Genomic DNA, 56605 nt, shown 5'->3' with positions numbered 1-56605 from the left:
CGCGCGGGCCCGCCCGGTGCGGACCGGCCCGCCGGGCTCCGGCGGTTCCGACGCCGGCCCGGACCGGGGCGCCCCGGTCGTGCCGGGCGCGCACCGCGCATCCTGTACCGCCGCCCCGGGCTCGCGTTCGCTCGTCTCCACCAGGTGCCGCCTTGCGCTTCAGCCGGCGCCGCCGCACCGCACGCCGTCGTGCGGGGCGGGGCCAGCGCCGGAACCAGACATTTCAACCAGTCTGATGCACGGCGGCGCCTAGTGGTTCGGTTCGACGGCCGATCACGTGTGCGGCTGGGCCGGCAGAGTGACGCCGAGCCCGGCCAGGTTGTGCCGGATCAGGGTCTCGGCCATCCCGAACTCGTTGGGAAAGTCCATCGGGACGATGCCCAGGCCCCGCCAGGCACTGCCCTCGGAACCCTCCAGCAGGCTCTTGACCCGCGGATTGAGCCGGTCGGCGTTGGACCGCGGCGGCAGCAGGGCGGCGGTCGAGACGTAGTTGACGAAGAGCTTGCCGGGCTGGGCGACGGCCTTGCGGAACTGCGCCTCGACCTTGGGGTACTTCCCGATCGGCTCGGTCATGTAGTCGTCCTGGATGTCGAACAGCGCCGGGTCGGCGTACCGCACCCCGCCCAGCCCGTCGGAGTCCGCCAGCAGCACGACCCGCCCCCGGGCCGCGCCCAGCGTCGGCAGCCCCTGATCCAGCCGGAACAGCGAGCGGTAGCCCTTGCCGTCCAGGTAGATCTCGAAGATCCGGCGGAACTCCGCCGCGGAGACCTCCGAGTACTCCTGCTTGACCCGCATCAGCACGGTCTCGGACGGATGCGCCCGCAGGAAGTCCCGGCAGGCGTTGAGCACGTCGCCGAACATCAGCTCCTGGAAGAACGCACCGTGGTGGATCGCGAAGACGTCGTCGATGGCCCGGCAACGGACGTCCAGGAACCGGATGCCGGCGGCGAGTTGCTCGGTGACCGAGGTGTTCTGGCACTCCACCCACGGCCCGCCGATCCGGGCGCCGGAGTCATGGGTCCCGGGGATGCTCAGCCGCTGCACGGGCGTGGCGTCGCCGAGGGCGGACATCCAGTCCCGCACCGACACCGCGGCCGGGGCGGCGGCCGCCGCGGACCCGCCACCGCCGATGCCCGCGAGCAGCCCGGCGGCGGACAGCCCCGCCGCGCCCCTGAGGAAACTCCGCCGATCCAGCGCCGTGCCCATGCCCTGCCCCTCCGTCGAGCCCGTGTGGGTCCGCACGCGGCGGGCGAGCCGGCGACGCGTACGGATGTGCGATCGGGGCATCGAACCACATCGGCGGGGGACAGGGCACCCGGTGGCCGGAACGGGTCAGACCCGCAGCGCCAGCGACAGCGCGAACCGGCCGGCGCGGTCGGTCCACCACTCGGTCAGCCGCAGCCCGGCGGCGGCGAGTTCGGCGCGCACCCCCTCCTCCCGGAACTTCGCGGAGATCTCCGTGCGCAGCTCCTCACCGGCCTCGAACGGCACGATGAGGTCCACGTCGGGGATCTTGACGGTCAGTTCCGTGCGGGCCCGCAGCCGCATCTCGATCCACTCCTGTGCGGCGTTCCACCGCGCGACGTGGTCGAACGCCTCCGGATCGAAGTCGCCGCCCAGCTCGCGGTTGATGACCGCCAGGACGTTCTTGTTGAAGGCGGCCGTCACCCCGCGGGCGTCGTCGTACGCGGCGACCAGGGTGGCCTCGTCCTTGACCAGGTCGGTGCCGAGCAGCAGGGCGTCGCCGGGCGCGAGCAGGTCGCGCACGGCGCGCAGGAACGCGGCCCGCTCGCCCGGCAGCAGGTTGCCGATGGTGCCGCCGAGGAAGGCCAGCAGTCGCGGTCCGGGCGTGGGCGGCAGGGTGAGGCCCTGCTGGAAGTCGGCGACCAGGGCGTGCACGGTCAGTCCGGGGTGCTCGGCCAGCAGCCCCTCGCCGGCCGCCCGCAGCGCGGACTCGCTGACGTCGACCGGCAGGTAGGTGTGCAGGTCGGTGAGCGCGCGCAGCAGGTGGCGGGTCTTGTCGGACGAGCCGGAGCCCAGCTCGATGAGGGTGCGGGCGCCGGTGGCGGCGGCGATCCGGTCCGCGGTGGCCAGCAGGATCTCGCGTTCGGCGCGGGTGGGGTAGTACTCGGACAGGGTGGTGATCTCGTCGAACAGCTCGCTGCCGTGGGCGTCGTAGAACCACTTCGGCGGCAGCTGCTTGGGCGTGCGGGACAGTCCCGCGACGACATCGGCGCGCAGTGCGGCCGCGGTGGCGTCGGCGGGCAGGGTGCGGGTGATGCTGAGCGGGCTCACGTTGCGGGCTCCTTGAGCGGGGTGAGATGGACCTCGGTGCGGGTCGCGCACAGCAGCGTGCTCTCGGGGACCTCGGTCCAGTGGGGGGAGTCGTCATAGGGTTCGGAGGCGACGACCCGGCCGCCGCCGGGGACGGCCCGGTGGAACAGGGTGTCGCCCCAGGTGGTCGCGGCGATGCAGGTGCCGTCGGTGAGCAGCAGGTTGAGCCGGGAGCCGGGGGCCGCCGCGGCGACCTCCTCCACCGTGCCGGCCAGCGCCCGCCCCGGGTCGTCGCCGGCGGCCAGCCGGTGGTGCACCAGCGCCCACAGGAACGCGGTGTCGCTGCGGGCCTGGAGCCGCAGCAGCTCCGCCGCGGGCAGCCCGGCGGCCAGCGGTGCCAGGGCGTCCGGCCAGCCGGCCACCGCGCCGTTGTGACTGAAGAGGTACCGCCCGGAGGTGAACGGCGCGGCGGCGGCCTCGGCGTCGGCGCCGGCCACGGTGGCGTCCCGGACCGCGGCCAGCAGCGCCCCGGTGCGGATCACCCGGGCCAGGTCGGGCAGTTGCTCGTCGGCCCAGATCGGCCCGGCCCGGCGGTAGCGGGCCGGCACCGGGTCGCCGGGCGCGTACCAGCCGACGCCGAAGCCGTCCGCGTTGACCGTGCCGTGCCGCTGGTGGCGCGGCGCCCAGGACTGCCGGTACAACCCGTGCGGCGGCGCCAGCACCACCTGACCGAGCGACATCTCCGGGCCCAGATAGGCGAGATGACGGCACATCAGATCAGGTCCTCGGTCGCCGGCCCGGCGTCCCGGGCGGTGCGGAACCCGGCGAAGATCTGCCGCCGCACCGGAAGGTCCCAGTTGCGGAAGGTGCCGCGGCAGGCGACCGGGTCGACGGCGAACGAGCCGCCGCGCAGCACCTTGTACGCGCTGCCGAAGAACACCTCGGAGTACTCCCGGTAGGGGAACGCGGCGAAGCCGGGGTAGGGCAGGAAGTCGCTTGCCGTCCACTCCCAGACGTCGCCGATCAGCTGATGGACGCCGAGCGGCGAGGCGCCGTCGGGGTAGCTGCCGACCGGGGCCGGCCGCAGATGCCGCTGGCCGAGATTGGCGTGCTCCGGCGAAGGGTCCGCGTCGCCCCACGGGTAGCGCCGGTCCCGCCCGGACGCCGGGTCGTGGCGGGCCGCCTTCTCCCACTCGGCCTCCGTGGGAAGGCGCCGCCCGGCCCACCGCGCGTACGCGTCCGCCTCGTACCAACTGACGTGCAGCACCGGCTCGTCCGGCGGCACCGGCTCGGTCACCCCGAACCGCCGGCGCAGCCACTGCCGGCCCTCCAGCCGCCAGAACAGCGGCGCCCGCAGCCGGTGTTCGCCGACCTGCGCCCAGCCCTCCGGGGCCCACCAGCGCGGGTCGTCGTAGCCGCCGTCCTCGATGAAGCGCTGGTAGGCGCCGTTGCTCACCGGGGTGGTGTCGAGGAAGAACGACGGCACCGTCCGCCGGTGCGCGGGGCGTTCGTTGTCCAGCGCCCAGGGCTCGGTGGACGTCCCCATCAGGAACGGCCCGCCGGGGACCAGCACTTCGGACGGCAGGGGGCCGGTGGGTGCGGGCGGCGGCTCGGGCGCGGTGAGCACCGGCGGGCCCTTGCGCAGCTGATGGGTGATCAACATCGTCTCGTCGTGCTGCTGTTCGTGCTGGGCGATCATCCCGAAGGCGAAGCCGCCCGACAGCAGCGGGCCGCCGTGCAGCTCGGCGCGCTCCAGGACGTCCAGCACCCGGCCGCGGACCTCGGCCACATAGTCGCGGGCCTCGGTCGGCGGCAGCAGCGGCAGCGCGGGCCGCTCGGCCCGCGGGTGCTCGAAGGCGTCGTAGACGGAGTCGATGTCCGGGCGCAGCGCGTCACGACCGCCGACGGTGCGCAGCAGCCACTGCTCCTCCTGGTTGCCGATGTGCGTCAGGTCCCACACCAGCGGGGACATCAGCGGCGAGTGCTGGGCGACCAGGTCGGGGTCCTCGACGCAGCCGGTCAGCAGGCGGGTGCGGTCGCGGGCGGCGAGCAGCGCCGCGGCGGCCCGCTCCCGGAACGGCTCGGGGTCGATGGTCACAGGCTGTCCTTCCCACGGATGCGGCGGCCCTCGGCCGCGGCGCCGGGCCCGCCGCCCGCCGGGTCCGGGCCGCCGGCGACGTCCGCTGCGGGCAGCGCGTCCAGCTGGTCGTCGGCGGGGCACCGGCCGCGCGCCACATAGCGCTCGGTGAACTCCGCGACCGCCGCCCGGATCCCGGGGGCGGCGCCCAGCCGCGGCAGCGCCTCCTGCGCGGCGGCGAAGCAGGCGACCGCGGCGGCGCCCAGCTCGGGGTCGGTGAGCCCGTCCCGGGCCGCGGTCCGCCACAGCGGGTTCTCCGGCGGCGGGCGCAGGCCGGCCGTCTCCGCAAGGGGCTTGACGGTCCGATAGGCGAACTCGGCCGCCTCCGGATCGTCGAACAGGGCGGCGGTGACGGCCAGCGGCACGATCCACCCGTCCGGGCCCGGCTGCGCGTCGATCATCCGCAGCTCCAGATGACCGCGCGGCCGCACCGGCGGGAAGAGCGTGGTGATGTGGTAGTCCAGGTCCTCCCGTGTCACCGGCCGGGGCAGTCCGGTGCGGATCCACTCGCGGAAGGTGAGGCCCTCCGGGGCGTCCCAGGGGCCGTCCTGGCTCCGGACGCACATCACCGGGGCGTCCAGGGCGTAGCGGGCCCACGCGGTACGCGGCTCCGCGTCCTGGGGCGGGGCGAGGGTGCGGCCCGGGTCGAGTTGCGTCCAGATGGCCTGGCGGGTGGTGCGGTAGCCCGTCGGGCGCCCCTCGGCGAGCGGGGAGTTGGCGAACGCGGCGGCCAGCACGGCACCCAGCAGGTGCGCCAGCAGCCACCGTCTGCCGAGCCCCAGCGGCCCCGGCTCCTCGTGACCGGCGTCCACGCAGACCTGCACGGAGGCGGTGCCGCACATCATGGACCGGCCGGCCGGTCCGTGCCGGTCGAAGTACGCCTCCATGGCGTCGTAGCGCGGTGCGGTGAGTACCCGTCGGGGCGGGTGCCAGGGATTGTGGCCGTGGCCCGCGAGACCGAGGCCCAGTTCCCGCAGGACGGGCCGGACCCGGGCGAGATCGGCGGCCACCGCCTCGACGCAGGCGGTGAGGGAGTCGGCGGGCAGCGAGCTGAGCTCCAGTTGGCCGCCGGGTTCGAAGGTGAGGCAGGAGTGCAGCGGCTGGGCGCGCAGTGCGCGGGCCGCCTGGTGCATCCGATCCGGTGGGACCGGACATCGAGGGTTGTGCGCGTCGTGGACCAGCAGTTCTATCTCGACGCCTATGCGGCGCGGCGGGCCCGTCTTGAAGCAGATCCCACTCAAGTGGGCCTCGAGTTCCGCTTCCGATACCGACGGTCGTACGGGCATCGCTTCCCTCTCCCCTCCGGGCGGCGGCAGGATTGCCGCCCTCCACCTAAGCCGCTGCGGGCGGTCCGCTCAAGAGCGCCTGCCCGTGGTGGGCGGCCCGGCACGGAGGACCGGGCAGGTGGGACGGGGGAGCACCGCGGGAAAACCAGTACGCCCGTTCGGGTGGTGCGCGACCATGACCGCGGCCGGGGGCGGCGGGCGCCCCGGCCGCGCCGCCCGCCCTACTGCCGGTATCCGGCGAGGAAGCGTCCGATCCGGCCGATCGCCGCGTCGAGGTCGTCGGCGTGCGGGAGGGTGAGGATCCGGAAGTGGTCCGGGCGCGGCCAGTTGAAGCCGGTGCCCTGGACGACCTGGATCTTCTCCCGCAGCAGCAGGTCGAGCACGAACTTCTCGTCGTCGTGGATCTTGTGGACCGCCGGGTCGAGACGGGGGAACGCGTACAGCGCGCCCTTGGGCTTGACGCAGGAGACGCCCGGGATCTCGTTGAGCCGCTCCCAGGCCCGGTCGCGCTGTTCGCGCAGCCGGCCGCCGGGGAGGACCAGGTCCGTGATGGTCTGCCGGCCGCCGAGAGCCGCCTGGATCGCGTACTGCGCCGGGGCGTTGGGGCACAGCCGCATGGAGGCGAGGGTGCCCAGCCCCTCCAGGTAGTCCGCGGCGTGCTCCTTGGGGCCGGAGACCACCAGCCAGCCGGAGCGGAACCCGGCCACCCGGTACGACTTGGACAGGCCGCTGAAGGTCAGGCACACCAGGTCCGGGGCGAGCACCGCGGCGTGGTGGTGGACGGAGTCGTCGTAGAGGATCCGGTCGTAGATCTCGTCGGCGAAGACCATCAGCTGGTGGCGGCGGGCCAGGTCGAGCATGCCCTCCAGCAGCTCGCGCGGATAGACCGCGCCGGTGGGGTTGTTGGGGTTGATGATGACCAGCGCCCGGGTCCGGTCGGTGATCTTCGAGGCGAGGTCATCGAGGTCCGGCAGCCAGTCGGCGGACTCGTCGCACAGGTAGTGCACCGGCTTGCCGCCGGCCAGGCTGGTGACCGCCGTCCACAGCGGGAAGTCGGGCGCCGGGATGAGGACTTCGTCCCCGTCGTCCAGCAGTGCCTGGACCGCCATCGAGACCAGCTCGGAGACGCCGTTGCCCAGATAGACGTCGTCGACGTCGACGTCCGTCAGCCCGGCCTCCTGGTAGCGCTGGGCCACCGCGCGGCGGGCGGCGAGGATGCCCCGGGACTCGGTGTAGCCGTGCGCGCGGGAGAGGTTGCGCATCACGTCCTGGAGGATCTCCTCCGGGCACTCGAAGCCGAACAGTGCCGGATTGCCGGTGTTCAGCCGCAGCACGCTGTGGCCGGCCTCCTCCAACGCGTCCGCGTGCTCGATCACCGGCCCGCGGATCTCGTAGCAGACGTCGGCCATCTTGCTGGACTGCTTGAACTGCATGCGGCGGCCTCCCTGGTTCTCTCGCCCGCCGCGGGGCGCGGCAGCACGCGTGACACCGTACTTGGTTTTCCCAACTTCTAGCTTGGAAAATCCAATCACATGTCTATGCTGGTGTCATGCCGCGCCGAAGTTATGACCAGTACTGCGCCGTCGCCCGGGCCCTGGACGCCGTCGGCGACCGTTGGACGCTGCTGATCGTCCGGGAACTGCTGGGCGGCTCCCGCCGCTACACCGACCTGCACGCCGACCTGCCGGGCGTCAGTACGGACATGCTCGCCTCCCGCCTGAAGGACATGGAGCGCGACGAACTGCTCACCCGCCGCCGCCTCCCCCCACCGGGCGCCGCCTTCGTCTACGAACTCACCCCGCGCGGCCGCGCCCTGCTCCCGGCCCTGACCGCACTCGCCGACTGGGGCGCCCCGGCCCTCGACGAGCAGCGCCCCACCGACGCGGTCCGCGCCCACTGGTCCGCGGTCCCGCTGATGGCCCGGCTCGCCCGGCACTACCCGGGCGACGCGGTCCGCGTCATCGACGTCGCCCTGGACGAGGGCGCCTTCCACATCGTCCTCGACCCGGACGGCCCGGCCGCCGCCCGCTACGCCGACGGCCCCGCCACCCACCCCGACACCGTCCTGCGCATGGCCACCGCGACCTGCGTCGCCCTCGCCCAGGACCGCCTCACCCTCGCCGAGGCCCTCGCGGCCGGCCGGATCGAGGAGACCCGTCCCGGCGAACGCACCCCGGACCCGACCACGGCCTGAACGACGACCGACCGCCCCCGCGGCCGGCGACCGCCCGATGTCGCCGGCCGCCGTCCTTGCCGCGGCCTTGCGCCCGTGCCACCGTCCGTCCGGTGAACACCCACCGGACACCGCCGCCCGCGCCCTCCGGAACCGGCCGCTGGCACACCCACGACCTCACCCTCCACCCGGACCGCGTCGTCAAACGCTTCCGCGCTGTCGAGGGGCCCGGCCCCTACGTGCGCGAACGGCGCGCGCTGACCCTGCTCGGCAGACACGCCCCGGGCGTCGCCCCGACCCTGCTGAGTTCCCACGCCCCGGCGCACGCCGGCGACCCGCCCACCCTGGTGATGTCCCGGCTGCCCGGCACCCCCTTGCGCGGAACCCCCCTGACCGAACGACAGTTGGCCGCCTGGGCGCAGACCGTCCGCACCCTGCACGCCGCGCTCCCGCGGAACCCGCCCGGCACCGCGGAGCGGCAGGCCCGGCGGCTGTGCCGACGGCTCGACGGCACGGCGTAGCCACCGGCCACCACCCCGCCGTTCGGCCGCGTCGAGGAGTGCCGGGGGCCGGACCGGGCGAGGCTCGGGGCATGACGTGGACGTGGCGGATGCGGAAGCGGGTCGGCGGAGTGCTGTTGCTGGCCCTGGTGTTGATGGCGGGGGCGGTGCTGCCGTCCGGGGCGGCTCCCGCGCCCCGGACGCGGGAGCGCGGGATGTCGGCGTGGCTGCCGTTCTGGGGCGACGTCGAGGGGGCCTACCGGGACGCGCTGGCGCACGCCGGGCAGCTGCACACGGTCAGCCCCTTCTGGTACGAGGCGACGTCCGAGCGCGCGGTCACCGGCCGGCCCGGCGCGGTCCGCCCGGACATGGTGGCGGGGCTGCACCGGGCCGGCATCGCGGTGGTGCCCACGGTGACCGAGACGCCGGACGCCACGGCGATGGCGGCACTCCTGCACGACCCGGCGCGGCGCCGGGCCCATGTCGACGCGCTGGTGGCGACGGTGGCGCGCCAGGGGTACGACGGCATCGACCTGGACTACGAGACGATGGCGGTGACCGGCGACGCGGCGGCCCGGGAGCGGGTGCGCAGCGGCTACGTCACGCTCGTCGGCGAGCTCTGCGCCCGGCTGCACGGCAGCGGCAAGACGTGCGTGGTGACGGTGATGCCGCGGACCCGGGGCGCCGGCGCGGCCTTCGACTACCGGAGGCTGGGCGCGCTCGCCGACACCGTGCGCTACATGGGCTACGACCTGCACTGGTCCATGGGGGAGCCGGGACCGCTGTCCTCGAAGGAGTGGTACGCGGAGATCCTGCGCCAGGCCACCGCCGAGGTGCCCCGGGACCGGATCGAGCTGGCGTTCCCCGGGTACGGCTGGGACTGGGTGCCGGGCAGCGGCCGGCGCGCCACGCACGTGACCTGGCACGAGGCCGAGGCGCTGCGGAAGCGGGTGGGCGCCCCGTACACCTTCGACGAGGTCTCCGGCACCCCGCACTTCCGCTACGCGCGCGGCGGTGAGCGGCACGAGGTCTGGTACCAGGACGCGCGGGGCGTCCGGGCGCAGCTGCCGCTGCTGGCGCAGTACGGGGTGCGGGGCCGGGGCCTATGGGCGCTGGGGTTCGAGGACCCGGACGTCTGGGCCGCGTTCCGCGGCGAGCAGCCGTAGCGCGGCCTCGGAGGGCGAGCCCACGGGGGCGGAGAACATCAGGACGCCCTGGCCGGAGCCGTCCGGGGTCTGCATCATCTCGAAGTCCAGGGCCAGTTCGCCCACCAGCGGATGGTGGAAGTGCTTGGTGCCGAAGGTGCAGTTGTTGACCACGTGGCGCGACCACAGACCGCTGAACTCGGTGCTCTTCATGGACAACTCACCGATCAGCTCGGCCAGTTGCTGGTCGTCGGGGCGCTGCCCGGCGGCCACCCGCAGCGAGGCGACCGCGCGCCGGGTCTCCCCCTCGCGTTCGGGGTAGAGCTCGCGGGTGTGCGGGTCGAGGAAGAGCAGCCGCTGGGTGTTGGGCCGGTCCAGCGGGCGGGACGGGCTGTCGAAGTCCAGGTGGCCGGCGATCAGGGCGTGCCCGAGGCGGTTCCACGCCAGGACCTCGAAGCGCGGCCCGAGGGCGAGGGCCGGCACGCCGTCCACGGCGGCGAGCAGCTGCCGCACGCCGGGGCGGGCGGTGTCGGGGCGGACCGCCGGGCGGCGCCGGTTCGGCGTCGGGCGGGCGAGCTGCCGCAGGTGGGCGCGCTCGTCGGGGGTCAGCCGGAGCGCCCGGGCCAGGGCGTCCAGCACGCCCTCCGAGGCGTTGTGGCTCTGGCCCTGTTCGAGGCGGGTGTAGTAGGCGACGCTGACGCCGGCGAGCTGGGCGAGCTCCTCGCGCCGCAGTCCGGGGACCCGGCGGCGCGCCCCGTAGGAGACCAGGCCGACGTCCTCCGGCTGCAGCCGGGCGCGGCGGGTGCGCAGGAAGTCCCCCAGTGCGGAGGGGCCGGTGGTGGCGGAAGCGTCCATGCCCGCCAGTGTGCGTCACGCGGTGGCCGGGTCGCCTGTCCCTGTCAGGGGCAGGCTGCCGATCGGGGCCCGCTCCGGGACCGGCGGATCGCCCGCGACGGGGCCGGCCGGAACTGTTCCCTGGATGTTACCGACCGCTTAGTATGCCGGTGGCGAGGGCCGGGTCCGGCCCCGCACCGGCCGTACGACTTCAGGTCTGTGGAGGCATCACGTGAAGGCATGGCGCGTGCACGCGAACGGGGAGCCGCGAGCGGCGATGCGGCTGGAGGAGGTGCCGGACCCGCAGCCCGGCCCCGGCCAGCTGCTGCTGCGGGTGCGGGCCGCCAACGTCAACTTCCCCGACGCGCTGCTGTGCCGGGGCCAGTACCAGGTCCGGCCACCGCTCCCGTTCACCCCCGGCGTGGAGATCTGCGGCGAGGTGCTGGCGGTGGGCCAGGGCGCGACCGGCGAGGTCGGCGCGCGGGTACTGGCCCAGCCGGCACTGCCCGGCGGCGGCTTCGCGGAGCTGGCCGTCGCCGACGCCGCGGCGGTCCGGCCGGCCCCCGAGGCACTGGACGACGCCGAGGCCGCCGCACTGCACATCGGCTACCAGACCGGCTGGTTCGGACTGCACCGCCGGGCCCGGCTCCAGGCGGGCGAGACGCTGCTGGTGCACGCCGCGGCCGGCGGCGTCGGCAGCGCCGCGGTCCAGCTCGGCCGGGCCGCCGGCGCCCGGGTCATCGGCGTCGTGGGCGGCCCCGAAAAGGCCCGCACCGCCCGCGAGTTGGGCTGCGACCTGGTCCTCGACCGGCGGTCCGACGACCTCGTCGCGGCGGTGAAGGAGGCCACCGGCGGACGCGGCGCGGACGTGGTCTACGACCCGGTGGGCGGCGACGCGTACGCCAAGTCCACCAAGTGCATCGCCTTCGAGGGCCGGATCCTCGTCGTCGGCTTCGCCGGCGGCGCCATCCCCACCCCGGCCCTCAACCATGCCCTGGTCAAGAACTACGCGATCCTGGGCCTGCACTGGGGCCTGTACAACACCAAGGACCCGGCCGCTGTCGACGCCTGCCACGAGGAGCTGACCAAGCTCGCCGCCCAGGGGGCGATCAAGCCCCTGATCGGCGACCGGGTCCCCTTGGCGGGGGCCGCCGACGCCGTCCAACGGGTCGCCGACGGGGACTCCGTCGGCCGCCTCGTGGTGGTTCCCGGAACGGAGGAGAACCGATGACCGACGCCGCCGACCTGCGCCGGCGCACCGCCGAACTGCTCGCCACCCACCCCCCGAAGACCACCGACCGGCTGGACTTCCTGCGCGCCCGCTTCGACGCCGGACTGGCCTGGGTGCACTTCCCCGAGGGGCTCGGCGGCCTGGACGCCCCGCGCTCCCTCCAGGCCGTCGTGGACGCCGAACTCGCCGCCGCCGGCGCCCCGGACAACACCCCCAGCCGGATCGGCATCGGCCTGGGAATGGCCGCGCCGACCCTCCTGCGCTACGGCACCGAGGAGCAGAAGCAGCGCTTCCTGCGGCCCCTGTGGACCGGCGAGGAGGTGTGGTGCCAGCTGTTCAGCGAGCCCGGCGCCGGCTCCGACCTGGCCGCGCTGGCCACCCGCGCCGTCCGGGACGAGGACGGCGACTGGGTGGTGGACGGGCAGAAGGTCTGGACCTCCAGCGCCCATCTGGCGCGCTGGGCGATCCTGGTCGCCCGCACCGACCCGGCCGTGCCCAAGCACCAGGGGCTGACGTACTTCGTCTGCGACATGACCGACCCCGGCGTCGACGTGCGCCCGCTGCGCCAGATCACCGGCGAGGCGGAGTTCAACGAGGTCTTCCTCAGCGGCGTCGAGATCCCCGACGCCCATCGGCTCGGCGCCGTCGGCGACGGCTGGCAGGTCGCCCGGACCACGCTGATGAACGAACGGGTCGCCATCGGCGGCGCCCGCAGCGCGCGTGAGGGCGGGATGATCGGCGTGGCCGCGGCGGCCTGGCGCGACCGCCCCGAGCTGCGCACCCACGACCTGCACCAGCGGCTGCTGACGTTCTGGGTGGAGGCCGAGGTCGCCCGCCTCACCGGTGAACGGCTGCGCCAGCAACTGACCAAGGGCCAGCCCGGCCCCGAGGGCAGCGGCATGAAACTGGCCTTCGCCCGGCTCGCCCAGCAGATCAGCGGCTGGGAGGTGGAGTTCCTCGGCGAGGACGGACTCGCCTACGACGACTGGACGTTGCGCCGCCCCGAGGGCGTCGACTTCACCGGCCGCGAGGCCGGCTACCGCTATCTGCGCGCCAAGGGGAACTCCATCGAGGGAGGCACCTCCGAAGTGCTGCTCAACATCGTCGCCGAGCGCGTCCTGGGCCTGCCGCCCGAGCCGCGCACCGACAAGGACGTCGCGTGGAAGGACCTCCCCCGATGACCCCCACGACCCCCGCCGCCGAGCCCGACCTCCTCTACTCCGAGGAGGAGGACGCCCTGCGCGCCGCCGTACGCGCCCTCCTCACCGACCGCTGCGATCCGGCCACCGTGCTCGCCGCCCTGGAGACCGGCCGGCCCTACGACCCGGAGCTGTGGCGGGCCCTGACCGCCGAGATCGGCGCCGCCGGTCTGCTGGTCCCCGAGAAGTTCGGCGGACAGGGCGCGGGCCCCCGGGAGGCCGCCGTCGTCCTGGAGGAACTGGGCCGCGCGGTGGCGCCGGTGCCCTATCTGAGCAGCGCGGTGCTCGCGGTCACCGCGCTGCTGGGCTGCGACACCGGCCGGGCCGAGGTCGCCGGCCCGCTGGCCGACCTCGCCGAGGGCCGCACCGTCGGGGCGCTCGCCGTCCCGCTGCCGACCGCGCCCGGCGGGACCGGCCCGGCCACCGTACGGGCGGACGCCGCCGGCGCGCTCACCGGGCGGGTCACCTCGGTCGCGGACGCCGCCGGCGCCGGACTGCTGCTCGTCCCCGCCGAGGGCCCGGACGGCCCGGCGCTCTACGCGGTGGACGCCGCGGCGGACGGCGTGCGCACCGAGCCGGTCACCCCGCTCGACCTGACCCGGCCGCTGGCCCACGTGGTCTTCGAGGGCGCCCCCGGCCGCCCGCTGGCCCGCGGGGAGCGGGCCCGTACCGCCGTCGAGCGCGCGCTGCGCACCGGCGCCGGACTGCTCGCCTCGGAGCAACTCGGCCTCGCCGAGTGGTGCCTGACCGAAACCGTGCGGTACGCCGGTGAGCGCACCCAGTTCGGCCGCCCGATCGGTTCGTTCCAGGCGCTCAAGCACCGGATGGCCGCGCTGTGGTTGGACGTCGCCTCGGCCCGGGCCGCGGCCCGCAACGCCGCCGACGCGCTGGCCGGCGACGGCCCGGACGCGCAGGTGGCGGTCGCGGTGGCCCAGGCGTACTGCGCGCCGGTGGCGGTGCGCGCCGCCGAGGAGTGCATCCAGCTGCACGCCGGCATCGGGATGACCTGGGAGCACCCTGCGCACCTCTACCTCAAGCGCGCCAAGGCCGACGAACTCGCCCTCGGCACGCCGGGGCGCCACCGGGACGCGCTGGCCACCCTGGTGGACCTGGCCGCGCCCTAGGCCGAGTCCGCGAAGTCCCGCCTGCTGTCGTCCCGTCAGTTCGTGACGGCGAACGGTCGGCTGAAGGCGTGCGCCGCGCCGTTGCCGGCGGTCACCTCCAGGGCGTAGGCCGGGCCGGGCGGCACCTCGGGCAGGGTCACCAGGACCTCGCCGGCCCGGCCGGCACCGGCCCGTGGGGAGACCAGCGCCAGCCGCTGTATCCGGCCGGGGCCGGCCGCGGCGTTCAACCAGACGTCCACCTCGGTGCCGGTGGTGTTGGTCCAGGCGACTGGGAAGCTGCCGTTGACCCGCAGGCTCGCCTGGTCGGTGGGCGCGGTGACCTGGATCCGCCCGGCCGGGGGCCGCCCGGTGCCGGGCGGCGCCGCGTCCGGCGGGGAGTCGGCGGGGCGGGCCCGCGCCGGGCCCGGCGCGGCGGCCGCGGCGTCGGCGTCCGGGGCCCGCTGGTCATCCGGAGCCTGCGGGTCCTCAGGAACCCCCGGGTCCGCACGGTCCTCCGGGCCCGCCGGATCGTCCGGGCCGGCGCGATCCACCGGCCCGTCGCGATCCACCGGCCCCTCCGGGACGGCGGGGTCCTCGGGGACGTCCGGCCCGCGGTGGGTGACGGCGGCGCGGCCGGTGGTGGCGGTGCGCGCGGCGACCGCGGGGGAGACGCTGGGGGAGACGGGGCGTGCGGAGCCCACGTGGTGCGCGGGGGCCAGTTCGAGGACCAGCGTGCAGCCGACCGCGGTGGCGGCGACCGCGATGGCGAGGGAGTTGGCCGCCTCGGCGACCCTGCCCATCGCGTCCTCCTTTCCTCGGGGAGGGGACGAGTCGTTCCTCGGGTCCTTGCGCCGGCGCTGCCGTGGGGCGCGCCCGGGCTTCGACGGGGAGGGACGAGCCGGAACATCCCCGGCGACCTTGATCATCAAAGGCCCGCGCCCGGCGACCACCTGCATGGACAGCTCCGGCGCGACAGCTCGGCGGCGAGGCGGGATACTACCCGCCGCAACCCAGAGGTAAGTAAAAAATCCGTAAACTGGCGAGGGTGTCCTGAAAGTGCCGTTCGGGTAGCGTCGGAGCCATGAAGACCGCAACCCGCCGTGTGCTGATCGGACCGGTGCTCCTGCTGCTGGCGGCCCTCCTCGCGATGGTCACCGTGGCCGCGCCCGGCGCGCATGCCGCGGGTGGGCTGGACGAGGCGGCCGCCGCCCTGCGGAAGGGCCCGGTCTACGTCGACCCCCGCGCCTCAGGTCAGTTTTCGGCCACTGAGGCGGACGCCCTCGCCAAGAAGATCAAGGACTCCGGCAGGCCGGTCTTCGTCGCCGTCCTGCCCCGGACCTCCGACTACCAGCCGTCCACCCTGCTCCGGGACCTGCGGACCAAGGTCGGCATCAGCGGGGTCTACGCCGTCGAGTTCGGCGACGGCTTCAACGCCGGCGCCGACCCCCGGGTGATGTCACGCACCGCGGTCCAGAATCTCGTCGGCGCCGTCAAGCGCTCGCAGTACCCGACCGTCTCCGCGCGCCTCAACAGCTTCGTCGACACCGCGGCCACCGAGGCCCACGGCCACGCCCCGGCCTCCTGGGGCGGCACCGGCGGCGGGATCGACACCGGCACCGTGGTCGGCCTCGGCGCGCTGATCGCCATCGGAGGCGGCGGCGCGTACGCCATCGCCCGCCGCAACCGCCGCAAGCGGGCCGAGGAGGAGCGCGCCGCCCTCGAAGACCTGCGGATCGTGGTCGACGAGGACATCACCGCCTTCGGCGAGGAACTGGACCGACTGGACTTCAACCCCGCCGAGCCCGGCGCCGACGACGCGATGCGCGCCGACTACTCCCGCGCCCTGGACACCTACGAGGACGCCAAGTCGGCGATGGCCTCGGCCGAGCACCCCGGCGACGTCCGGGCGGTGACCAAGGAACTGGAGGAGGGGCGCTTCGCGCTCGCCACGCTCGCCGCGCGCCGCGAGGGCCGGCCGCTGCCCGAGCGCCGGCTGCCCTGCTTCTTCGACCCCCGGCACGGTCCCTCGGTCACCGACGCGACCTGGGCCCCGCCCGGTGGCGCCGAGCGCACCGTCCCGGTCTGCGCCGCCGACAAGAGCCGACTGGACGACGGCCGGGAGCCGCTGGCCCGCACGGTCCGCACCCCGCAGGGCGACCGCCCGTACTGGGACGCGGGCCCCGCCTACGCCCCCTGGGCCGGCGGCTACTTCGGCGGCGGGCTGCTCCCCGGCCTGCTCATCGGCACCACCCTCGGCCACCTCATGATGACCGGCCCCGCCTACGGCGCCGACCTCGGCGGCAACCAGGGGGCGGAGGGCGGCGAGGTCACCGGCGCCGACTTCGACCCCGGCGACTTCGGCGGAGGCTTCGGCGGCGGGGACTTCGGGGGCGGCGACGGCGGCTTCGGCGGCGGCGACTTCTGACCGGCCCCGTTCCGACCGGTCCGGCCGGTCCGGTCCGCTACCCCTCCCGGAAGCCGTCCGGCACCACCCGCTTCGCGCCCAGGAAGCGGGCGTACCGCGGCCGGGCCGTGAAGTCGGCGTAGCCCCACACCGCCGGCCGGCCCACCTCCCGGCACAGGTGCAGCACCCGATCCGGTCCCAGGTGGACGCCGACGTGCGCACCGTATCCCTCCGGCCGCCCGGCGAGCGGACCGGCGTCGAAGAGCACCAGGTCCAGCGGCTCCGGCGGAGCGGCCCGGCGGGTCGCCCCGCGGTCCGCCCACAGCTCGGCCGAGCGCAGCGGCGGCACCCGCAGCCCGAAGTGGGCCAGCACGGCATAGGCGTAGCGCTGGCAGTTGGCGCCGCCGGCGAGGTCCGGGGGCGGCGCCGTACCCGCCGCAGGTCCGGCCGGGTGTGACGGGCATTCAGGTGGCCCGGCTCCCGGATGGCGGGCGGCCGAGTAGGCGACGTTGCGCAGCGCCCCGGGCAGCGCGTCGTACGCAACGGGGCCGCGGACGTTGGGGACTTGGGGACCGGCGGCGGAGCTCATCGGTCCATGATGCCGTCGCTCTCCCCGTGCCGGCCGGCACGGCGTCGAGGAGGCTCGTTGCGGCACTGTCGTCACCCTCCCGCCCGCCCTCGCGGCGGACGACGGGGCGTGGCGGCAGGGCCCGGGGCTGATCCCAGCACCCGCCCAAGTCCGGGCCGACGTGTACTCGACACCACGAGGAGACCCCGATGCAACGGCGCATTCCCAAGGCCGCCCTGTGGGGCGCGGCCGCGACCGCCCTGGTGGCGGCCGTCACCCCGAACGGCCCGGCGCGGGCCCTGCCGCAGTCCGACCCGAGCCCGCAGCCCGCGCAGCGCAGCATGCTCGATGCGATGCGCCGGGACCTCGGCCTGTCCCCGACCCAGGCCCGGACCCGGCTCGCGCAGGAGGCCGAGGCGCAGCACACCGCCCTCGCGGTGCGCCGGGCGCTGGCCGCGCCGCCCGCCGGGATGTGGTTCGACAAGGCGCTCGGCCGGCTCGTCGTCGCCGTGACCGGACCCGCCGACGCCCAACGGGTGCGGTCCCTCGGGGCGGTGCCCAAGAGTGTCCGGCACAGCCGGGCGACGCTCCAGGGCGTGGTGCGGCAGATCGCCGAGCGGGCCGGCCGCGGCATCCCGGGCGTCACCGGCTGGGGCATCGACGAGCGCGCCAACGGGGTGGTGGTGCGGGTCGACCGCGCGACGCGCACCACCCGCACCGCCGGCTTCGAGGGCACCGCGCGGCAGATCGCCGTCCGCTCGCGGGTCCCGGTCACCGTCGAGCGCAGCGACCAGGCGCCGCGTCAGCAGAACGGCGCGGCCATGGGCGAGAAGGGCATGATCATCGGCGGCGACCGCTGGATGCCGGGGACCGACGGCATCTGCTCCATCGGCTTCTCGGTGACCGGACCCAACCACTTCCAGGGCTTCGTGACCGCCGGTCACTGCACGCTGAAGGCCAACCAGCCCGCGTACGGCAAGGACGGCAGCCGCATCGGCACCTCCAACAGGGGCGGGAAGCGCAGCGTCAACGGCTACGCGGGCGACTTCGGCCTGGTGACGGTGGATCAGCCGGGCTGGAAGGTGAGCCCTGAGGTGCGGGGGCAGGGCGGCAGCCCGGTCACCGTCACCGGCTCCCAGGAGGGCATCGTCGGGATGTCGATCTGCCACTCCGGCCAGACCAGCGGCTGGCACTGCGGCGAGATCACCCGCACCGACCAGACCGTCGACTACGGCAGCACCGTCATCTCCGGTCTGTCCTTCACCAACGCCTGCTCGGCGGCCGGGGATTCGGGCGGTTCCTACGTCAGCCAGCCCGGCGCCCCGAGGGCGGTGGGCGTGCACTCCGGCGGCGGCGCCGCGACCTGCGACGTCGGCGGGGACACCATCACCATCTTCCAGCCGATCGACGGGCCGCTGCGCAAGTGGGACCTGAAGCTGGTGACCGGCACCCCGTGACCTCCGGCCCGTGCGCTCATAGCGCGCCAGGGCCACCTCGGACCGGTTCATGACCACACCTTTACGTACTGTTTAATGGCAACCGCACAAATGCAAGCGGTTCGCAACAACAGTCGATCTTCAAGAGGGGTGTGGGCATGACGTCCCGGTCCATACGGCGAGTGGCCGCCACGGCGCTGGCGGCCACGATGGCGCTCACCGCGGCGGCCTGCGCCGCCCCGAACGAGGGCCGGGGCAGCACCAAGCCCACCGACACCGCCGTCGTCGGCATCGCCTTCGAACCCGAGACGCTCAGCCCGCTCCTCGGCTACGGCAAGGACGGCAACTCCAAGATCTTCGACGGGCTGCTCACCCACGACGCCGAGATGCGCCTCCAGCCCGCACTGGCCGCCGCGCTCCCCGACGTCACCGACGGCGGCAGGACCTACACCTTCACCCTCCGCCCGGGCGTGAAGTTCAGCGACGGCACGCCCTTCACCGCCGACGACGTGGTCTTCACCTACGACACCATCCTCGACGAGAAGACCAACAACGCCTCCAAGGCCGAGCTGGACGCCCTCGACACCGTGGAGAAGAAAGACGACCGGACCGTCGTCTTCCACCTGAAATACCCCTACGCGCCGTTCGCCGAGCGCACCGTCCTGCCCATCGCCCCCCGACACCTCGCCGGCAAGCAGGACGTCAACACCGGCCCCTTCACCACCCACCCGGTCGGCACCGGCCCCTACGTCCTCACCACGTGGTCCAAGGGCGAGAAGCTCACCTTCACCGCCAACCCCCACTACTGGGGCGGCGCGCCGAAGGTCAAGCACCTCACCATGGCGATCATCAAGGACGACGACATCCGCGCCACCCGACTGCGCTCCGGCGACCTCGACGGCGCCATCCTGCCGCCCGAACTCGCCGCCACCTTCAAGACCGACACCGGCCGCCGCACCCTCGCCGCCAAGACCTTCGACTACCGCAACGTCACCCTGCCCAGCGCCAACCCGGTCACCGGCGACCGCGCCGTACGCCGCGCACTGGACCTCGCCGTCGACCGCCAGGCCATGGTCAAGGGCATCCTCAGCGGCGCAGGCAAGCCCGCCTACGGACCGGTGCCCACCGACAGCCCCTGGTTCGCCAAGGGCACCGAGCGCCCGCACGACCTGGGCAAGGCCCAGCAGATCCTCGACGAGGCCGGCTGGAAGAAGGGCCCCGACGGCGTCCGCGCCAAGGACGGACAACGCGCCTCCTTCACCCTCTGGTACCTCTCCGGCGACAAGCTCCGCCAGGAGCACGCACTCGCCTTCGCCTCCGACGCCAAGAAGGCCGGCATCGAGGCCAAGGTCGAGTCCGGCACCTGGGAGGCCATCGAGCCCAACATGAAGCAGGACGCCGTCCTCGCCGGCGGCGGCAGCCCCGCCGACCCCGACTTCGACCAGTACCTGCTGCTGCACTCCTCGCTCGCCGGCGACGGCTTCAACAACATGTCCCGGTACGCCAGCAAGACCGTCGACGACCAACTCGTCGCCGCCCGCCGCACCGACGACCACCAGGCCCGCAAGACCGCCTACGACACCATCCAGCGCGAACTGGCCGAGGACCCCGCCTACATCTTCCTCACCCACGTCGACCACCTCTACGTCGTCGACGACCGCTGGAAGGACCTCACCACCCAGGTCGAACCGCACGACCACGGACTGGCCTCCGGCCCCTGGTGGAACGCAGAGGACTGGCAGCCCGCGAAGTGACCGCCCGCTCCACGCTGCCCTGGGGGCCGATGGCGCGGATGACGGCACGGCGGGCCCTGACCGCCGTGCCGGTCCTGCTCGCCGTCACCCTCGGGGTGTTCGCGATCGCCGCCGCCTCGCCCTTCGACCCGGTGCGCGCCTACGCCGGCACCGCCGGACTCACCGCCTCCCAGGAGAACCTCGACCAGCTCCGGCACAACCTCGGCGTCGACCGGCCCCTGCTGACCCGCTGGTGGGACTGGCTCACCAGCGCCCTCACCGGCGACCTCGGCGACTCCGCGAGCCTGCGCGCCCCGGTCTCCCAGGTCATCGGCGAACGCCTCGGCTGGTCGGTACTGCTGTGCGCACTGGCCTTCGCCCTCGCCGTGACCATCGGCACCCTCCTCGGCGTGCTGGCAGCCAGGCGCCGCGGCGGCGCACTCGACCGCGCGGTCACCGCCACCGCCTACGTCCTGGAAGCCGCCCCGCCGTACTGGCTCGGACTGCTCGCCGTCTGGCTGGGCGCCCTCAAACTCGGGATGCTGCCGGCCGGCGGCCTCACCGACACCGGCACCGACCTCGTCACCGCCGGCCAGACCGCCCGCCACCTCGCCCTGCCGGCACTGGTGCTCGCCGCCTCCCAACTGCCCTGGTTCGTCCTCTACGTCCGCCAGGGCGTCGGCGACGCGCTGACGGAGGACCCCGTGCGCGGCGCCCGGGCCCGCGGCCTGCGGGAACGCACCGTACTGCTCCACCACGCGCTGCGCTCCGGCCTGCTGCCCGTCCTGACCCTGATCGGCTCCCGGGTACCCGAACTCATCACTGGCGCCCTGCTGGTGGAGACCGTCTTCAGCTGGCCGGGCATCGCCGCCGCCACCGTCCAGGCCGCCACCAGCGTGGACTTCCCGCTGCTGGCCGCGCTCACGGTGCTGGCCACCGCCGCCGTCCTCGCCGGCAACCTGCTCTCCGACCTGCTCTACGGACTGGCCGACCCGAGGGTGGGATTCGATGGCTAGCACCACCACCGGCGCGCGCGGCCGGCGCGGCGGCACTCCGCGACGCGCCCTCCGACTCCGCGCCGGCGCCGGGATCCTGGCCGTCGTCGTCCTCGCCGTCGTCCTCGTCCCGCTGCTGTTCCCCCTGGACCGGCAGGCCGTGGACCTGGCCGCCAAACTCCAACCACCGTCCGTCGCCCACCCGTTCGGCACCGACGAGGTCGGCCGCGACCTGCTGCTCCGCTGCGTCTACGGACTGCGCGTCTCGCTGCTGGTCGGAGTGGTCGCGGCCCTGGTCGCCACGGTCCTCGGCACCGCCGTCGGCGCCCTCGCCGGAGCACTCGGCGGCTGGGCCGACCGCACCGTGATGCGCCTGGTCGACCTCTTCTCCTCCGTGCCGCACCTGCTGCTCGGCATCTTCATCGTCGCCATGTTCCGACCCGGCGTCTGGCCGGTGATCATCTCGGTGGCGCTGACACACTGGCTGTCCACCGCCCGCATCGTCCGCGCCGAAGTGCTCTCGCTGCGCTCCCGGCCCTACCTCGACGCCGCGCTCACCGGCGGCGCCTCCCGCTGGCGGGTGACCCTCCGCCACCTCCTGCCGGGCGTCCTGCCGCAGGCCGGACTCGCCGCCGTCCTGATGGTCCCGCACGCCATCTGGCACGAGTCCGCGCTGTCCTTCCTCGGCCTGGGGCTGCCCGCCCACGAGGCGAGCCTGGGCATCATGGCCAACGCCGCCCGCAGCTCCCTGCTGGCCGGCGACTGGTGGCCCACCCTCTTCCCCGGCCTGTTCATCATCGTCCCCACGCTCGCCGTCGCGGGCCTGGCCGGCGCCTGGCGGGAGCGGCTCAACCCGCGCCGCCGATCGGAGCTGACGCTGTGACCGCCCACCGGACCCCCGACCCGAGCCCGGCCCCCGCCCCGACCACCGGCACGCGCCCCGAGGGGACCGACGAGGAGCCCGGAGCCGCCACCGCCCCGCCCCGCCTCGCCGTGCGCGGGCTGACCGTCCGCTTCCGGATGCCCGGCGGCCGGTCCGTCGCCGCGGTCACCGACGCCGACTTCGACCTGGCGCCCGGCGAGTGCCTGGTCCTCGTCGGCGAGAGCGGCTGCGGCAAGTCCGTCCTGGCCTCCGCACTGCTCGGCCTGCTGCCCGGCAACGCCGAGGCCACCGGCACCGCACTGCTGACCGACGCCCACGGCGCCACCGAACTGCTCGCCGCCCCCGAGGCCGAACTGGCCCGGTCGGTACGCGGCCGACGGATCGGACTGATCCCGCAGAGCCCCGCCGCCCACCTCACCCCCGTCCGCACCGTACGCTCCCAACTGGAGGAAACCGTAAGGGAGTTGACCGGAGTGCGGCGCGGGGCGGAGCTGCGGGCGGCCGCGGAGCGCGCCGCCGCACGCGCCGCCTTCCCGACCGGCCACCTCGACCGCCACCCGCACCAGCTCTCCGGCGGCCTCGCCCAGCGCGCCGCCACCGCCCTCGCCCTGGCCGGCGACGCCCCCCTGCTCCTCGCCGACGAACCGACCACCGGCCTCGACCGCGACCTGGTGGACCGCACCGTCGACGAACTCCGCCGACACGCCGAGGCCGGCCGCGCACTGCTGATGATCACCCACGACCTGGCGGCGGCCGAACGGATCGCGGACCGGGTCGCCGTGATGTACGCCGGACGGATCGTCGAACTCGCCGACGCCCGGCGGTTCTTCGGCACCCCCGGACCCCGCCACCCCTACGCCCGCGGCCTGCTGGACGCGCTGCCCGGCCGGGCCTTCACCCCCATCCCCGGCATGCCGCCCGAACTCGGCGACCTGCCGGCCGGCTGCGCCTTCGCCGCCCGCTGCGACCGCGCCACCACGACCTGCGCGACGCTCCCCGCCCCGCGCGACGGCGTCGCCTGCCACCACCCGGTGCCGCCGGAGAGGGAGCCCGACCGTGCTCGAACTGCGTGACATCACCGCCGGATACGACCGCGGCGCCCCCGTCGTCCGCGGCGCGTCGCTGACCCTCGCCCCCGGCGAAGCGGTCGGCCTGCTCGGCCCCAGCGGCTGCGGCAAATCCACCCTGGCCCGGGTCGCCGCCCTGCTGCACCGGCCGGACGCCGGCACCGTCGTCCTGGACGGCACCCCCGCCCGGGGCTGGCGCCACCGCGCCCCGCGCGAGCAGCGCACCGCCTTCGGCGTCCTCTTCCAGCAGCCCCGGCTCTCCGCCGACCCCCGCCTGCGGCTCGCCGACGCGATCGCCGAACCGCTGCGCGCCACCGGCCGCAAGGACGAGATCCCCACCCGCCTCCGGGAGTTGGCGCCCCTCGTCGGCCTCGGCGACGACCTGCTCGCCCGCCGCCCGCACGAGGTCAGCGACGGCCAGCTGCAACGCGCCTGCCTGGCCCGCGCCCTGGTGCTCCGCCCCCGCTGGCTGATCTGCGACGAGATGACCGCGATGCTGGACGCCTCCACCACCGCCGCACTCGTCGCCGTCGTCGAGTCCTACCGCCGGGAGAGCGGCGCCGGCGTCCTCGCCGTCGGCCACGACCGCACGCTGCTGGAGCGCTGGTGCGACCGCACCGTCGGCTGGGCGGAGCTGGGCGCCGCCACCGGAATGCCGGGCGTGGCCTGAACGTTCCCCCTACGATGGTCCGGCGTGTGACGGACGGGAAAGACAGGAGCGATCGTGACCGAAGTGGCGCATGTGGCGACAGAAAGCGGTGCGGACGAGCCCTTCACCGTGCCGATCACCGTCCGCGGCTACGAGACCGACACCCAGGGCCACCTCAACCAGAGCGTCTACCTCCAGTACGCCGAACACGCCCGCTGGTCCGCCCTCCAGGCCGGCGGCATCCCGCAGACCGCGCTGCTGGCCCGCGGCATCGGCCCGGTCACCCTCGAAACCACCATCCGCTACCTGCGGGAACTCCGCGCCGGCGACGAGGTCGCGGTCAGCTGCCGGTTCGTCTGGGGCGAGCGGAAGACCTTCGTGATCGAGCAGACCGTGCGCAGGGCCGACGGCACGGTCGCCGCCGAGATCACCGCGACCTGCGGCATCCTCGACCTCACCGAACGCCGACTCCTCAAGGACCCCCGAGCCGCCCTGCGGGAACTGGCCACCGACCCCGGGGTGCTGGGGCTGGGGTAGCCCCTGGGGGACGGGCGAACAGATCCCGTAGGGGGAGCGAACGCCCCCTGCGGGGCCACAACGGGCAGGCGGGGGCGGGATATTCCGGTCCCGGTCCGGCACCGGCCATCCCGGGGCCCGCAGTGGGCCGGGTGCCTTAGGGGGTACGGCGGTCGGGCAGTTCCGGGGCCCGGCGGGAGCCGGCTCACCCAGGGGACCCGAGTGCGCCCGGGAACGCCCCGCCCCGGGGTGGTTTCCGGAGGCGTCCGACGTCGTGCACCGTCTCGGCTCAGTCCTCGCCCGCCGTCCCGCGCGTCGGCACCACCGTCACCTCCGTGCCGGCCGCCCGCACCGCCCGCACCTCCTCCGCCGACAACCCGTCGTCGGTGATCAGCAGGTCGAAGTCGGCCAGCGGCGCCAGCGCGTACAACCCATCCTTGCGGAACTTGGTGTGGTCGGCGACCAGCACCCGGCGCGCCGCGCTCTCCATCATCGCCCGCTTGACCAGCACCGTCTCCGGCGAGGTGTGATAGCAGCGGCCCTTGGCGACCGCCGTCGTCGACAGGAACAGCACATCCGCCCGGTACGCCCGCACCGCGTCCGCGGTATGCAGCCCCATGAAGGCGTCGTACGCCGGGAAGTACGCCCCGCCCAGCGTGATCAGCGAGATGCCCGGCTCCCCGGCCAGAGTGGTGATCGCCGGCAGCGAATTGGTGAGCACCGTCAGCGGGGCGTGCTCGGGCGTCTGGTGCGCCAGCATCAGACACGTGGTGCTGTCGTCCAGCAGCACCGTCTGCCCGGGCACCAACAGCGCCGCTGCGGCCCGCGCCAGCGACCGCTTGGTCGTCGCCATCGTCGCCATCCGCTCCGCGACCGTGCCGTGGAACTGCGCCGACGGCAGCCCCGTCGCCCCGCCCCGCACCTTCCGCAACCAGCCCTGCGCCTGCAGCGCGTCCAGGTCCCGATGCGCGGTCATCAGACTGATCCCGAACTCCGCGGCCAGCTCCGAGGTCCGCACGAAACCTCGCGCGAGCACCGACTCCCGGATCCGGCGCCGCCGTTCCTCCTGGGCCTCGACCCGGTCCATCGCCCCGTTCCCTCCGCTTCGTGCCACCGTCACCCGCGTGATCGCGCCGCGTGATGTTCACACGAATGTAACGCGGCGCGCCGGGTGCACCCGCCCGCCGCATGCGGTTCCGCCCCGACGCACCACGACCGCTCCCCGCCGCGATGGGAAGATTCCGGCCACCCTTGACGCCCCTTTTGCGCGAGCGATTGCATCACCGCGTCGTCCACCGGCCCCCGCGGATCCCGCCACCCCCTTCCGCCGGCCCGGACCCGCCCGCATCCGTCCCGCCGCAGAAGAAGGGGAGCTTCGATGACGAACCCTCCGCTGCCCGCGCACCGCGCGCTCCTGACCCGCCTGGGCATACCGCCCACCCTCGCCTGGGGGTACCTCGGGCTGCTCCTCTTCATGATCGGCGACGGCGTCGAGTCCGGATACCTCTCGCCGTACCTCATCGACCGCGGCATCCCGGAGTCCCGGGTCGCCCTGCTCTTCACCGTCTACGGCATCGCCGCGGGCATCGCCGCCTGGCTTTCCGGCGTCCTCTCCGACCTGTGGGGACCCCGCCGCGTGATGGCAACCGGCCTGGCCGTCTGGGCCGCCTTCCAAGTCCTCTTCCTCGCCGCCGCCCTCCCGTTCACCAGCTACCCCCTGATGCTCCTCGGCTACGGCCTGCGCGGCCTGGGCTACCCGCTCTTCGCCTACGGCTTCCTCGTCTGGATCGCCGGGGTGGCCCCCCGCGCCCGACTCGGCACCGCCATGGGCTGGTTCTGGTTCGCCTTCACCGGCGGACTGCCCACGCTCGGCTCCCTGGTCGCCAGCGGCCTGATCCCGCGCATCGGCGCCTACGCCACGCTGTGGGCCGCGCTGGCCCTGGTCGCCGCCGGCGGACTGATCGCACTGCTCCTCGTCCGCGACGAACACGGCGCCCGCCGCCCGCGGACCGCGGGGGAGGGGCCGCTGACCACCCTCGTCGGCAGCGTCACCATCCTCTGGCGCAACCCCCGGGTCGGCGCCGGCTCCCTCGTCCGGGTCGTCAACACCGCCTCGCAGTTCGGCTTCTTCGTCATCCTGCCGGTCCACTTCACCAGGACGGTGGGCTTCACCCTCACCCAATGGCTGCACCTGCTCAGCGCCATGTTCGCCACCAACATCTTCGCCAACCTGCTGTTCGGCGTCGTCGGCGACCGCATCGGCTGGCGCCGCACCATCGCCTGGTGCGGCGGCGCCGGCTGCACCCTGAGCACCCTGCTGCTGTTCTACGTCCCCACGACCGCCGGACCGAACTTCCCGCTCGCCCTCCTGGTCGCCGCGTTCTACGGCGCTACTCTGGCGGGATACGTACCGATATCAGCGTTGATGCCCTCGCTGGAACCGCGACACAAGGGACAGGCACTGGCGGCCCTCAACCTCGGCGCCGGCGCCAGCACCTTCGTCGGACCCGCCGTCGTCGCGGTCTTCGTCGGGCCGCTCGGCGTCGAAGGGGTGGTCTGGATCTTCGCGGGGATGTACGCGGTGAGCTGCGCCCTCACCCTCCTCCTGAAACTGCCGGACGGACCGGAAGCGGCGGCCACCGGCCCGGACACCGCCGCGCCGCACCCCACCCCGGCCTCGGCGTGAAAGGACCCCGCTGATGTCCGTACTGACCATCGACGCCGGCACCACCGTCATCAAGTCCGTCGTCTTCGACGACCGGGGCAACGAGATCGCCGTCTCCCGCGTCGCCACCGAAGTCCTCCGCCCCCACCCCGGCTGGGCCGAACAGGACATGGACGCCGTCTGGCAGGCCGTCGTCCGCACCGTCCGCGACGTGCTCACCGACCTCACCGACCCCGTCTGGCTGGTCTCCTTCACCGCCCAGGGCGACGGCGCCTGGCTGATCGACGACCACGGCCGCCCCACCGGCCCCGCCATCCTGTGGTCCGACGGCCGCGCCGGCGACCTGCTCACCACCTGGCAACGCGACGGCCTCCTCGAAGCCGCCTTCCGCCGCAACGGCTCACTGACCTGCGCCGGCATGCCCAACGCGCTCTTCGCCTGGCTCGCCGCTCACGACCCCGACCGGCTCGCCCGCTCCGCCACCTCGCTCACCGCCGCCGGCTGGCTCTTCCTCCGCCTCACCGGCGTCCGCGCCACCGACGAATCCGACGCCTCCGCACCCTTCCTCAACCACACCACCGGCGACTACGACCCCGCCATCGTCGAACTCTTCGGCCTCACCGACCACGCCCGACTGCTCCCCACCGTCCTCGGCGAGGACCAACGGATCGCCGAACTCACCACCGACGCTGCCACCCAACTCGGCCTGCCCGCCGGCCTGCCCGTCGTCATGGCCCCCTACGACATCGCCGCCACCGCCCGCGGCGTCGGCGTGGTCAACCCCGGCCAGGCATGCAGCATCCTCGGCACCACCCTGTGCACCGAAATCGTCCGCACCGGCATCGACACCACCGGCGAACCCTCCGGCGTCAACATCGCCTACCGCGGCCGGGAACGCGTCCTGCGCGCCTTCCCCACCCTCAACGGCGCCGAAGTCCTCGGCTGGGCCGCCCGCCTGCTGCACCTCCCCGGGCCACCCGAACTCTCCCGCCTCGCCTTCGAATCCGAACCCGGCGCCCGCGGCCTGATGTTCCTGCCCTACCTCTCACCGGCCGGCGAACGCGCCCCGTTCCTCGACCCCGCCGCCCGCGGCTCCTTCTGGGGCCTGTCCCTCGACCACACCCCCGCCGACCTCGCCCGCGCCGTCTTCGACGGCCTCTCCCTCGTCCTGCGCGACTGCCTGACCGCCGCCCGCACCGACGTCACCGAACTGCGCCTGTGCGGCGGCGGTGCCAACAGCGACGCCTGGTGCGCACTGATCGCCGACGCCACCGGCGTGCCCACCGCCCGCTCCGGCGACACCGAAATCGGCGCCAAGGGCGCCTTCCTCACCGGCCTGGTCCGCACCGGAGCCGAAAGCAGCATGCACCGCGCCGCCGACACCTACGTCCACATGCAGCGCAGCTGGCAGCCCGACCCCGAGCGCGCCGCCTTCTACGCCGCGCTCCACGACGACTTCCTCACCTGGCGCGGCCTCGCCCGCACCGCCGGCTGGCGCACCACCACCACCTGGCGCCCCACCCCCGCCGCACCCCGCACCACCACCCCCACCCCCCGTCGCACCGACCCCACGCACCACCCCACCGAGCACCCCGCCCCAGGAGGCATCCGTGTCTGACCCGCACGCCCCCGGACCCACCGGCCCAGGACCCGCCCCCCACGGCGACCCCGACGCCATCTGGCTCGGCCTCGACCTCGGCACCCAGAGCGCCCGCTGCCTCGCCGTCGACGGCACCGGCACCCTCCTCGCCACCGCCGCCCGCCCGCTCACCAGCAAGCGCACCGGCAACCGCCACGAACAGGACCCCCACCAGTGGTGGACCGCCCTCGCCGACGCCTGCCGCGAGGCCCTCGCCGGCCTCGACACCCACCGGATCCGCGGACTGGCGATCGACGGCACCTCCGGCACCCTCCTCCTCGCCGACACCCACGGCACCCCCCGCACCCCCGCCCTCATGTACGACGACGGCCGCGCCACCGACCAGGCCGAAACCGTCAACACCGCCGGCGCACCGACCTGGCAGGACCTCGGCTACCGCAGCATGCCGCCCTCCTGGGCCCTGCCCAAACTCCGCTGGCTCCTCGACCACGACCCCGCCCTCGCCACCGGCTCCCGCCTCCTCCACCAGGTCGACCTCATCACCTGGAAACTCGCCGGCCGCCAACTCCCCAGCGACACCAGCCACGCCCTCAAAACCGGCTACCACCTCATCGACGAACGCTGGCCCCACGAGGTCATGGACACCCTCGGCATCCCCGCCGACCTCCTGCCCGACGTCGTCCGCCCCGGCACCGTCCTCGGCACCGTCGGCCCCGAAGCCGCCGACGCCACCGGCATCCCCACCGGAACCACCATCGTCGCCGGCATGACCGACGGCTGCGCCGCCCAGATCGGCGCCGGCGCACTCACCCCCGGCGCCTGGAACGCCGTCCTCGGCACCACCCTCGTCCTCAAAGGCAGCAGCGACCACCTCATCCGCGACCCCGCCGGCGTCGTCTACTGCCACCGCGGACCCGGCGACACCTGGCTGCCCGGCGGCGCCTCCAGCAGCGGCGCCGGCGTCATCTCCCAGTACTTCCACGGCGAGAACCTCGACGTGCTCACCGAACAGGCCGCCGCCCTCGACCCCGACGCCGTCGCCTACCCCCTCGTCTCCACCGGCGGCGAACGCTTCCCCTTCCGCGCCCCCGAAGCCGAACCCTTCATCCTCGGCGACATCCCCACCCGCGCCACCGAGTTCCACGCCTACCTCCTCGGCGTCGCCTGCCTCGAACGCCTCTGCTTCGACTACCTCGACCACCTCGGTGCCCCCACCGACGGCCCCCTCACCTTCACCGGCGGCGGCGCCCGCAACACCTACTGGTGCCGCCTGCGCGCCGAAGTCCTCGGCCGCACCGTCCACGTCCCCGAACACGCCGAAGGCGCCCTCGGCATGGCCGTCCTCGCCGCCACCGCCACCGGCGCCCCCCTCCCCGAGACCGCCGCCGCCATGGTCCGCCCCGGCACCCCGATCCACCCCGCCCCCGAACGCACCGCCCGCCACCTCCCCACCTACCACCGCTTCGTCACCGAACTCACCCGCCGTGGCTGGCTCGACCCCGCCGTGGCCGACCACGCCCTCAGGAGGGCCGCCCAGTGACCGACTTCCTCCTCGTCCGCCACGGCGAGACCGTCTGGCACGCGGAGAACCGCTACGCCGGCCGCTCCGACGTCCCGCTCACCGACCGCGGCCGCGAACAGGCCCAGACCCTCGCCCACTGGGCCGCCACCGCCGACCTCACCGCCATCTGGACCTCCCCCCTCTCCCGCGCCCGCCTCACCGCCGCCCCCGCCGCCGACGCCTGCGGCCTCACCCCCCACGTCGACGAACGGCTCTACGAACTCGACTTCGGCCAAGGCGAGGGCCTGACCCGCGACGACATGCGGCAACGCTTCCCCCGGAGCCTGGCCGCCTTCCTCGCCGACCCCGCCGAGCACCACCTCCCCGGCGGCGAACACCCCCGCCACGCCGCGGAACGCGCCGCCGCCTGCCTCACCGAACTCGCCCACGACCAGCCGCACGGCCGCATCCTGATCGTCGCCCACTCCACCCTCATCCGCGTCCTGCTCTGCCACCTCCTCGGCATCCCCCTCGCCGAATACCGCCGCACCTTCCCCCAACTCCACAACGGCGCACTCACCGAAATCCGCATCACCGACGGCCACACCGCCCTCCTCCGCCTCAACGCCCCCGCCCTCACCGCCGCCCCCGCCCTGCCCTGACCAGCCACCACCACCCACCCCACCGCACCCCAGGAGAAGCACCCCCCATGACCACCACCGTCCTCGCCGCCGGCAACCACTTCATCCGCCCCGGCCTCTTCAGCGCTGCCGTACGCAAGGCGGCCGGGGACACCCCACTGGAGATACGCGAGATCCAGTTCGGCTGGCCGCACACCCCCTTCGGCCCCGTCGCCGAGGTCCACGAGGCATCCGGCACCGAGGACGACATGATCGAAGCCCTCCACGGCATCGAGATCTGCGTCACCGAACACGGCCCGCTCACCGAACGCATCCTCGCCAACTGCCCCGACCTCAAGCTCTTCTGCACCAGCCGCGGCGGCCCGGTCAACGCCAACCTCGAAGCCGCCACCCGCCACGGCGTCGCCGTCTGCAACGCCCCCGGCCGCAACGCCACCGCCACCGCCGAACACACCCTCACCCTGCTGCTGGCAGCCGCCCGCGGCGTCGGCGACACCCACACCGACCTGCGCCACGGCATCTGGCGCGGCGACTACTACGACTACGACAACTGCGGCATCGAGATCGACGGCACCACCATCGGCCTGATCGGCTTCGGCGCCATCGGCAGCCGCGTCGCCAAGGTCCTGCACGCCATGGGCGCCCACGTCCTCGTCCACGACCCCTACGTCCGCCCCGAGGCACTCGCCGGCCCCGCCGAGCAGGTCACCCTCGACGAACTGCTCACCCGCTCCCGCATCGTCTCCCTGCACGCCCGGGTCACCCCCGAGACCACCGGCATGATCGGCCGCGCCCAGATCGCCGCGATGCCCCGCGGCTCGGTCCTCGTCAACTGCGCCCGCGGCGCGCTCCTCGACTACGACGCGGTCTGCGACGCCCTGGAGACCGGACACCTCGCCGGCGCCGGCTTCGACGTCTTCCCCGAAGAACCCGTCCCGGCCGGCTCCCGCCTGCTCACCGCCCCCGGCGTCGTCCTCACCCCGCACATCGCCGGCGGCAGCCAACAGGTCGCCCACAAGGCCGCCGAGATCGTCGCCGCCGAGGTCGGCCGCTACCTCCGCGGCGAACCGCTCCACCACCAGGCCAACGCCTAGGGACAGACATACGAAAGCGCCGGCCGGGCTGGAAGAAGATCCAGCCCGGCCGGCGCTCGGGAACCCCGCGCGATCAGCGCTTCCGCACCAGCGGGAACGGCAGCGTCTCGCGGATCGACAGACCGGTCAGGAACATCACCAGCCGGTCCACACCGATACCCAGACCACCGGTCGGCGGCATCGCGTACTCCAGAGCCTGGAGGAAGTCCTCGTCCAGCTCCATCGCCTCCGGGTCACCACCGGCCGCCAACAGCGACTGCGCGGTCAACCGCCGCCGCTGCTCGACCGGGTCGGTCAGCTCCGAGTAGGCGGTGCCCAGCTCGGTGCCGAACGCCACCAGGTCCCAGCGCTCCGCGACCCGCGGATCGACCCGGTGCTGACGGGTCAGCGGCGAGACATCGGTCGGGAAGTCCTTGTAGAAGGTCGGCAGCGTGGTCTTCTCCTCGACCAGCCGCTCGTACATCTCCAACACGATGTCGCCCCGGCCCATCTCCGGCTTGACCGGCACCGACGCCGCCTGGCACAGCCGCCGCAGCACCTCCGGATCGGTGTCCGCGTCGACCTCCTCGCCCAGCGCCTCGGAAATCGCCCCGTACACCGTCTTCACCGGCCAGATGCCCGAGATGTCGTGCTCGACCAGCCGCCCGTTCTTGTCCGCCTTCCGCGCGGTCGCGGTGCCGAACGCGGCGATCGCCGCACCCTGGATCAACTCCCGGGTCAGGTTCAGCATCACGTCGTAGTCGGCGAACGCCTGGTACGCCTCCAACATCGTGAACTCGGGGTTGTGCTTGTACGAGATGCCCTCGTTGCGGAACGTCCGCCCCATCTCGAAGACCTTCTCCATACCGCCCACGCAGAGCCGCTTGAGATACAGCTCCGGCGCGATCCGCAGATACAGGTCCAGGTCGTAGGCGTTGATGTGGGTGTGGAACGGACGCGCGTTCGCACCACCGTGGATCTGCTGCAGCATCGGCGTCTCGACCTCCAGGTAACCCCGGTCGATCAGCCCCTGCCGCAGCGCCTGAACCGCCGTGCTGCGCGCCCGCACGGTCTCCCGCGCACCCGGCGACACCACCAGGTCCACGTACCGCTGACGGACCCGGGCCTCCGGGTCGGACAGCCCACGCCGCTTGTCCGGCAGCGGACGCAGACACTTGGCGGTCAACCGCCACTGCGTCACGAACACCGTCAGCTCACCGCGGTCACTGGTACCGACCTCGCCCTCGGCCTCCACGTGGTCACCGAGGTCCACATCCGCACCGAAGCGCTCCAGCAGCTCCTCGCCCGAGTCCCGGGTCACCGCGATCTGCAGATCGCCCGACCAGTCCCGCAGCACCGCGAACAGCACACCACCGTGGTCACGGGTCAGCAGCACCCGCCCGGCCACCGTCACGGTCTTGCCGGTACGCGTCCCGGCCGCCAGCTCCCGGTGCTCCTCACGGACCTGGCCCAGCGTGTGCGTCCGCTGCACGCCCACCGGATACGGGTCGGTCCCCGCCTCCCGCAGTCGCTCCAGCTTCCGGTGCCGCACCCGCACCTGCTCCGGCAGCGCGGCCAGCTCCCGCTCCCGCTGCTCCTCCGCGGTGGCCGGCTCGGCCTGCACCAGGCCCAGCTCGTCCAGCGACGGCAGACCCGCGGTGCTCGCCGGGGCCAGCACCCGCTTCTTGTGCCCCTTGCCCCACAGCTTGCCCAGGCTCGGCACCGCCACGAAGCCCTCGGCGATACCCGACGCCGTACCGATCCGCGCCAGCGCACCGGCGTCCGCGTAGCACAGGAACCGCGGGTACCACTCCGGCAGGTACTTCGAGTTCGAGCGGTACAGCGCCTCCAGCTGCCACCAGCGGGAGAAGAACAGCAGCAGCCGGCGCCAGAACTTCAGCACCGGACCGGCACCGATCCGGGCACCCTCCTCGAAGGCGGACCGGAACACCGCGAAGTTCAGCGAGATCCGCCGCACCCCGATCGACCCGGCCTGCGCGCACAGCTGCGCGACCATGAACTCCATCACGCCGTTCGGCGCACTGCGGTCCCGTCGCATGACGTCCAGCGAGATGCCGTCCTTGCCCCACGGCACGAACGACAGCAGCGCGATCATGTTGCCGTCCGCGTCGAACGCCTCGGCCAGCAGGCAGTCGCCGTCCTGCTCGTCACCGAGCCGGTCCAGCGCCATCGAGAAACCACGCTCGGTCTCGGTGTCCCGCCACGCGTCCGCGCGGTGGATGACCTCCTGCATCTCGGCGTCCGTCAACTCCGCGTGGCGCCGGACCCGGAATGTCGCCCCGGCCCGCTCCACACGGTTGACGGCCTGACGCGTGACCCGCATGTCCCGGCCGTCCAGATCGAACTGCGCCACATGCAGGATCGCCTCGTCACCGAGTTGCAGCGCACCCAGCCCGGCGCGCGCGAACGCCTTCGCGCCGTCCTCGCTCGCGCCCATCACGGCCGGCTGCCAGCCGTACCGACCCGCGACGTCCAGCCACGCGTCGATCGCCGGACCCCACGCCTCCCGGTCACCGACCGGGTCACCACTGGCCAGACAGACGCCGGCCTCGACACGGTAGGTGACCGCCGCCTTGCCGCTCGGAGAGAAGACCACGGCCTTGTCGCGACGGGTCGCGAAGTAGCCGAGCGAGTCCTGACTGCCGTACTTCGACAGCAGCGCCCGGATCCGGTCCTCCTCGTCGCCGTGCAGCGCGGCTTCCATCCGCTGCGACCGGAACAGCGCGGCGGCGGCGTTGAGCAGCGCCAGTGCGCCCAGCAGCCCGAGCAGGGTGCCGATCCAGTGCGGCGGGTGCCCCTCGACGATCCGGCCGCCGACCAGCCCACCGCACACCCGGTTGGCCGCCCACAGCAGCCGGTTGCCACCCCCGCTCTCCAGCGAACCGGGCGCCAACGACACCAGGCCCCAGCCGATCAGCACCGCGACCACGAGCCCGCCGGCGAGCACCAGCGCGGCCCGCAGGAACGCGCCGCGCCGGGTGATCGCGTAGAACTCACGGTGCGAGACGAGCAGCAGCACCAGCGCCCCGGCGCACAGCACCAGGGAGAAGCTGAACTCCCAGTACCCGGCCGCCAGGAACAGCGCGTCGGCGAGGACGTTCAGCACCATGTACGCGACGACGAACCACAGGGCCACCCGTTTCCGCGCGGTCATCGCCGCGGCCAGGAGGAAGAGGAACGCGGCGTAGGCGAAGTTCGGCGTCACCGGGATGGTGAGCGTGTCCAGCCAGTAGATCGTCGAATGGAGGGTGCGCCGAAGGGGTCCGATCAGCGCCGTCAGGGCACAGAAGAGCCCCAGCAAGCTGAAGAGGATGGCGAAGCCATTGGGGACGCGGCGCCGGAAGCGCCGCCACCCCGTGAGTTGATCCTGGTCCTGCACGGTGCTCATTCCGTCACATTAGGCTCTGAAAAGGGGTCGACAGCCCGACACGAGGCGCTCGCTCCGCCTCCGGTCCACTGCCGCTGCGACCGGCCGACCATCCAGTCTCCGGTCCCGCCCCTCGGTTGTCTGTCCCTCGCAGGGAGGGTTCGGTGACCACCACTGGGGGTCACCCACCTGGACCTTGCCATAAAGCCGGCGCAGGTCCGAGTCCGGGTGTGATGTACGCGTCAGAATCGAGGTCCGACCGGACGGGCGCACTGCGCCCCACGGTGAACCGCAACCCGTAATCCTTGGTGAAGAAGCGCCCGTCACCGGAGTCCACACCGTTCAGCTCGGCCCGTACGGTGACCTTGGTGCCCGGCTTCCACTCGTGCGTCGGCCGCCAGACGATCCGGTCCTTGCCGCCGTGCGTGGGCTCCCATGACCAGGCCCCCTCGCTTCGATTGTCGGTGATCACCGACAATCGCCGCTCCACCGCCTCCCGGTCCCGTATGGGGAAGGCGAACGTCAGCCGGATCGGATCGTCCACGCCGACCACCCCGCCGCGCGGCCGGGGGCTGAACGACACCCGGTTCCGCTTGGCCACCTTCCCGGTGGTCAGGGACTCCTTGGCCTCGGTGGTGGCGCCCTGGTCGCTCTTGGTCCGGGCGAGCACGGAGTACTTGGTCTCCGGCGCGGCCTTGGCCCGCGACGTCCACACCGTCCCGCCCTGGCTGAACCCGCCGACCAGCTGCCGGCCCCGGGGATCGGTCACCGTCACCTCGGTCAACACTCCGCCGTCCGCGCTGACCCGCAGCTGGTCGCCGGCCTGCACCGTGGGGTTCCCGCTCGCCGACCCCAGCCCCACCTTCACCGGCCGCTCCTGCGACGCCGACGCCCGGGCCGCGTCGCACGCCGCGAGCGTCCCGACACCGAGCACCGGCATCAGCGCCAAGGCGATACACAACGACCGAGACGGCCGGAACGGCCGGGCGGGGCTCAGGCTCATGGGCGGACTTTCCGTCGGTGGTGTGGGAGCGGCGGCGATGTCGGCCGCTAAGACGGTCAATCGCAACACTCCGTTGCGGGGGGTGAAGTGATCCATGCCACTTCTTTACCGGTGGCTGAAACTCCCCCCGAACGTGTCCCTCGCGTGCAGAAGTCGAGGCCCCGCGCGGCGACCCGGCCGGCGCGCTCCCGCCCCGCCTCTGCCCCTCGCCCTCCCCTCGTGACCCGCAGTGATCACCTGTTTGGAGCACCCTGCCGCGAACCGGACATACCCCGAAATGCGCCAAACTGGCCACCGCTTGCCGCCCGTTCGGGCGGTGGTCGAGGAGGTGTGGTGTCCATGGCTGTCTCCATCTCGGTGATCCTCTTGCTGGTCACCCTGGTCGTGATCTTTCTGCGCAGCGGAAAGCTGAAGATCTCGCACGCCATCGTGTGCGGACTGCTCGGCTTCTACCTGGCGGGCAGCAGCCTCGCCCCCGACATCCACCACGGTCTCGCCAGCGCCGCCGAGGTCGTCAGCAGCGTCCGCCCGTGACTCCGCGGCCCTGCCGCACCCCTCACCTCACCCTGGGTAGGCAACATCAAACCCTGGGTAGACAACACGGGAACGAATAACTCTCCGTAATCGTTGCCGAACAAGGAAGAGGCAGCAGGCACCCGCCCCGGCCCCCGGACCCCACCAACACACCCCAAGGCCGACGCACCCCAAAGACCGACGCACCCCAAGTCGGGCACCGCACCAACGCACCCCGAGACGGGCGCCGCCCAAGGCCGACGCCGCCCCAGGCTGACGCCCCAAGGTCCGCGACCCGGGGCCCACGCCCCACCCGACGCCCCGCGCCACCGCCCCAGCGTGGCGCCACCACCCCCGGTGCCGCGGAGTCGTCGCGAGCGCCACGGAGCCATCGCCCGTCGGTCACCCCGAGGCCGCCCGGTCGCTCACCGGTCGCCCGTCGGACCCCCGAGGTCGCTCGCGGGTCACTCGGCGGCGAAGACCCCCACGGCGTTGGCCACCGGGCGTTCCCGCTCGACGTTCGGGTGGTTGCGCACCTGCGCCTCGCCGTCCGCGTCCTGGGTGACGAACGTCGAGGAACCGCCGCCGTCCAGGTCCACCGCGTCCCGCGCGCCCAGCCCCGCCATCAGCCCGGCCAGCTCCCGTACGGTGAGGCCGGTCTGGTGCCGGCCCTTCGCCCCGTCCAGCGCCATCAGGAGCAGGGTGCGGCCGCGGTCGGCGATGCCGGCGGAGGTGCGCATCGTGACCGCCACGGTGTCCAGGCCGGGCGCCGGGCGTCCGGCTCGCAGTACCGGGAAGCCGCCCACCGCGCAGTGCAGCCGGCCCGGCAGTCGTCCGACGAGCCGGTGGCTGATCCGGACCCGCTCGCCGATGTGCAGCGCGCGCAGGTGTCGCGCGCCCCGCTCGCGGCCGACCAGCACCACCGATCCCGGTTCGATCGCCCCGGCGCCCGGTCGGTCGGCGGTCTCCACGACGCGCCCGCCGCGGATCGTGACCTCGGCCGCGTCCGTGTCGCAGCCCGCCGCGCGGTCGGTGTCGGTGCCGCAGACCGCGCGCACCCGGGACACCTTGCCCCAGCGCGTGGTGTACGCGCCGATGCCGCCCTCCGGCAGGGCGTACTGGTTCAGTCCGCGCAGCGGCCAGGAGCCCGCGCGGCTGCGGACGGTGCCGCGCAGCGTCAGGCGCTCCAGCCGGGCTCGGTGGTTGTAGCCGACGCCGAGCACGTCCTTGGTGGTGGCGCCCGGTGGCAGCGTCGGGCCGAACCGCTGGCCGTCCGGCACCGCGCCCTTCAGCTGCCGTCCGGACGACACCTCGGGTCCCACCGAGGAGCCGGTGACCTCCACCCCGGGGTGCTGGGTCTCGCTGATGTTGAAGAAGTCGCCGTTGACCGCGGCGAGCGCGTCCCGGTCCTCGGCGAGTTCGGACACCGGGGCCCGTGCGGCGACCGCCGACGGGTGGAGCAGGTCCACCGAGACCGCGGGGTCGGAGAGGTCGACGGTCAGCAGGTGGCCGTGGACGATGCCGCGCGGCAGGGTCTTCCGGAACTCGGTGTAGGTCACCCCGCGGGCCAGTCGCACCGGGGCCGTCCGTGTGAACCCGTCGGCGGCGGCTGCCCGGGTCGCGCCCGCCGCCCCGCCACCGGCCAGGACGCCCCAGGCGACCGCGATGGTCGCCACCGTCCGGATCCTGCCCAACGTCCGCTTCACAACAGCCCCCTGACGTCGCGTCAACTGTCCCAGGTGGTGGCAGCGCTCACTATGGCCCGCGGATGGCGGGATTCCGAACATCCGCGGAACGGTGCCGTGTCGCCCGGTACGGGCGGCGGCGTGGTTGCCGGGGGCCGTCGGGGCCCGTACCGGCGGGGCGGTGCGTGTGACGGGATGCCGAATTTCGAGAACGGGGCGTCACATGAGGACGGGGCGTCACATGTCGAGCAGGTCCTCCCAGTAGGTGTCGCTCTTGTGGCCCCAGTCCCCCTTGTGCCCCCAGTCCCCCGTGCGGTCCCAGATGGACACCTCCTTGACCAGGTCCATGTAGTGCGCCCAGTCCCAGTACTGGCCGGGGTCGGTGTGGTCGGTGCCCGGGACCTCAACGTGCCCGATGATGTGCTTGCGGTCCTTGGGGATGCCGTAGCGGTCGCAGATGGCGGCGGTGAGCAGCGCGGAGCGGGTGTAGAGGGCTTCCGTGAACCACTTCGGGTCGTCGATCCAGCCCTCGTGCTCGATGCCGATGCTGCGGGTGTTGTAGTCCCAGTTGCCGGCGTGCCAGGCGACGTTCCGTTCGCGGACGCACTGGGCGGTGTAGCCGTCCGAGGAGCGGACGACGTAGTGCGCGGCGGCCTTGTGTGCGGGGTCCTGGAAGAGCCGGAGGGTGTCCGGGAAGCTCTCCTGCGTCACATGGATCACGACGGTGTCGATCGGGTACTGCGTCGGGCGGTTCGCTGCGGTGTAGTTGGCCGGGTTGGCCGGCGTCCAGTGGACGGGTGGGTAGTCGGCGGTCCGTGTGCGCCGTCTGTGCGGCGATGCGGCGCCGGCCCGGGTGAGGGGGGTGAGGGCGGCGGCCGCGGCGAACGCGGCGGCGCCGGTGAGCAGTCGGCGGCGGGCCGGGAAGTGCTGGTCGGGTTCCATGCGAACTCCTGACAAGGACCGAGGGGTGGTCGCGTACATGTCACGCACGGCCGGTGCGTTCATCATGCGCAACAGCGCGCGCCCTGCCAAGGGAATGGCCGTTGTGTCAATGGCTTGACCAAAGAAGGCCCGCCGTGGATCAAAAGCGCGCAACGCCCCCTGATCGGACCGCATGCACGTCACCCGGGTGCCGCGCCGCGGCCGTTTTCTGACGGAGAGTCAGGCCGTGGTGGGCGCCCGGGTGACGGGGTGTTCGATCCGATCGCTTCCGGTCGCTCAGTGTCCGATCTCGACGTCCTCCAGGATGCCCAGTGCGTCCGGCACCAGCACCGCCGCCGAGTAGTAGGCGCTCACCAGGTAATTGATGACGGCCTGGTCGTTGATGCCCATGAACCGCACCGACAGGCCCGGCCGGTACTCGTCCGGGATGCCGGTCTGGTGGAGCCCGACCACGCCCTGGTTCTCCTCGCCGACCCGCATGGCGAGGATCGAGCTGGTCTGGTCCGGGTTGATCGGGATCTTGTTGCAGGGCAGCAGCGGGATGCCGCGCCAGGCGCGCACCGGCGTCCCGTCGATCTCCGCGGTCGCCGGGTAGATCCCGCGGGCGTTCCACTCCCGGCCGATGGCCGCGATGGTCCGCGGGTGCGCCAGCAGGAACTGCGTCTTGCGGCGCCGGGAGATCAGCTCGTCCAGGTCGTCGGGGGTGGGCGGGCCGCTGCGGGTGTGGATGCGCTGCTTGAGGTCGGCGTTGTGCAGCAGCCCGAACTCGCGGTTGTTGACCATCTCGTGTTCCTGGCGCTCGCGCAGCGCCTCGACGGTCAGTCGCAGCTGCTGGTCCAGCTGGTTCATCGGGTCGTTGTAGAGGTCGGCGACCCGTGAGTGGATCTTCAACACGGTCTGCGCGACGCTGAGTTCGTACTCTCGGGGCGACCGCTCGTAGTCCACGAAGGTGCCCGGCAGCGCCGGCTCGCCGACGTGTCCCGCGGCCAGCTCGATGGCGGCCTCGCCGTGCTTGTTCTGCGCCGGGACGAGCGCCGTGCGGAAGCTCTCGATGTGCTCGCGCAGTGGCGCCGAACGGCCCAGCACCTCCTCGTAATCGGCACGGGACAGGGTGAGGACGGTGCCTCGGGTGGCCGCGCGAAGGGTGAACTCCCATGCGGCGTCGGGGGCCAGCAGTGCCGCGTCGCCGGCCGCGTCACCGCCGGCGAGCACCGCGGTCACCGTCTCGTCGCCGTACTTGCCGGCGCCGATGCGTTCGAACTTGCCGTGGGCGATCAGGACGACCTGGTCGGTCGGTGTACCGCGCTCGACGAGGACGTCACCGGGGGCGACCTCCCGCTGGGCGAAGCGTCCGGCCAACTCCTGGAGCGTGGGGTCGTCGGTGAAGCCGCGCAGCGGCGCCAGTTCGCGCAACTCCTGGGGAATGACCCGGACTTCGGCGCCCTCGGTGATGAACTCCACCTCGCCGTCACCGAGGGTGTGGGTCAGGCGCCGGTTGACGCGGTACGTACCGCCGGAGACGTGCGTCCAGGGCAGGATCCGCAGCAGCCACCGCGAGGAGATGCCCTGCATCTGCGGCGGGGTCTTGGTCGTGGTCGCCAGATTGCGGGCGGCCGCGGTGCCCAGGCTGGACCGGAGCTGCTCGGCGCCGTCGGTCTGCGGGCCGGACGTGGGATCCACGGATGTGGTCATGGCGGGAGGTCACCTGTTCCGATCGGTGCGTAGGAATTCGGTGCTCAGAATTCCGGGAAATGCGCGGGAAAGAAGGGAGAAGGGCGTGGCGGGAGGCGCTACCGGTCCGCGCGGTGCGGTAGTCGCCGCCGCGGGATTTCCGCTCAGTGCCCGATTTCCACGTCTTCCAGGACACCCAGCGCATCGGGTACGAGAATTGCTGCCGAATAGTAGGCGCTGACGAGGTAGTTCACGACGGCCTTGTCGTTGATTCCCATGAAACGCACCGAAAGGCTCGGCTCGTATTCATCGGGAATTCCGCTGCGGTGCAGTCCGACCACGCCCTGCTTGTCCTCGCCGGTGCGCATCAGCAGCACCGAGCTGGTGCCCTCCTTCGTCACCGGGATCTTGTTGCAGGGGAAGATCGGCACCCCGCGCCAGGACGGCAACGAGTGGCCCATGAAGTCCACCGCGTCCGGGTAGAGGCCGCGGGCGCTGCACTCCCGGCCGATCGCGGCGATCGCCTTGGGGTGGGCCAGCAGGAAGCCCGGGTCCTTCCAGACCGTGGCGAGGAGTTCGTCCAGGTCGTCGGGGGTGGGCGGGCCGCTGCGGGTGGGGATGCGCTGCTTGAGGTCGGCGTTGTGCAGCAGCCCGAACTCGGGGTTGTTGATCATCTCGTGCTCCTGGCGCTCGCGCAGCGCGTGCACCGTGAGCTTGAGCTGTTCCTCGACCTGGTTCATCGGGTCGCTGTAGAGGTCGCCGACCCGGGTGTGGGTGCGCAGGACGGTCTGCGCGACGCTGAGTTCGTACTCCCGCGGCGATCGGTCGTAGTCGACGAAGGTGCTGGTCAGGGCGGGTTCGCCATGGTGGCCGGAGGTGAGGGCGATGGCGGATTCGCCGCTGGCGTTGGCCGGCCGGGCGGCGCCGTCGGGGCTCGCCGCGAGGTGGTCGCGCAGGGTCGGGGAGCGGCCGATGACCTCCTGGGCGTCCTGGCGCGCCAGGGCCATCACCGTCACCCGGGTCACCGCCCGGTAGCTGAACTCCCATTGCCCGTCGGCGCTGTTCAGCGGGGCGTCGCCGAGGTGGTCGCCGCCGGCCAGCGCTTCCAGGACGGTCTCGTCGCCGTACTTGCCGGTGCCGATCCGGTCGACCCGGCCGTGCGCGATCAGCACCACCCGGTCGTGCGGGGCGCCGGACCGGGCGATCATCTCGCCGGGGGCGTACTCGTGCTGAGTGAACCTTTGGGCGAGTTCGGAGAGCACCGTGGGGTCGGTGAACTCCCACAGCGTGGGCAATTCGCGCAGTTCCTCGGGGATGATCGCGACCGAGCCGCCGTTGATGTCGAAGTCGATCCGCCCGTCGCCGACGGTGTGGGTCAGGCGCCGGTTGACGCGGTACGTGCCGCCGGAGACCTGCACCCAGGGCAGCAGTCGCAGCAGCCAGCGGGAGGTGATGCCCTGCATCTGCGGCGCGGTCTTGGTGGTCGTCGCCAGATTCCGCGCGGCGGAGGTACTCAGGCTGGAATTCTGGCTCTCTTCGGCGCTTCCGGACAGCGTCTCGCCGGCAATCGTCACCATGTCACCTATCTCGTCGAGGCTGCGGCGCGGAACACCGGGGAGAAAGCGAGGAATGTCCCGGCAGCTCGCCGCCGCCTCGAAGATAGCGGCGCTGTTTTTATCCGCACAATCGCTCGATGGGGTGGCATGGAAAATACTCCCCGTGGAAAGGGTTTAGATCTTTCGGTGTTGGGCAAAGTGTGCCGGGGCGATTCTCGACGGCAGGTGCGGTCAGCCGCCGAGCAGTGCCGCGCCCTCGGTCAGCGTGTCCGTCAGCCGCTCCCAGGCGGCGTCGTCCCGCTCCCGCGCCGAGTGCTCCGCACCCCGGGCCGTGCCCCAACGGCGCGCCACCGCCGCCGGATCCTCGCCCAGCAGCAGCCCGGCAGCCTGGGCCGCCGCTCCGAGCGCGGCCAGCTCGCCCGCCTCGGGCACCACCACCGGGCGGCCCGACAGCCGCCGCACGGTCTCCCGCCAGGCGCGGCCCCGGGCCCCGCCGCCGATCAGCAGCAGCGGGGTGCCGGGCGCGGTCTCCGGCCCCGACACCTGGTCCAGCGCCCGCAGCAGTGCGAACACCGCGCCGTCGTAGGCGGCTTGGAGCAGCTGGCCGGCCGTGGTGTCGTGGCGCAGGCCGTGCAGCAGGCCGGTGGCGCGCGGGAGGTTCGGCGTCCGCTCGCCGTCCAGGAAGGGCAGCAGCACGGCGTCGCCGCCGGGCTCGACGGCCTCCCGGTCGCGGCCGAGCAGCGCCGCCACCCGGTCCACGGCGAGCGTGCAGTTGAGTGTGCAGGCCAGCGGCAGCCAGTCGCCGCGGGCGTCGGCGAAGCCGGCGACGGTGCCGGTCGGGTCGGCGGGCCGGCGGGTGGTCACCGCGTAGACCGTGCCGGAGGTACCAAGGCTCAGCACCGGCTGGCCGGGACGCAGGCCCAGGCCGAGCGCCGCCGCCATGTTGTCGCCCGTCCCGGCGGCCACCAACGCGCCGTGCGGCAGGTGGAGTTCATCGGTCCGCACGGTGCCCGCCGCCTCGCCGGGGAGCGCGACCCGCGGCAGCATCGAGGGGCTCAGTCCGACCCGGTCCAGGACCTCCGGGTCGTACGCCTCCGTGGACCCCGCCCACCAGCCGGTGCCCGAGGCGTCGCCGCGGTCGGTGACCGCCTGGCCCGTCAGCCGCTGGACGAGGTAGTCGTGCGGCAGCCGGACGGCGGCGGTGGCGGCCGCCGCGGCCGGCTCGTGAGCGCACAGCCAGGCCCACTTGGCGACCGTGAACGCCGGGCCCGGCACGCTTCCGGTCCGCTCCGCCCACGCCTCGGGGCCGCCGCCCTCCGCGATCAGCCGCGCGCTCTCCCGGGCGGGCCGGACGTCGTTCCACAGCAGCGCCGGGCGGACCGGCTCCCCGGCCGCGTCCAGGGTGACCAGCCCGTGCTGCTGACCGGCGACGGAGATCGCGGACGCCTGTCGCGCGGCGGGTCCGCACTGGGCCAGTGCCTCGCCCAGTGCCCGCCACCACTGCCGGGGGTCGCTCTCCTTGCCGGGGCCGCCGCCGACCGTGTGCGGTGCCTGGCCCCGGGCCAGCACCTCGCCGGTCTCCGCGTCCACGACCAGCGTCTTGGTGGACTGCGTGGAGCTGTCCACCCCGACGACCAGCGGTCCGGCCGACTGTGCGCCCATCGAGCACTCTCCCTCGGCGGCCGGTGGCCAGGCCCTGCCCCGGGGCTCCCGGCCGCTCTGGACCCCGGTCCGCAGCCGCATCGTAATCCGCGTGCCGCGGGGCGCGGGTGGCCTGTGGACGACACGCGCGGGCCGCCGCCGACCGGTGCGGATCAGCCGCCGAACAGCTCGCGCAGGAAGCGGATCTCCGCGGTCCGCTGGGCGCCCCCGCCGCTCTCGTGCGCGTTGAACCGCCACACCTCCAGCCGCTTGTCGCCCGCGTAGTGGTGATGGGCGGCGAACCCGGTGGACGGCGGGACGATTTCGTCGCGCAGCGCGGTGCCGAAGAGCGCCGGGGCGGTGGCGCGGGCCGCGAAGTTCAGGCCGTCGAAGTGGTCGAGGGTGTGCAGCGCGGAGTCGATGTCGTCGCGCCGGCCGGCGAAGTGGCGGGCCAGCTCGCCGTACGGCCCCTGGTCGGTGACGTCGAGGGCGCGCCGGATGTGGGTCAGGAACGGCGCGTCGATCAGCGCGCCCGCCAGCCCCGGGACGAGCCCGGTCATGGCCAGCGCGAGGGCGCCGCCCTGGCTGTGGCCGGCGACCACGATCCGCTCGGCGTCCACCGCGGGGTGCCCGCGGGCCGTGTCCACCGCCCGTACGGCGTCGGTGAACAGCCGTCGGTAGTAGTAGGTGTCGGGGTCGAGCAGGCCCTGGGTCAGCTTGCCCGGTACGCCCGGGTGTGTGGCGCCCACCGGGTCGGGGGTGTCGCCGGGCCGGTTGGGGCCGCTCTGGCCGCGGGAGTCCATGACCAGCGTGGCGTAGCCGGCGGCCGGCCACAGCAGCCAGTCGTGCGGCAGCAGCCGGCCGCCGCCGTAGCCGAGGTACTGCACCACGCACGGCAGCGGTCCGGTGGCCGTCCGCGGGTGCAGGAACCAGCCGCGGATCCGGTGCCCGCCGAATCCGGCGAACTCCACGTCGTCGGTGTGCAACTGGGTCAGGCCGGTGTCGGCCGCGGTGAACCGGGGGGCGAGGTCATGGGCCCGGGCCTCGTCCACCGTGCGTCGCCAGAACGCGTCGAAGCCGGGCGGCTCGGGCAGGGGAGGGCGGTAGCGGCGCAGTTCGTCCAGGGGAAGGTCGGTGAACATGGAGCACCTCCGGGCAGTGAGGCGTACACGTCGGGCACGTTAGGGTCTGTCCGGGCGATCAGGATCGGGAGTGTCCGTCCCGGGCTGTGGCTCGTCAACGGCGCCCACGGGGTGGATGTTTCACCTCGGAACGGTCCAGATCGGTCACCGCGTCCTTGCCTCCACACCAAAGAAACGATCACTTCCGCCATGAGTTTTCCCCCGCCCCCGCCGTCCAACCAGCCGCCGCACCAGCCGCCCCAGGGCGACCCGGGTGGTTTCGGCCCGCCCGGAGGCGGCTACGGGGCGGGCGGGCAGCAGCCGGGGCCGGGCGGTTACGGTCCGGGCGGCTACGGGCCGTCGGCGCCGCCGGCCGGCCCGCCGCCCGCCGGCCCGTACGGCGCGCCCGCCGGTGGCTACGGGCCGCCCGGCCCCGGTGGCTGGCAGCAGCCGCCCGCGCCGCCCTCGGGCGGCGGCAACGGCACCACCATCGCCCTGATCATCGGCGCCGGCGTGCTCGTCGTGGCGCTCGTCATCGGCGGCGTCATATGGGCCAACAGCGATGGCGGCGGCCGCGATCAGGCCCGACCGGGTGCCAGCACCTCGGCGAGCGCCGGCCCGTCGGCCTCGGACTCCGCCTCACCGACCCCGTCCGACTCGGCGAGCCCCAGCGGCGGCCCGGAGACCTCCGCGTCCACGCCCACCGGCCGTACCGCCCCCTTCTACACCCTCAAGACCGGCGACTGCTTCGACATCCCGCCGGGCGGGAACGGCGGCAACAACCTGTCGGCCCCCTGCACCGGGCCGCACGACGCCGAGGTCGTCTTCGTGTACACCCTCCCCGCCGGTCTGACCTCCGAGAGCGAGATCAAGGACAAGGCGTCCTCGCTGTGCTCGATCCAGCTCCCGGACAAGGCGTCCAAGCAGCCCGCCGGGACGGCCGAGGGCACCTATGTGCAGTTCCCCAACACCAAGGGCTACAAGCTGGGCATCAAGTCCGTGGTGTGCAGCCTGACCGGCAACCGCAGCAACACCAAGAAGCTCACCAAGCCGTTGGTCTGAGCCGGTCCGGAGCACCGGGCCGCGGGGACGGGCGGCGGCGTCAGGTCCGCCGCCCGGTGGTCGGCCCGGTGCCGTCCGTCCCGTCTGCCGTGTCCGTGCCGTCAGTCCCGTCCACCTCGGCCGCCGCCGGGTCCAGGACGCGTGAGAGGAACGCCCGGGTCCGCTCGTGCCGGGGAGCGCCCACCACCTGTCCCGGGGTGCCCTCCTCGACGACCAGCCCGCCGTCCATGAAGACCACCCGGTCGGCGACCTCCCGGGCGAATCCCATCTCGTGCGTGACGACCAGCATCGTCATCCCGTCCCGGGCCAGCGCCCGCATCACCGCCAGCACATCGCCGACGAGTTCCGGGTCGAGGGCCGAGGTCGGCTCGTCGAAGAGCATCAGCTCCGGGTCCATCGCCAGTGCCCGGGCGATGGCCACCCGTTGCTGCTGGCCGCCCGACAGCTGCGCCGGGTAGGCGGCCTCCTTGTCGCCCAGTCCGACCCGCGCCAGCTGGTCGCGGGCGATCCGCGCGGCCGTCGGCCGGTCGCGGCGCAGCACCCGGCGCTGGGCGATGGTCAGATTCTCCAGCGCAGTCAGGTGCGGGAAGAGGTTGAAGGACTGGAACACCATCCCGATCCGGCGCCGCACCCGGTCGATGTCCACCTCCGGGTCGGTGACCTCGGTGCCGGCGACGGTGATCCGGCCGGCGGTCGGCTCCTCCAGCAGGTTCACACAGCGCAGCAGCGTCGACTTCCCGGAACCGGACGGTCCGATGACGCACACCACCTCGCCCCGCGCGACCGAGAAGTCGATCCCGCGCAGCACCTCCAGCGCGCCGAACGCCTTGTGCAGCCCGCGCACCTCGATGGCGTTCTCGCCGTTGCCGTCCCCGTCGCCGGTCATCCCGCCCCCTGCCCGCCGTGGCGCCGCTGCTTCCGTTCCCGCCCGTACACGCGCGCCGTCACCGGGCCTTCGCCGTGCGGGCCTCCAACCGCCGGACCAACTGGCCCAGTGGCAGGGTGATCACCAGGTACAGCAGCCCCGCGACCAGTACCGGGGTGAGGCTCTTGTGCTCGTTGAGCGCGTCCCGCCCGAAGTTGGCCAGCTCGAACTGGGAGAGCGACAGGCCCAGCAGGTACACCAGCGAGGAGTCCTTCGTCAGCAGGATCAGCTCGTTGGTCAGCGGTGGCAGCACGATCCGGAACGCCTGCGGTACGACGATCGAGACCATCGCCCGGCCCTGCGACATGCCCAGCGAACGCGCCGCCTCCGTCTGCCCCTTGGGCACGGCCCGGATACCGGCCCGGATCGTCTCCGCCATGTAGGCCGCGCCCACCAGCCCCAGCGACAGCATCACCGTGACGCCCTGGTCGAGGGCGACCTGGAAGGCCAGCGGCACCCCGAAGCCGAGCGCGATGAACACCAGCAGGGCGGGGATCCCGCGGAAGAACTCGATGTAGGTCACCGCGAGCCACCGGTACGGAGGCACCGAGGAGAGCCGCATCAGGGCGAGGACCAGCCCGAGCGCGAGCCCGAAACCGAAACCGAGCAGGGTGTAGCGCACGGTGTTGACCAGCGCGGTGGTGACGATGTCGGGGAACAGCGCCGTGGCGACGGAGACGTCGAAGAAAGCCGATCCCAGCCGGCGCCAGTCGGCGGCCAGGGTGAGGGCCGCCACCGCGGCCACCAGCACGCCGTACTGCGCGCCGCGGACCAGCCGCGCCCGGCGGCGCCTGGACAGGGGCCGGGGCATCAGCCGAACCACTTCCGGTGGATCCGGTCGTAGCTCCCGTCCTTCTTCGCCCGTGCGAGGACCTCGTTGATGCGCTTCCGCAGCGCGTCGTTGCCCTTCCGCACGCCGAAGCCGTAGTGCTCGCCGGTGTCGAACTCCGCCGCCACGTGGGTGTCCGGGTTGTGCTTCGCGTAGTCGAGGAGCACGCCGTTGTCGTTGATCCCGGCGTCGACCTGCCCGGATCCGACCGCGGTCAGCAGCAGGCCGACGTCCTCGAACTCGACCAGTTCGACGCCTTTTCCGTGTGCCTTGGCGTAGAGCGCGCCGGTGGTGGCCTTCTGGTAGCCGAGCTTCCTGCCCTTCAGGTCCTCGATCTTCTTCACCGAGGTGCCGCGCTTCACCAGGAGTGCCTGGGTGGCGTTGAAATACGGGTCGGAGAAGTCCATGACCTTCGCGCGGGCGGGGGTGATGGTCATGCCCGCGGCGGCGAGGTCGCAGGTGCGGATGGCGAAGTCCTGGCCGGTCTCGATGCCTTCGAAGGGGGTGTTGATGATCTGCTGGGTGACGTGCAGGTCCTTGGCCACCAGGTCCACCAGGTCCACGTCGAACCCGACGACCTTGCCGTCGCGCTTGACCTGGAAGGGGGCGTAGGGGAGGTGGGTGCAGGTCAGGAGCGCTCCGGGGCGGACCAGTTCCGGCCCCCGGCCCTGCTGTCCGACGGGCGCGGTGCTGGTGCATCCCGCCAGGAGGGCGGCGGCCGCGGCGGCGGCCAGAACGGGCAACGCGGAGCGAGCGGTCACAGGTCCTCCAAGAGTGCCGTGACGGTCAACCGGGCCGGAGGTGTGGCGAGTTGGCCTGCATCCTGCCATCGGCCGGCACTTCTGTCGCCGGTGCGTCCGTTGCGGCTGGGTAACGCCCCTGGCCTGTCAGGACGGCGATCGCTCAGCGCAGGGTCCAGAGTCAGCCGGGCGGGGTGAGGCCCAAGGTCCAGGCCACCGACCGGGAGGCGTGGTGGGTGACGCCGGTGCTGTAGCAGAGCACCTGTCTGCCGCGGGCCGCACGCCGTGCCCAGGTGGCGACGACGGCCGGGGCCGGCCGGGGTGCCGCCGCCCGTTTTCCCGCCCGGTCAGCGGCCCAGTGCCGCCGCCAGTTCGGCGATGGCGTCCGGGCCCACCCGGCAGCAACCGCCGATCAACCGAGCGCCGTCCGCGACCCAGCCGGCCACCCGGTCCGCGTGGAAGGTCGGGCTGCCGTGCCAGCCGCGGGCCGTGGCGTCCCAGCTCTCCCCGCTGTTGGGATAGACCACCACCGGCTTGCCGGTGACCCGGGCCGCGACCGCCACCGCCCGGTCGGCGTCGTCCGGCGCGCAGCAGTTCACCCCGACCGCGATCACCTCGTCCGCGTCCGCCGCGCAGGCGAACGCCTCGGCCAGCGGTTGCCCGGCGCGGGTGCGGTCGCCGGCGATGCTGTACGACAGGTAGGCCGGGACGCCGAGGCCGCGGACCGCGCGCAGCAGCGCCCGCGCCTCGTCCGCGTCCGGCACCGTCTCCAGGGCGAGCACGTCGGGCCGGGCGGCCGCCAGGACCTCCAGGCGCGGCCGGTGGAAGCGCACCAGGTCGTCCACGGACAGCCCGTACCGGCCGCGGTATTCGGAGCCGTCGGCGAGCATCGCGCCGTACGGGCCCGCCGACGCGGCGACGTAGAGCGGCCCGGCGACCCCGGCGGCGTGCGCCCGCGCCGCCGCCTCGCGGGCCAGTCCGACGCTGCGGCGCAGCAGCCCGGCGGCGTCCTCCGGGCCGGTGCCGCGCCGGGCGAACCCCTCGAACGTGGCCTGGTAGCTGGAGGTGATGGCCACCTGGGCGCCCGCCTCGTAGTAGGCCAGGTGGGCCCGCACCACGGCTTCCGGTTCCTCGGCGAGCAGCCGGGCCGACCACAGGGCGTCGCTCAGGTCGTGGCCGTCCGCTTCCAGTTGGTTGGACAGCCCGCCATCGAGGACGACCGGTCCGGCGGCGAGCGCCTCGGCGAACGGTGGCTGGGGCGATGGGCCGGCCATGGGGCACCCTCTTCCGTGCGGCTGTTACTCGGGCCGGACCGCCTGGATGTCCAGCTCGATCCGGATCGTAGCGCCGATCGCGGCGATGCCCCTGGCCAGCATCTTGCGCCAGTCCAGGGTGAAGTCCTCGCGGTGCAGCTCGGTGACGGCCTGGCACGCGGTGCGGGTCTCGCCCATGATGCCGGTACCGATGCCCAGGTAGCGGGTGTCCAACTGGACGGTGCGGCTGACGCCGTGCAGATGGAGCACGCCCTGCACCGCCCACCGGCTGCCTCCCTTGTGGACGAACCGGTCGCCGGTGAACTGGAGATGGGGGAAGCGGGCCACGTCCAGGAACTCCGCCGACCGCAGGTGGTCGTCGCGCATCCGCACGCCGGTGTCGATGCTCGCCGCGTCGATGGTCACCTCGACCCGGGAGTCCTGCATCCGCTCGCCGATCCACAGCCCGCCCTCGAAGTGGTTGAACCGGCCGTGGATCTCGGCGAGTCCGATGTGCCGGGCGGTGAACCGGATGGCGCTGTGGTCGGGGTCGAGCCGCCACTGGCCGGCTTCGGGCAGCGGCAGTGCCGGCGCCAGTTCCAGCGTGATCGGGCGGGGCGCGGTCCGCTCGCCCGCCGTCACCCGGGCCTCGCAGCGGACCGGCCGGAAGCCGTCGGAGGTCACCAGGAGCCGGTAGTCGCCGGGCGGCAGGGTGACGGTCAGCCGGCCGTTGGGGTCCGTCCGGCCGGCCATCGCCTCCCGGCCGTCCGCGTCCAGCACCGAGATCTCCGCCCCGGCCATCGGCAGTCCGACGGGATCGTCGACGCACAGGTCCAGCGCGCCCGCCCCGCGGGGGAGGGTCGGCTGGGGGCTGTGCGGCGTACGGTCGCGCAGGCGGCGGAGGAAGGCGAGCGGCATGGCAGGACGGGCCTAACGGTCGGATCGGTCGACGGGTGGACATACGCGGCGCAGGCTGCCGGAAGCCGGCGTACGGGGACTCAAGCGGGCAGCGTCGCGGAATGAATCGCACGAAATGGGTGCGGATTCGGGTCCATCCTGTCATTGGTGTCGACTCGAATTGACCATCAGGTGTCAAGGGCTGACCAAAGGTGATGTTTCTCGCACCGTGGTGCGATTCCGCTCCATGTGCCCGTCCGGTACGTCGGCCGCGAGGGCGGCCAGCGCCGCCGCCGGATCGTCCGCGGCCGGACCGGCCGGCGCCCACCGACCGCTCTCCTTGCGGAACGGCCACCAGCGGCCGTCGCGCCCATAGCGGAGCTGGGTGCCGCCGCCCACGACCGTCCAGCGGTTCCCGGCGGCCCGTAGCCGCGGCCGGGACGCCTCGTCCTCCCAGGCGGCCGCCAGCCGATCCCGCACCCGGGACAGCACCTCGGGCGCCGGCGTCCACTCCTCCTCCAGGACCGCCAGCCCGGCCGGACCGCCCAACCGCCAGGCCCGTACGGCCAGATCCAGGCCCCGCGCATCGCGCCCCGAACCGTCCGCCAGGCGTGCCGCGACGGCCGCGCCGGGCCCGGCCGCCGCCAGCCGCACCGCGTCCTGGGCGGGCGTCAAAGCGGGCGCCGGCGGGTTGTCGGCGTGCCAGGGCGAAAGTGCCTCCGACAGCAGCCGCCGAGCGCGCGCCGCCGCGTCACCGATCAGGAACTCCAGTGCGTCCGGGGCCACCCCGGGGGCCGGCGCGGCGCCACCGCCGAGCGCCGGCGACGGGCCGGGGACCGCGACCGGGGAGGGGGGCGGCGGCAGCGGCGGAAGGACGTCCCGCGCCGCGTACGCCTCGGTGGCGGGGATGCCGACCGCGTCCGCACCGGCGGAACCGGCCGGGCCGGTCGCCGCCCCGCCCCGGGAGGCACTGCGCCGCTGGAGTTCGTCCAGGAGTTCCTCCTCGCCCCGCCCGCGCAACAGCAGCAGCACGAACGGATCCTGGTCCAGCAGCCGCGCCACCTGGTAGCACAGCGCCGCCGAATGCGCGCAGTGGTCCCACGCCTCGCAGCCGCACTCCGGCTCCAGGTCGCCGATTCCCGGCAGGAGTTCGACCCCGGCCGCCGCCGCGTCCTCCACCAGGGCCGGCGGCATGTCGCGGTCCAGTAGTGCCGCGAGGTGCCCGGACCGGTCCGCGACGACGTCCAGCAGCCGGTCCCAGTCCGCCGGGGGCAACTGCTGGAGCAGCACGTCGGAGCGGTACAGGGTGTGGTCGCGGTCCTCGATGACGGCGGTGATCCGGCCCGGCCGTACGGAGACCGCGCCTACCGCCCCGGCGCGCGCGTGCCGTCGGCCCAGCTTCAGCTGCGCCCCGTCCAACGCGGTGTCCTCCAGGGCCTTGAGCCATGCCTGTCCCCACCAGGTCCGCGCGAAGCCCTGGCCGCGCGCCACCGGCAGCGCCGCGAACGTCCGCTCCGGCCCCGCCGCTCCGGCCCCGCTCCCGTACACCGCGTCCCCATCCTTCATGTCCTCGTGCACCGGCCCGTCCTTCCCCCTGTGGTCCTCATATGTGTCGGTCATCGCTCGCTCCCCCGCAGGGCGACCAGGTCCGCCAGCTCGGCATCGGTGAGTTCGGTCAGCGCCGCCTCGCCGGAACCCAGGACCGCGTCCGCCAGCTGCTGTTTACGGGAGAGCAGCGCGGCGATCCGGTCCTCGACCGTGCCCTCGGTGACCATCCGGTGGACCTGCACCGGCTGGGTCTGCCCGATCCGATACGCGCGGTCGGTGGCCTGCGCCTCGACCGCCGGGTTCCACCAGCGGTCGAAGTGCACGACATGCGACGCCCGGGTGAGGTTCAGGCCCGTCCCCGCCGCCTTCAAGGACAGCAGGAACACCGGCACCGCCCCGTCCTGGAAGCGCCGCACCAGCTCCTCCCGTCGGGCCACCGGTGTTCCGCCGTGCAGGAGTTGGGCCGGCACCCCGCGCGCCGCCAGGTGTTCCGCCAGCAGCCGCGCCATCTGGACGTACTGCGTGAACACCAGGACGCTGGCGCCCTCGGCGAGCAGGGTGTCGAGCAGTTCGTCGAGCAACTCGGCCTTCCCCGACCGCCCGGCGAACCGCGCGGTTCCGGCGTCCGGTCCGCCCGGCGGCTCCTTGAGGTAGTGCCCGGGGTGGTTGCAGATCTGCTTGAGCGCGGTCAGCAACTTCACCACCAGGCCACGGCGCGCGAGGCCGGCCGACCCGGCGATCTCGCCGAGCCCCTCGCGCACCACCGCCTCGTACAGCCCGACCTGTTCCGCGGTGAGCGCCACCGCCCGGTCGGTCTCCGTCTTGGGCGGCAACTCCGGCGCGATCCCCGGGTCGGACTTGCGCCGGCGCAGCAGGAAGGGCCGCACCAGCCGGGCCAGCCGCTCGGCCGCCGCGGCGGCCTCCGGCGAACCGGCCGGGCCGCCCTCGATGGCCTGCGCGTGCTGCCTGCGGAACCGGGCCAGCGGCCCCAGAAACCCCGGCGTCGTCCAGTCCAGGATCGCCCACAGCTCCGACAGGTTGTTCTCCACGGGCGTGCCGGTCAGCGCCACCCGGGCCGTGGCGGGCAGGGCGCGCAGTGCCCGGGCGGTGGCCGAGAAGGGATTCTTGACGTGCTGCGCCTCGTCGGCGACGACCAGTCCCCAGCCGACCTCCGCCAGTCTGGCGGTGTCCAGTCTCATCGTCCCGTAGGTGGTGAGGACGAACTCCCCGTCGGCCAGGTCCGCCAGGTTGCGCCGCCCGGTATGGAAACGGCGCACCGGCGTCCCCGGCGCGAACTTCTCGATCTCCCGTTGCCAGTTGCCCATGAGGGAGGTGGGGCAGACGACGAGCGTGGGTCCGGCCGACTCCGGATCGGCCTGCCGGTGCAGGTGCAGGGCGATCAACGTGATGGTCTTGCCCAGGCCCATGTCGTCGGCCAGACAGCCGCCGAGGCCGAGCGAGGTCATCCGGTGCAGCCAACTCAGGCCGCGCACCTGGTAGTCGCGCAGGGTCGCGGCGAGCTCCGGGGGCTGGCCGATCGCCGGGCCCCCGGCGGCATCCGGGTCGGCCAGCCGGTCGCGCAACCGGGCGAGCCAGCCGGACGCCTGGACCTCCACCCGGTGCCCGGCCTCGTCCTCCGTGCTGCCGGTGAGCGCGGCGCCCAGGGCGTCCAACGGGGTGACGGTGTGGTCCTTGCGGTCCCGGGCGGCGCGCACCGCCTCCGGGTCCACCAGGACCCACCGGCCGCGCAGCCGTACCAGGGGGCGGCGCGCCTCGGCGAGCCGGTCCAGCTCCGTCCGGTCGATCTCCTGGTCACCGATGGCGAACCGCCAACTGAAGGAGAGCAGTGCGTCGGCGGAGACCAGTGACGGCGCCCCGCCGGCCCCGGGCCCGTACGCGGCGGCGTCCGGCCCGTCGGGCGGCCCCACCACGGCCCGCGTGGTCAGCGTCCGGGCGAACTCCTCCGGCCAGTGGACCCGGACCCCGGCGGCGGCCAGCGCACCGGACGCCGGGCCCAGCAACTCGGCGACCTCCTCGTCCGCCAGCTCCAGTGCGTCCGGCACCGCCGCGGACAGCAGTGGGGTCAGCGCCGCCCAGGCGGCGGCCGCCCGGCGCAGCGTCAGCAGGGTCTCCGCCCGCGCCCGCGGGCCGAACGCCCGCCCCGCCGGTGCCGTGCCGGTCCACACCTCGGCGGCGTCGGCGACGACCGTGGGATCGGCCGCGCTGTGGACCTGCACGACGGCGGCGAACGTGACGTCAGGATCGGCGCCGGGTCCCCGGCCCGCGTCGGGTCCGGCCGGATGCTGCGGGCCCGTTGGGCGTCCGCGATCCGGCTCCGCCGCATCCGGGCGCCACGGTTCCGTGTCCGGCGCCTCCATGGGGGCCGGGCCCGCCCCGTGCACCTCCACCCGCAGCGAGATCCGCACCCCCGCGTCGTGCCCGGCGGCGACCTCCGCGGCCCACGCGCGCTGTTCCGGGATGTGCTGCGGGGCGGGCGAGGCGAAGGCCGGTCCGCCGGCGGCCAGTTCGGCCGCGGGGGTACGGGGCAGCCCGTCGGCGACCGCGTCCAGGAAGGCCCGCACCTGGTGCTCGGGTTCCGGCAGCCGCACCGGGGCGGTCCCCGGGAGCGGAGCGGCGTGGGCGTACGGGGGCATGGCGGCGGCCAGGTCGCGCAGCTGCGCGACGTCCTCCGGGTCGAGCGGGCCGGCCCGCCAGGCGTCGTGGTCGGTGGGGCTGAGACCGGGCAGCAGCCGGCCGCGGGCCGCGAGCCGGAGCGCCAGCAGGGCGGCGGTGCCCCAGAAGGCCGCCGCCGGGTGGGTGTGCCGGCCGTCACGTATCCGGGTGAGGACGGGGAGCGCCGCGGCCACCGGCAGCACCAGGGCCGGCACGGTGCACACGGTGACGCCGCCGTCTGCACCGCTGCCGTTCTCCGCGTCGCCGTCCTCCGGCCCGTTGGGCAGGGCGACGGGCAGCTGCTCCAGTGCCGGCCGGTCCGCGCCGGCCCCACCGGGCGTGGTGTCGGCGGAGACGCCCAGGACGGGTTCGCCGTCCGGGCGCCAGAAGGCGATGCGTCCCAGCCGGGACGGATCGGACGGCAGAAAGACTGCCGCGCAGGGGGAGAGATCGGAGAGCAGGGCGGGTGTGACCGAGGGGAGGGAAGCCACCGGGCCGGTACTCCTCAAATTTGACTACTGGAGCGTGGAGCGCCCGAGGGTACAGCACGATCCGCCCGTCGAGGGAACCTCCGGCGGTGAATCGGCGTTCAATGGAATACGACAGAGCGCGGCACGCGCCGCGGAAAGGGCGTGAAGGATGTCCACACAGGCGAAGGTCGCGATCGGCGGCGTCGCGGTGGGAGTGATCCTGCTGTGGCTGCTGCCGTTCTGGGCGGCCGTCTTGGTCATGGTCGGGATCCCGGCCGTCGCGTATCTGACGCTCGACCCCTCCCAGCGGCGCCGGCTGCGCCGGGTCGGTCACAAGCAGCTCGGCCGCTGAGCCGGCGGTTCCGGCCGGCGCGCCCTCGAGGGCGGCCCGGCCGGCCGCGGCCGTCACAGGGGGCGCGCCGCCAGGCCGTCCAACGAGGCCAGCAGTCCGGGCAGTTCCGGTCCCCGCCCCACCGGGTGCACCTGCCCCGGCTCTTCGTCGAGCAGGACGAAGGCGATGTCGTCGGTGCGTGCCACCATGCTCCACCCGGGCCCGTCGACCCGCAGCGTACGGGCCTCGCCGGCGGCGAACGACGACCGCACCCGACCCGGCGGCGGGGGATCGACGAGATAGCCGCGGGCCTCCGCCAACACCCGTCGCACCCCCCGGTGCCGCTCCTCGCCGGGCTCCGCGAAGGAGACCTCCTCGTCCTCCACCTGCGCCCGCCAGGACGCCCACTGCAGCGCTATCTCGTCCGCGCCCAGCCGCCGCTGTGCGGGCCCCCAGTCGCCGGCGTCCGGCGGCGCCAGCGGCGCGCGATCGCCCTCCTGCGGCTCGGGGTCGTGCGGCCGCGGTATCCCGGGGGTGGCGACCGCCAGGGCCAGCGGCCACCCCGGAAGCGCCACGACGATGCTCTCCTCGCCCGGCGACAGGTCGTACTCCATGCCGCAGTCCCAGGCCGCGATCGCGCAGGCCACCAACGACACGTCCTCGGTGGCCACGGTCCAGCGCGCACCCGTGCCGTCCTGGCCGAGGACCAGGCCGTAGCCCTCCGCGTACGGTTCGAGGCCGAGT

Annotated in this window: 49 protein-coding genes (2 of these 49 only partly in view); 22 read left to right on the top strand and 27 right to left on the bottom strand. The window is 73.8% G+C overall.

Annotated features, from left to right (window positions below; genetic code table 11):
• The 7 genes from SNOUR_RS07870 to SNOUR_RS07840 form a co-directional block, all read right to left on the bottom strand.
• On the bottom strand, positions 1 to 141 hold the start of the coding sequence (locus tag SNOUR_RS07870) for a trypsin-like peptidase domain-containing protein (protein WP_067344978.1). The gene continues 924 nt to the left of window position 1, outside the view; 141 of the gene's 1065 nt are visible here — the first part of the coding sequence; its start codon is at positions 139 to 141; the stop codon falls past the left edge of the window.
• Positions 142 to 273: 132 nt separating this feature from the next.
• Positions 274 to 1206, bottom strand: coding sequence for a phosphatidylinositol-specific phospholipase C (locus SNOUR_RS07865; protein ID WP_067344975.1), 933 nt, complete (start codon positions 1204 to 1206; stop codon positions 274 to 276).
• Positions 1207 to 1332: 126 nt separating this feature from the next.
• Positions 1333 to 2295: an L-histidine N(alpha)-methyltransferase gene (gene egtD, locus SNOUR_RS07860; protein ID WP_067344973.1), complete on the bottom strand. Its 963-nt coding sequence runs from the start codon at positions 2293 to 2295 to the stop codon at positions 1333 to 1335.
• On the bottom strand, positions 2292 to 3047 hold the full coding sequence (gene egtC / locus SNOUR_RS07855) for an ergothioneine biosynthesis protein EgtC (protein ID WP_067344971.1): 756 nt from the start codon (positions 3045 to 3047) through the stop codon (positions 2292 to 2294). Before egtC ends, egtD begins: the two co-directional genes overlap by 4 nt.
• Positions 3047 to 4372, bottom strand: coding sequence for an ergothioneine biosynthesis protein EgtB (egtB, locus tag SNOUR_RS07850; RefSeq protein ID WP_067344969.1), 1326 nt, complete (start codon positions 4370 to 4372; stop codon positions 3047 to 3049). Before egtB ends, egtC begins: the two co-directional genes overlap by 1 nt.
• Positions 4369 to 5697, bottom strand: a complete 1329-nt coding sequence (egtA, locus tag SNOUR_RS07845) for an ergothioneine biosynthesis glutamate--cysteine ligase EgtA (RefSeq protein WP_067344967.1) — start codon at positions 5695 to 5697, stop codon at positions 4369 to 4371. The genes egtB and egtA overlap by 4 nt, the downstream gene beginning before the upstream one ends.
• A 221-nt stretch (positions 5698 to 5918) precedes the next feature.
• On the bottom strand, positions 5919 to 7130 hold the full coding sequence (locus tag SNOUR_RS07840; RefSeq protein ID WP_067344965.1) for a pyridoxal phosphate-dependent aminotransferase: 1212 nt from the start codon (positions 7128 to 7130) through the stop codon (positions 5919 to 5921).
• 116 nt (positions 7131 to 7246) lie between these two features.
• Here SNOUR_RS07840 and SNOUR_RS07835 point away from each other — a divergent pair, with 116 nt between their 5' ends.
• From SNOUR_RS07835 to SNOUR_RS07825, 3 genes are all read left to right on the top strand, one after another.
• A complete protein-coding gene (locus SNOUR_RS07835) occupies positions 7247 to 7891 on the top strand; it encodes a winged helix-turn-helix transcriptional regulator (protein ID WP_067344963.1) in 645 nt (214 codons plus the stop codon).
• 92 nt (positions 7892 to 7983) lie between these two features.
• Positions 7984 to 8391: a phosphotransferase gene (locus SNOUR_RS07830; protein WP_067344961.1), complete on the top strand. Its 408-nt coding sequence runs from the start codon at positions 7984 to 7986 to the stop codon at positions 8389 to 8391.
• 71 nt (positions 8392 to 8462) lie between these two features.
• On the top strand, positions 8463 to 9536 hold the full coding sequence (locus tag SNOUR_RS07825) for a glycosyl hydrolase family 18 protein (protein ID WP_079142339.1): 1074 nt from the start codon (positions 8463 to 8465) through the stop codon (positions 9534 to 9536).
• Here SNOUR_RS07825 and SNOUR_RS07820 read toward each other — a convergent pair.
• Positions 9474 to 10370 (bottom strand): helix-turn-helix transcriptional regulator, encoded by an 897-nt coding sequence (locus SNOUR_RS07820; RefSeq protein ID WP_067344959.1) that lies wholly within the window; start codon positions 10368 to 10370, stop codon positions 9474 to 9476. The genes SNOUR_RS07825 and SNOUR_RS07820 overlap by 63 nt on opposite strands.
• Positions 10371 to 10581: 211 nt before the next feature.
• On the opposite strand from SNOUR_RS07820, the gene SNOUR_RS07815 reads away from it, so the two are divergent.
• The 3 genes from SNOUR_RS07815 to SNOUR_RS07805 are packed head-to-tail and all read left to right on the top strand — an operon-like array spanning position 10582 to position 13903.
• On the top strand, positions 10582 to 11580 hold the full coding sequence (locus SNOUR_RS07815) for an NADPH:quinone oxidoreductase family protein (protein WP_067344958.1): 999 nt from the start codon (positions 10582 to 10584) through the stop codon (positions 11578 to 11580).
• Positions 11577 to 12761, top strand: a complete 1185-nt coding sequence (locus SNOUR_RS07810; RefSeq protein WP_067344956.1) for an acyl-CoA dehydrogenase family protein — start codon at positions 11577 to 11579, stop codon at positions 12759 to 12761. Before SNOUR_RS07815 ends, SNOUR_RS07810 begins: the two co-directional genes overlap by 4 nt.
• A complete protein-coding gene (locus tag SNOUR_RS07805; RefSeq protein ID WP_067344954.1) occupies positions 12758 to 13903 on the top strand; it encodes an acyl-CoA dehydrogenase family protein in 1146 nt (381 codons plus the stop codon). The genes SNOUR_RS07810 and SNOUR_RS07805 overlap by 4 nt, the downstream gene beginning before the upstream one ends.
• 35 nt (positions 13904 to 13938) lie before the next feature.
• Here the strand turns inward: SNOUR_RS07805 and SNOUR_RS07800 are convergent, their stop codons facing one another.
• Entirely contained in the window at positions 13939 to 14682 is a 744-nt protein-coding gene (locus tag SNOUR_RS07800) for a hypothetical protein (RefSeq protein WP_067344952.1), read from the bottom strand.
• 281 nt (positions 14683 to 14963) lie between these two features.
• Here SNOUR_RS07800 and SNOUR_RS07795 point away from each other — a divergent pair, with 281 nt between their 5' ends.
• Positions 14964 to 16307, top strand: a complete 1344-nt coding sequence (locus SNOUR_RS07795) for a hypothetical protein (RefSeq protein ID WP_067344950.1) — start codon at positions 14964 to 14966, stop codon at positions 16305 to 16307.
• Positions 16308 to 16344: 37 nt separating this feature from the next.
• On the opposite strand, the gene SNOUR_RS07790 is transcribed toward SNOUR_RS07795, so the two are convergent.
• On the bottom strand, positions 16345 to 16875 hold the full coding sequence (locus SNOUR_RS07790) for a CHAP domain-containing protein (protein WP_067344948.1): 531 nt from the start codon (positions 16873 to 16875) through the stop codon (positions 16345 to 16347).
• A 188-nt stretch (positions 16876 to 17063) separates the two neighbouring features.
• On the opposite strand from SNOUR_RS07790, the gene SNOUR_RS07785 reads away from it, so the two are divergent.
• From SNOUR_RS07785 to SNOUR_RS07755, 7 genes are all read left to right on the top strand, one after another.
• Positions 17064 to 18311 carry a S1 family peptidase gene (locus tag SNOUR_RS07785; RefSeq protein WP_067344946.1) on the top strand — a complete coding sequence of 416 codons (1248 nt, stop codon included), beginning with the start codon at positions 17064 to 17066 and terminating at the stop codon, positions 18309 to 18311.
• A 137-nt stretch (positions 18312 to 18448) separates the two neighbouring features.
• Entirely contained in the window at positions 18449 to 20044 is a 1596-nt protein-coding gene (locus SNOUR_RS07780; RefSeq protein WP_067344945.1) for an ABC transporter substrate-binding protein, read from the top strand.
• Between the two features lie 38 nt (positions 20045 to 20082).
• A complete protein-coding gene (locus SNOUR_RS07775) occupies positions 20083 to 21039 on the top strand; it encodes an ABC transporter permease (protein ID WP_376738583.1) in 957 nt (318 codons plus the stop codon).
• The gene (locus tag SNOUR_RS07770) at positions 21032 to 21901 is read left to right on the top strand and encodes an ABC transporter permease (protein WP_067344941.1); all 870 of its coding nucleotides are present in this window, start codon (positions 21032 to 21034) and stop codon (positions 21899 to 21901) included. Before SNOUR_RS07775 ends, SNOUR_RS07770 begins: the two co-directional genes overlap by 8 nt.
• Before the next feature lie 137 nt (positions 21902 to 22038).
• The gene (locus tag SNOUR_RS07765) at positions 22039 to 22974 is read left to right on the top strand and encodes an ABC transporter ATP-binding protein (RefSeq protein WP_067357861.1); all 936 of its coding nucleotides are present in this window, start codon (positions 22039 to 22041) and stop codon (positions 22972 to 22974) included.
• Positions 22958 to 23638 carry an ABC transporter ATP-binding protein gene (locus SNOUR_RS07760; protein WP_067344939.1) on the top strand — a complete coding sequence of 227 codons (681 nt, stop codon included), beginning with the start codon at positions 22958 to 22960 and terminating at the stop codon, positions 23636 to 23638. Before SNOUR_RS07765 ends, SNOUR_RS07760 begins: the two co-directional genes overlap by 17 nt.
• 54 nt (positions 23639 to 23692) lie before the next feature.
• Positions 23693 to 24154: an acyl-CoA thioesterase gene (locus SNOUR_RS07755; RefSeq protein WP_079142337.1), complete on the top strand. Its 462-nt coding sequence runs from the start codon at positions 23693 to 23695 to the stop codon at positions 24152 to 24154.
• A 268-nt stretch (positions 24155 to 24422) separates the two neighbouring features.
• Here SNOUR_RS07755 and SNOUR_RS07750 read toward each other — a convergent pair whose 3' ends face one another.
• Positions 24423 to 25220 (bottom strand): DeoR/GlpR family DNA-binding transcription regulator, encoded by a 798-nt coding sequence (locus tag SNOUR_RS07750; protein WP_067344937.1) that lies wholly within the window; start codon positions 25218 to 25220, stop codon positions 24423 to 24425.
• Positions 25221 to 25511: 291 nt separating this feature from the next.
• On the opposite strand from SNOUR_RS07750, the gene SNOUR_RS07745 reads away from it, so the two are divergent.
• The 5 genes from SNOUR_RS07745 to SNOUR_RS07725 are packed head-to-tail and all read left to right on the top strand — an operon-like array spanning position 25512 to position 31634.
• Positions 25512 to 26819 (top strand): MFS transporter, encoded by a 1308-nt coding sequence (locus tag SNOUR_RS07745; RefSeq protein ID WP_067344935.1) that lies wholly within the window; start codon positions 25512 to 25514, stop codon positions 26817 to 26819.
• A gap of 13 nt (positions 26820 to 26832) precedes the next feature.
• The gene (locus SNOUR_RS07740; protein WP_067344934.1) at positions 26833 to 28416 is read left to right on the top strand and encodes an FGGY-family carbohydrate kinase; all 1584 of its coding nucleotides are present in this window, start codon (positions 26833 to 26835) and stop codon (positions 28414 to 28416) included.
• Positions 28409 to 29938 carry an FGGY-family carbohydrate kinase gene (locus SNOUR_RS07735; protein WP_067344932.1) on the top strand — a complete coding sequence of 510 codons (1530 nt, stop codon included), beginning with the start codon at positions 28409 to 28411 and terminating at the stop codon, positions 29936 to 29938. Before SNOUR_RS07740 ends, SNOUR_RS07735 begins: the two co-directional genes overlap by 8 nt.
• A complete protein-coding gene (locus tag SNOUR_RS07730; RefSeq protein WP_067344930.1) occupies positions 29935 to 30561 on the top strand; it encodes a histidine phosphatase family protein in 627 nt (208 codons plus the stop codon). The genes SNOUR_RS07735 and SNOUR_RS07730 overlap by 4 nt, the downstream gene beginning before the upstream one ends.
• 47 nt (positions 30562 to 30608) lie before the next feature.
• On the top strand, positions 30609 to 31634 hold the full coding sequence (locus tag SNOUR_RS07725) for a 2-hydroxyacid dehydrogenase (RefSeq protein WP_067344928.1): 1026 nt from the start codon (positions 30609 to 30611) through the stop codon (positions 31632 to 31634).
• A gap of 73 nt (positions 31635 to 31707) precedes the next feature.
• Here the strand turns inward: SNOUR_RS07725 and lysX are convergent, their stop codons facing one another.
• Entirely contained in the window at positions 31708 to 35022 is a 3315-nt protein-coding gene (lysX, locus tag SNOUR_RS07720; RefSeq protein ID WP_067344926.1) for a bifunctional lysylphosphatidylglycerol synthetase/lysine--tRNA ligase LysX, read from the bottom strand.
• A 160-nt stretch (positions 35023 to 35182) separates the two neighbouring features.
• Positions 35183 to 36004, bottom strand: a complete 822-nt coding sequence (locus SNOUR_RS07715; protein WP_067344924.1) for an Ig-like domain-containing protein — start codon at positions 36002 to 36004, stop codon at positions 35183 to 35185.
• A gap of 339 nt (positions 36005 to 36343) precedes the next feature.
• On the opposite strand from SNOUR_RS07715, the gene SNOUR_RS07710 reads away from it, so the two are divergent.
• A complete protein-coding gene (locus tag SNOUR_RS07710) occupies positions 36344 to 36538 on the top strand; it encodes a hypothetical protein (RefSeq protein ID WP_067344922.1) in 195 nt (64 codons plus the stop codon).
• A 443-nt stretch (positions 36539 to 36981) separates the two neighbouring features.
• Here SNOUR_RS07710 and SNOUR_RS07705 read toward each other — a convergent pair whose 3' ends face one another.
• From SNOUR_RS07705 to SNOUR_RS07680, 6 genes are all read right to left on the bottom strand, one after another.
• Positions 36982 to 38202, bottom strand: coding sequence for a phosphodiester glycosidase family protein (locus tag SNOUR_RS07705; protein ID WP_312635876.1), 1221 nt, complete (start codon positions 38200 to 38202; stop codon positions 36982 to 36984).
• 237 nt (positions 38203 to 38439) lie between these two features.
• Positions 38440 to 39144 carry an N-acetylmuramoyl-L-alanine amidase gene (locus tag SNOUR_RS07700; RefSeq protein ID WP_067344918.1) on the bottom strand — a complete coding sequence of 235 codons (705 nt, stop codon included), beginning with the start codon at positions 39142 to 39144 and terminating at the stop codon, positions 38440 to 38442.
• Positions 39145 to 39420: 276 nt separating this feature from the next.
• Positions 39421 to 40836, bottom strand: coding sequence for a family 2B encapsulin nanocompartment shell protein (locus SNOUR_RS07695; RefSeq protein WP_067344916.1), 1416 nt, complete (start codon positions 40834 to 40836; stop codon positions 39421 to 39423).
• Between the two features lie 143 nt (positions 40837 to 40979).
• Complete coding sequence (locus SNOUR_RS07690) at positions 40980 to 42392, bottom strand: family 2B encapsulin nanocompartment shell protein (protein ID WP_079142333.1); 1413 nt, start codon at positions 42390 to 42392, stop codon at positions 40980 to 40982.
• Between the two features lie 210 nt (positions 42393 to 42602).
• Positions 42603 to 44033, bottom strand: a complete 1431-nt coding sequence (xylB, locus tag SNOUR_RS07685) for a xylulokinase (RefSeq protein ID WP_067344914.1) — start codon at positions 44031 to 44033, stop codon at positions 42603 to 42605.
• 152 nt (positions 44034 to 44185) lie between these two features.
• The gene (locus SNOUR_RS07680; RefSeq protein WP_067344912.1) at positions 44186 to 45154 is read right to left on the bottom strand and encodes an acetylxylan esterase; all 969 of its coding nucleotides are present in this window, start codon (positions 45152 to 45154) and stop codon (positions 44186 to 44188) included.
• 189 nt (positions 45155 to 45343) lie between these two features.
• On the opposite strand from SNOUR_RS07680, the gene SNOUR_RS07675 reads away from it, so the two are divergent.
• Positions 45344 to 46195, top strand: coding sequence for a hypothetical protein (locus SNOUR_RS07675; protein WP_067344911.1), 852 nt, complete (start codon positions 45344 to 45346; stop codon positions 46193 to 46195).
• A gap of 40 nt (positions 46196 to 46235) precedes the next feature.
• Here SNOUR_RS07675 and SNOUR_RS07670 read toward each other — a convergent pair whose 3' ends face one another.
• The 7 genes from SNOUR_RS07670 to SNOUR_RS07640 all read right to left on the bottom strand — a co-directional run bounded on the left by SNOUR_RS07670 (position 46236) and on the right by SNOUR_RS07640 (position 55551).
• Positions 46236 to 47081 (bottom strand): amino acid ABC transporter ATP-binding protein, encoded by an 846-nt coding sequence (locus SNOUR_RS07670; protein ID WP_067344909.1) that lies wholly within the window; start codon positions 47079 to 47081, stop codon positions 46236 to 46238.
• A 58-nt stretch (positions 47082 to 47139) separates the two neighbouring features.
• Complete coding sequence (locus SNOUR_RS07665; protein ID WP_067344907.1) at positions 47140 to 47931, bottom strand: amino acid ABC transporter permease; 792 nt, start codon at positions 47929 to 47931, stop codon at positions 47140 to 47142.
• Positions 47931 to 48710 (bottom strand): basic amino acid ABC transporter substrate-binding protein, encoded by a 780-nt coding sequence (locus SNOUR_RS07660; RefSeq protein WP_067344905.1) that lies wholly within the window; start codon positions 48708 to 48710, stop codon positions 47931 to 47933. Before SNOUR_RS07660 ends, SNOUR_RS07665 begins: the two co-directional genes overlap by 1 nt.
• A gap of 326 nt (positions 48711 to 49036) precedes the next feature.
• Entirely contained in the window at positions 49037 to 49963 is a 927-nt protein-coding gene (mmuM, locus tag SNOUR_RS07655) for a homocysteine S-methyltransferase (protein ID WP_067344903.1), read from the bottom strand.
• Positions 49964 to 49987: 24 nt separating this feature from the next.
• Entirely contained in the window at positions 49988 to 50860 is an 873-nt protein-coding gene (locus SNOUR_RS07650) for a YceI family protein (RefSeq protein ID WP_067344901.1), read from the bottom strand.
• Between the two features lie 174 nt (positions 50861 to 51034).
• Complete coding sequence (locus SNOUR_RS07645; protein ID WP_376738502.1) at positions 51035 to 52459, bottom strand: SWF or SNF family helicase; 1425 nt, start codon at positions 52457 to 52459, stop codon at positions 51035 to 51037.
• A complete protein-coding gene (locus SNOUR_RS07640; protein ID WP_067344900.1) occupies positions 52456 to 55551 on the bottom strand; it encodes an SCO1167/SCO6262 family helicase in 3096 nt (1031 codons plus the stop codon). The genes SNOUR_RS07645 and SNOUR_RS07640 overlap by 4 nt, the downstream gene beginning before the upstream one ends.
• Positions 55552 to 55699: 148 nt before the next feature.
• Here SNOUR_RS07640 and SNOUR_RS07635 point away from each other — a divergent pair, with 148 nt between their 5' ends.
• Positions 55700 to 55882, top strand: a complete 183-nt coding sequence (locus SNOUR_RS07635; RefSeq protein ID WP_039630600.1) for a tail-anchor membrane protein — start codon at positions 55700 to 55702, stop codon at positions 55880 to 55882.
• Positions 55883 to 55935: 53 nt separating this feature from the next.
• Here SNOUR_RS07635 and SNOUR_RS07630 read toward each other — a convergent pair whose 3' ends face one another.
• A protein-coding gene (locus SNOUR_RS07630; protein WP_174717852.1) for a hypothetical protein crosses the window boundary here: on the bottom strand, positions 55936 to 56605 show its 3' portion. Its footprint extends 128 nt past the window's final position; only the last 670 of its 798 coding nucleotides appear in the window; the start codon falls outside the window, past its right edge; it ends in the stop codon at positions 55936 to 55938.

It is taken from the genome of Streptomyces noursei ATCC 11455, from assembly GCF_001704275.1.
Taxonomy (GTDB): Bacteria; Actinomycetota; Actinomycetes; order Streptomycetales; family Streptomycetaceae; genus Streptomyces; species Streptomyces noursei.
The sequence above is the reverse complement of the archived record's forward strand: the minus strand, read 5'-3'. Positions and strand labels throughout refer to the sequence as shown.

What these genes read in the sequence shown, in the direction of transcription:
- SNOUR_RS07770 (WP_067344941.1), top strand. Translation starts at nt 21,032, where the DNA reads ATGGCTAGCACCACCACCGGCGCGCGCGGCCGGCGCGGCGGCACTCCG.
- SNOUR_RS07715 (WP_067344924.1), bottom strand. Translation starts at nt 36,004, where the DNA reads ATGAGCCTGAGCCCCGCCCGGCCGTTCCGGCCGTCTCGGTCGTTGTGT.
- SNOUR_RS07745 (WP_067344935.1), top strand. Translation starts at nt 25,512, where the DNA reads ATGACGAACCCTCCGCTGCCCGCGCACCGCGCGCTCCTGACCCGCCTG.
- SNOUR_RS07645 (WP_376738502.1), bottom strand. Translation starts at nt 52,459, where the DNA reads ATGACCGACACATATGAGGACCACAGGGGGAAGGACGGGCCGGTGCAC.
- SNOUR_RS07680 (WP_067344912.1), bottom strand. Translation starts at nt 45,154, where the DNA reads ATGTTCACCGACCTTCCCCTGGACGAACTGCGCCGCTACCGCCCTCCC.
- SNOUR_RS07840 (WP_067344965.1), bottom strand. Translation starts at nt 7,130, where the DNA reads ATGCAGTTCAAGCAGTCCAGCAAGATGGCCGACGTCTGCTACGAGATC.
- SNOUR_RS07795 (WP_067344950.1), top strand. Translation starts at nt 14,964, where the DNA reads ATGAAGACCGCAACCCGCCGTGTGCTGATCGGACCGGTGCTCCTGCTG.
- SNOUR_RS07740 (WP_067344934.1), top strand. Translation starts at nt 26,833, where the DNA reads ATGTCCGTACTGACCATCGACGCCGGCACCACCGTCATCAAGTCCGTC.
- SNOUR_RS07690 (WP_079142333.1), bottom strand. Translation starts at nt 42,392, where the DNA reads ATGGTGACGATTGCCGGCGAGACGCTGTCCGGAAGCGCCGAAGAGAGC.
- SNOUR_RS07790 (WP_067344948.1), bottom strand. Translation starts at nt 16,875, where the DNA reads ATGAGCTCCGCCGCCGGTCCCCAAGTCCCCAACGTCCGCGGCCCCGTT.
- SNOUR_RS07710 (WP_067344922.1), top strand. Translation starts at nt 36,344, where the DNA reads ATGGCTGTCTCCATCTCGGTGATCCTCTTGCTGGTCACCCTGGTCGTG.
- mmuM (WP_067344903.1), bottom strand. Translation starts at nt 49,963, where the DNA reads ATGGCCGGCCCATCGCCCCAGCCACCGTTCGCCGAGGCGCTCGCCGCC.
- SNOUR_RS07670 (WP_067344909.1), bottom strand. Translation starts at nt 47,081, where the DNA reads ATGACCGGCGACGGGGACGGCAACGGCGAGAACGCCATCGAGGTGCGC.
- lysX (WP_067344926.1), bottom strand. Translation starts at nt 35,022, where the DNA reads ATGAGCACCGTGCAGGACCAGGATCAACTCACGGGGTGGCGGCGCTTC.
- SNOUR_RS07785 (WP_067344946.1), top strand. Translation starts at nt 17,064, where the DNA reads ATGCAACGGCGCATTCCCAAGGCCGCCCTGTGGGGCGCGGCCGCGACC.
- SNOUR_RS07725 (WP_067344928.1), top strand. Translation starts at nt 30,609, where the DNA reads ATGACCACCACCGTCCTCGCCGCCGGCAACCACTTCATCCGCCCCGGC.
- SNOUR_RS07775 (WP_376738583.1), top strand. Translation starts at nt 20,083, where the DNA reads ATGACGGCACGGCGGGCCCTGACCGCCGTGCCGGTCCTGCTCGCCGTC.
- SNOUR_RS07800 (WP_067344952.1), bottom strand. Translation starts at nt 14,682, where the DNA reads ATGGGCAGGGTCGCCGAGGCGGCCAACTCCCTCGCCATCGCGGTCGCC.
- xylB (WP_067344914.1), bottom strand. Translation starts at nt 44,033, where the DNA reads ATGGGCGCACAGTCGGCCGGACCGCTGGTCGTCGGGGTGGACAGCTCC.
- SNOUR_RS07765 (WP_067357861.1), top strand. Translation starts at nt 22,039, where the DNA reads ATGCCCGGCGGCCGGTCCGTCGCCGCGGTCACCGACGCCGACTTCGAC.
- egtA (WP_067344967.1), bottom strand. Translation starts at nt 5,697, where the DNA reads ATGCCCGTACGACCGTCGGTATCGGAAGCGGAACTCGAGGCCCACTTG.
- egtC (WP_067344971.1), bottom strand. Translation starts at nt 3,047, where the DNA reads ATGTGCCGTCATCTCGCCTATCTGGGCCCGGAGATGTCGCTCGGTCAG.
- SNOUR_RS07665 (WP_067344907.1), bottom strand. Translation starts at nt 47,931, where the DNA reads ATGCCCCGGCCCCTGTCCAGGCGCCGCCGGGCGCGGCTGGTCCGCGGC.
- SNOUR_RS07700 (WP_067344918.1), bottom strand. Translation starts at nt 39,144, where the DNA reads ATGGAACCCGACCAGCACTTCCCGGCCCGCCGCCGACTGCTCACCGGC.
- SNOUR_RS07810 (WP_067344956.1), top strand. Translation starts at nt 11,577, where the DNA reads ATGACCGACGCCGCCGACCTGCGCCGGCGCACCGCCGAACTGCTCGCC.
- SNOUR_RS07825 (WP_079142339.1), top strand. Translation starts at nt 8,463, where the DNA reads ATGACGTGGACGTGGCGGATGCGGAAGCGGGTCGGCGGAGTGCTGTTG.
- SNOUR_RS07865 (WP_067344975.1), bottom strand. Translation starts at nt 1,206, where the DNA reads ATGGGCACGGCGCTGGATCGGCGGAGTTTCCTCAGGGGCGCGGCGGGG.
- SNOUR_RS07675 (WP_067344911.1), top strand. Translation starts at nt 45,344, where the DNA reads ATGAGTTTTCCCCCGCCCCCGCCGTCCAACCAGCCGCCGCACCAGCCG.
- SNOUR_RS07835 (WP_067344963.1), top strand. Translation starts at nt 7,247, where the DNA reads ATGCCGCGCCGAAGTTATGACCAGTACTGCGCCGTCGCCCGGGCCCTG.
- SNOUR_RS07750 (WP_067344937.1), bottom strand. Translation starts at nt 25,220, where the DNA reads ATGGACCGGGTCGAGGCCCAGGAGGAACGGCGGCGCCGGATCCGGGAG.
- SNOUR_RS07695 (WP_067344916.1), bottom strand. Translation starts at nt 40,836, where the DNA reads ATGACCACATCCGTGGATCCCACGTCCGGCCCGCAGACCGACGGCGCC.
- SNOUR_RS07635 (WP_039630600.1), top strand. Translation starts at nt 55,700, where the DNA reads ATGTCCACACAGGCGAAGGTCGCGATCGGCGGCGTCGCGGTGGGAGTG.
- SNOUR_RS07820 (WP_067344959.1), bottom strand. Translation starts at nt 10,370, where the DNA reads ATGGACGCTTCCGCCACCACCGGCCCCTCCGCACTGGGGGACTTCCTG.
- SNOUR_RS07780 (WP_067344945.1), top strand. Translation starts at nt 18,449, where the DNA reads ATGACGTCCCGGTCCATACGGCGAGTGGCCGCCACGGCGCTGGCGGCC.
- SNOUR_RS07805 (WP_067344954.1), top strand. Translation starts at nt 12,758, where the DNA reads ATGACCCCCACGACCCCCGCCGCCGAGCCCGACCTCCTCTACTCCGAG.
- SNOUR_RS07650 (WP_067344901.1), bottom strand. Translation starts at nt 50,860, where the DNA reads ATGCCGCTCGCCTTCCTCCGCCGCCTGCGCGACCGTACGCCGCACAGC.